The following is a 42,781-nucleotide window of genomic DNA, read 5'->3' on the forward strand; positions in this document are numbered from 1 at the left end:
ACCTAATTCTATAATTGCCCTGATTATCCTCGTTTATACAAGGGGAGTCTTTCTATAAAATTGCGCCTATTGCCGTTTCTGTTCCGTTACTACACAAACCCCTAATTAGGACCAAACCAACAAATTGCATGGTATTCTTTATTGATTGAATCAATGTTTTATCTCCTTTCTAGAGAAATTGTTTTAAAAACAACTTTTCTTCCATATGGTTCCTCTCTAAAATCCATATAGGATACCCGAAAATAAGTAGGTGAAAAGCATCATAAAAATTGAGGTTGCAAAGAAACCATAAAACCAAATCTAATCGGAAACATTTTCTTCAATACCAAAATAACGATTTAACTTTTTATAATTTTCTGAAATAGATGAGTAAAAATTTTTGAGGAATTTAAATTTAAGGTGAGGTTGTGTTAAAATAGGCTCACCAGACGTAATTTTAACAAGGATTTGTTTCATAGCCATTCTTCCTTTCTTAAATTATGTTGGTCCATAAGAGGAAGGTGTTTTTCCAGGCTGGCAGGCGCGGAAACATCTTTCTCTTTTGTTTTTTTACTTTTTATTTTTCGGTTCACCAAACCATTCATGCATTGCATCAATCGATACAAGCCAAGATTTTTGATCTCGTTTATATGTGCGGTTCGGATCACGCGGCGGTTCAAAATACTTAATCAAACCGCGTTCAATCATACTATCAATTTGTTCTTCCTTTGCTAAAGATGGTTTTACTTTGTTTTTTACTGTTTCATAGGGTATTCCCCATCTTATAGCCGCTTCTTGAAGAAACATATACTTATCAATTTCCTTCATTAACAAATCCCTTTCTAAATCTATAAATATTTTCTATGAACCTCCTTTCAACTCAACTTTAACCTATATAGGTTAAAGTTTCAAGTGTTTTCCTGTTTTTTCTTTAGTTTTTTTTCGACAAATAAAAAAGCCCTATCAAGATAGGACTTTTTTACCTTCCAATATTTCGTTTGGAATTTCTGTAATGAAATTTATAAAGTAATCTGGTTCTAATCCAGAAGTATCCCAGTCTATTTGCTCTCTTTCAACCGAATTTTGTTCATCTGGATAAACACGCCATATATTTTGTTTCACTTTTGAATTTATCCATAAATCATCGTAGTTACTCATTAAAGAATCAAATACAAAATGAACTTTTCGCTTTCGAAAGTCTTTTTTAAGAAAGACCCCATAATTCACTAATAGCACATAGGGGACATATTTTAGTGTTAATCCCTTATAAGCCCATATATTTCTTTCATCTGCTTTTTCTATCATTTCTTTAAACTCTTTTTTATATAAAAATGCTTGATTTCCTTTTTGATTGCCTTTCATAATCTCTTTGCATTTTTGATAAATTGGCCATAAATTAGCGACTACTTCTCTTTTGATCCTCTTTGCATTTTCTTCATCCTTTTCTGTAGGGTGAAGATGTTCATACTTTTTACGTCCATCTTTTATAGTAGGGCAATTAGAATGTTTATAATGCGCGAAATGATCTTGTCTATTTGGAGTAGCGTCAGCTCTTACATATACAGCTGTATTGCATACTTCACATGATGCGTCTTGATCTGGATATTTTATTTTCCATTTAGATACGTGGATTTCTTCATTTGTTTCTGGATCAATAACATAATATCCCATGATACTTCCCCCTTGTTTATTATATTTACCTTTATTTTACCATCTATTTTTCTTTATTTTCAAAAAAAAAGAGAGAGCTATGTATATACATGGCTCTTTATTAGTTAATCACAGCTGGAACTTCCAGCATCACTAGAAGAATCGCTACAATTACTTGATGAATTATCATGATGTGAGTGGAATGTAGATGTAGTTACAACAGGTGATATATAGTTTGAATTATCATCTGTATAAGTAGAAGATTTTGCGGATTTCTTACGTTGTTTACTTTTAAATGGTGTTGAATCATTGTAATAAACTTCATGATATCCATTTTCAAACGCGTCTTTTCGTAATTCCCTAAGTTGCGCCTTTTTATTTTCCTGTATTTCCTCGATTTGTTGAGCCTTCTTTTCTAAAAAACAATATAAAAGTCTTATAAAGCGCCATACCAGGAATATAACTATAATGAAAATACAAGACAGTTTTATAATTGTCATAGTCCTATCCCCTTTATTTCACAACGATCTTCACTTTTGCACCGTCTGGTAATTTCTCCATTTTATTACCTATATATGAGCCTGCACCGCGATTGTCAGCTGGTTTTATATGTTTAATGTCAGCTCCTTTACCGCCTTCAAGACAAACGGCCATAGGATATTCATCCCGATCATATCCTTTTTTCGTTGGAACATTTGCCAACGTAAAGAATACCAATCATGTACTTGTCCCATCGGGACAATATCTGTAGGAGTATTTGTCATATATACATTGATACCGCTAAGTCGTTTACTACGAGCAGAATACTTCATTCCTTTCTTTTTTTCTCTTACAATTTGATTTTGTAATCGTTTTTGTTGTTGTTCTTTTGTTAGTCGATGAACAATCACACGAGTTGGAACTTTATCAATCATTCCTACATAAGCGTTGGATATTTCACATGTCTGTCCTGGCTGAAAAGAGTTCATTAAAACCTCCATATCTATCTGGATATACTCTGTACCTTTCTTGATTCTGCCATCTTGAAAATAATCAGGGTTAGGATTTTTTTGATAAATACGTGTATTTGATTTGATTCGTGAGATATAATAAGCCTTTTTATCTTGTATATGTTGAAGATCTTTCAAATGAAAATAACCTAAATCTCGGATACATAAATCATTCGCTGTTACAGTTGGGACACACAGGGAACCGTAGGTTCGATCATGTTGTTTACCTGGACCTGTATGAATATGAAGGAACTTTCCACTTAATAAATCATACTCAAGTTGAATCTTTATCCCCGCTGTATGGCTGCATCCTCCTGCACCTGGATAAACAAATGAAAAAGAATCTGGGAGTTGAAATGCGGTTGAATCTAAAATACGAATACGTTTGAAAACAGAAGTATATGGTGAAGAAAGTGGCATAGATGAGGCCAATTTTTGATTTAATAGTTCAGCTAATACGTGTTGTAAAAGTTGAACGGCCGCTTTATTAAATCGTTGATTCAGTCCCTCGGGACTGATGAGTACTTCTGTTGATGCTTCTAAACGACTAGATAACTGAGTTAAAGAAGTTGTAGCGACATTTTGGCTCATTCATACACATAAAGCGACTAAATCTTTTGCTTGGTACTTACTGGTTCGTTGTACAAAACCAACCTCTCTAGCAAAATCTCGTAAAATATTGGGAGATAAGAAGTTTTGAATTTCTTGAGAAAATAGTTGTAATTCATCAGCTACAGAAATAGACATACAAAAACGCCATCCTTTCCTATGATTCTATAGAAAGAATAGCGTATTTTTTCATTTTAGGGGGTATTTTGTTTTGTTAGCTTGATAGCGATGTGGCGGTACCCCTAAAAGAACATATACTCTTACAAAACAGAAACATGGGTTCTGTTTTGTAGGAGGGAAATAACATTGACTATTCAATATTGCAACATGGAATTATCATATATATGTTCGCAGATTTTATGATTCAGTCAGTTGCATCAAAATGGGTTGATCCAGTGAGCCAGTATGTTCAAATTATAAAAGGGTATGCTTATTTTTTGCAGACCCTTTTATAACTTGAATGAAAAAAATATCGCTTAATATTACCTATTAAATAAATAATCCCAAGCTTTTTTGAACACTCCTGGATATGGCATAAAATCCCTCCTTATATAATTATTAGTATACCACGTTAACGTTAATATAATATATAAAAATATTAGAAAAATTAAAAAAGATGATAAAGTTTAATTTTATCCAAATTCAATAATCTACCATATAAAATTCATAATAAAATCCAATAAAACCTTTTAATGCTAAAATAAATGTGATATATTTATAACAACAAGTGCGAAATACATCACAAAGGAGAATTCACATGAAAAACAAACTGGCTTACTTGGGGTTTATTGGATTTCTAGGATTTCTAGGACTTTTAGGTCCTCATTCATTTTTAGGTGAAACATCATTTACATATTACTTTTTCGCTTTCTTCCCCTTCTTTTTATATGCAAAAGTTATACCAGATGAACTTTTTATCCTACATGTTCGCATTGCTGCCACAAAGGCATTTTTCGTGGCATTAGTAATGGGTGTTTTACTAATCTTAAGTATCGTTATTTTTGCAAATGTACATGTAATCAGATTATGCGTTGTACTTGCAGTTGTAATACCATTAGGAACTTTTGTAATTAATTTAGAAATATTTGAACGTAGAGAAAAGAAAGGGATGCAGGATGGTATTAATCACACGGATGAAAGAATATAGGGTAAAGCTAAATATGTCCCAAGAAGATTTAGCTAATAAGGTTGGGGTTAGAAGAGAAACAATTGGTAATCTCGAAAATGGAAAATATAACCCTTCATTAAAACTGGCTTATGATATTGCGAAGATTTTGAAAGAACCTATTGAAGTTTTATTTAGGTTTGATGAATAATTTGATCTATTATAGATTAGTAAACAAACCCAAAAAATCAGTATAATTCATAATCGTACAGGGGATACTGAAGGGTACAGCTTCTTAAAAAACGGAATCATTAGGCTGCATATGCCTTTATGGAAAGGTTATTGATATAACTTCATAGGACGATTCCGCTTTACAAAATCTGCGGAATTTCAAACTCTATGCCCTACTTTATACTATATAAACGAAAACGAAGTTTGCAGCCAAACTTCGTTTTTTCCACGTACAATAACTCTAACTTACTATCAAAAAAGCTTTGCAACAGCAAACCTTAAGCTATATTTTTTAATCAAAGCAATAAATTATATCAATTTATTTAGCAATAATTATCATGCCACCATTTTATATTTCCCATTACCCTGATCTGCAATGACTGCCTGATCCCTAAAAGAACATTTCACACAACTATTATTTGAAACACATCTATTGAAATCGAAAGCAGGACTTAAATCTTCCTCCCCAGCATAAGATAATGTTCTGTGAAAGCCACTATCTATTAAACTAAAGATAATCTTTCTACATGATCCTTTCGCTGTGTATCATCTATCACCGGATTATTTAATTTGTATAAATTGTAATACTTACCTTTTTTCTCTAATAATTCATGGTGTGTACCTTGTTCAATCACTTCACCTTTATCTAGAACAATAATTTGGTCCGCATCTAAAATCGTTGATAATCTGTGTGCAATTACTATTCTTGTACAACCTATTTTTTTAAAGTAATCAGATAGTCTGTTTTCATTAATTGAGTCCAATGAACTTGTTGCTTCATCCAAAATCAACAATTGTGGTTCATTTACAATTGCTCGCGCCATTACAATCCTTTGACGTTGTCCTCCAGATAAGTTCATACCCATTTCAGAAATCATAGTATGATAACCCATAGGCATATTTTCTATCTCAGAATCAATCTGTGCGATTTGGCAAGCTAATTTAACTTTATTTAAATCTATATCTTTTCTATCCATTGCTATGTTATCAAATATAGATTTATTGAATAGTGTTACATCTTGAGGAACTATCCCCATTTTTTTCCTCAGTTCTTTTCTATTAATTTCGGTTAAATCGTCATTTCCATATAGTACCGTACCTTTTGTAGGTAAATACAGACCTATCAAAATTTTTGCTAATGTACTTTTTCCTGAACCTGATTGTCCAACAATAGCAACTTTTGTGCCCTTATTTATTTTGAGATCAATGTTCTTAATTACTTCTGCTGAATGTTTGGTATATGAAAATGAAACATTATTCAGTGTAATATCTCCATTCACAATTGCTTTATCGTTTAGATTAGAATCTTCCTCTGCCTTTGTTGTTATAATATCTTTCATTCTCTCAAGATATGTAGTGGTTAATACAAAACTGTTCCAAATATTGAAGAGAGAAGATGATAAAGAAAAAAATGTTTGACTAATTGCATAAAAACTCATTAATTCTCCAATAGACATTTTTCCTTGTGTCATTAAATAGAGACTAGTACATAGAATAATTAATGGCGATACCATTTTGACAAACTCAATTATTGTATTGCTATAGATCTTAAATTTTTCAGCCGTTATAAATCTTTTTAAATAACTTTGATACCTATGCTTCCATAGTTTAAACATATCATTTTCTATAGAAGACATCTTAACTCCTAACATCGAATAGATAATCTCTACTTGTGTCCCTTGAAGTTTACTTTGTTCTGAAACTACATTCTGATTTGTTTCTACTAAATACGGACGGAATAGTAGTATACATAGCATATTCGCTATAAATAAAATGACTGCGATTAGAGTTAGTAACAAAGACTTACTGCTCATATAAGCTATGATAACAACAATAGCACCTATATCAATAAAACCTCTAATTAATTGCTGAGCAAATAATTCACGAATCATAAAACTACTGTTGGTAGCAAATAAGATATCTGCCTTAGAACGTATTTCAAAAAATTTATATGGGACCTTTAAAAGATGACTGATTAAATTAGTATTAATCGATGTATCAATATGGGTTCTCATTTTAATTAGCTGAAATCCATTAAAAAAGGTAAGTAAACAGTATATAAGAACACCAGCCAAAATACCGATAATCCCAATATTAACAAATTTTTCAGGCGGACTCGCTATTGCATTATCTACAATTTTTTCAATTAAAATGGGAATAGATAAAGTCGCAAAATAAGTAATTATTGATATAAGAGCTATTTGGAAGAACAATAGCTTCTTTTCTAACAAAACTGGATAAAAATAGGACCATACACTTTTGGATTTTTGTTTAGGGGTAAAATTTTCATTTGGTGTAGGGACTAGAACATATGAAGAATACATTTCATCCAATTCTTCCAGGCTAATCCGTTTTCTTCCCAAACCAGGATCTACTATATAAGCAAAGTCAGATCCGATTTTTTCCAATACAACAAAATGACTATCATTCCAAAAAAGAATTACAGGCACTTTTAATTGAAATAGCCCTTCCAACTTTGCCCTGTATAATTTAGTTTGAAAGTTCAATCTCTTCATCAATTGATTTAGCTGTGCTAAACTAGCACCGTCTCTTCCTACATCCAGGTATTCCCTAAGATCATGTAAAGTCTCATGGCTGCGATAGTATCTTAAAATCATAGCTACACAACATAAACCACATTCAGTCTGTTGTAATTGCTCCACATAAGGGACTTTTTTTTGTTTTTTAATTTTCATTATAAACCTCCGTACATACCATAACTCATTATAATGATAAGACACTATCTAAGATCGCGTTTTTCAATAATTAAACAAGCAATTATAAAGGTTAGAATAGAACTTACTAGAAGTAGTACCATCTCATAGTTAGTGTAAGATTGATTGTGAAACCCATAAGTCGCAATATAAAATGGTGTATTTTGGACTAATTCTCTAATTATTTCATTTCTGTGCTTTTCTCCAACCAGCAGTATCAGTGATTGAATCATGCCACCATAAAAGACATAAGTAATTAAAAATGAAAATACAGAACTGAAAGTAATTGTACTTATAAGTAAAATAAAAGTACCTAAGCACAAACCATAAAGCAGAAAATGAAGAATTGAATAGTTAATGTTCATTAACAATTGAGATAAAACTATTTCTTCTGTATTAAAAATTTGAATAACTAAAACAGTTAAATTATATATAAAACAAAGTAATAGACTTAGACCAACAATCGTGATTAATTTAACAATCATTACTTGTAATCTCGTTAAACTACTCGTAAAAATATATTTTGAAGTCTTGTATTCAAATTCCCCCCCCAATATTCTCGAAAACAGCAATAGCATACAAAATTCAGTTGCCCTTATAAAGACTATACTGGCCTTTTCTGGCATATTCTCATAGGGAGGTAAAAATATTCCTAAAAACAGAAAAAATATTAATAAAAGGAATCCAATGTTGTTTACCTGTTGTTTACCTTGTAAGTAACTTAATTTTAGTATTCTGCTCAACGATCCCATCTCCATTTATTACTATTTTTTAATATCCCTTCTGTTAATTACTATAAGAGAAGTAATAAAAAAGACTATCCCCCATATAAACAGTTGGATAAATTGATCTACTGATAAACTTCCTTTAAAAATTCCTATTCCTATAATATAAAAGGGAATGTATTCAATGATGGACCATAATCCAGTTAACTGCTCCTTTACTGAAAATATTATTGGAGTAAAGAAATAAAAAAACCAAATTGTAGGAAAAGCAGTTATAAATGTATTCAACAAACTAAAAGTTATTGTTGTGAGAAGTAGTGTATAAGAGCCAATAACAAATCCTATACATATGAAAATTAATAAGCTATTCAAAGTATCGATATTAAAGAATTTTTCCATACTATATTTTTGATTAATAACGAATCCTATTATAGGATTAAATAACTGTATGAGAACCCAAAATAAAACAGTTATTTGCAAATTCATTAGCAGCTTAGAGAATAACACTTGATTACGTGAATAGATACTCGTGAATAGGGTCTTATAGGTTCCACTTTCAAAATCACCTGATAGTGATTTTGAACAATAATAAATAAGAATCATAAATAATACTTTAAAGAACTCAGCCTGATAAGAAGGTATATCGAATGCCTGCGGACGGTATACAAGCCACATTCCTAAAAAACCTATTCCTGTTGCAATAGCATATAAAAAACCTTTTGATGTCACGGTATATTTGAAATCATTAAATGCTAAATTCAATACTTTATTCAATATTATTCCCCCCCATGACCTTAAGGAATTTCTCTTCAAGCGTTTGTTTATGCTCATATATTCCTGTAATTGAAATGCCCACATTTACAATATCCTTTACTAAGCTATCACGAATAGAGGGGTCAATATATGCAGTAATTGATTTTTCGTTTAGTCTAGAAGACTCAATTTTGTTTGAACTGAAGTATTTAAGTAATTTATTAGGATCATTTGTTTCAAATACCACAGTAATAAGGGATGAATCGGACTCTTTTTCATTTGTTAAGAATTGTTTCACAATTGATCCGTTTTGTATAAAAATTACCTTTTCACACATAGCCTCTATTTCCGAAAGAATATGGCTAGAAATAAGAATTGCTATTCCTTTTTCTTTGGAAATATACTTTATAAATTTCCTAAGTTCAGGAATAACATTAGGATCAAGCCCATTTGTCGGTTCATCCAGAATTAATATCTTTGGATTCCCTAACACCGCTTGGGCAATACCCAACCTCTGTTTCATTCCTAGAGAATATTTCCCAGCTTTTTTATGTATAGCATTTTCTAAACCAAGCATTTCAATTATTTTATTTATTTCTACTTCACTTGTATCACCAGCCATCTCGGCAAAGAATTTCAAATTTTTATAACCTGTTAGATGTGGATACAGTCCCGGTGTCTCGATAACGCAGCCAACTAGTTTTCCATTACGTTTGGATGTATCTCTTATATTTTGATTTTCAATAAACACATTTCCATCATAATTACGAATTAAACCGGACATTATACTCATTAAAGTTGATTTTCCAGCCCCGTTTGGTCCTACTAGCCCTACTACCTCACCTTCTCTCATAGAGAAGGTGATATTTTGTAAAGCTGCCTGTTTGCGATATTTTTTTGATACATTTTCGACTTTTATGACATCATTAGTTGGCATTAAAATTCTCTCCTTTTATATGGGCAATTAATTTAACCATAAAATATCTTTTACTACTTCAGGAGCATAGAATTGTAAACAAGTATAACCAAAGCCTGAAAGTCCAACCATCAAGCCATAATTTTCTGTGCCTCTAAATACTCCCTTATCCCATTTATGCTGTAAAAACGAAGTATATAGTTCGTCAAACGTAGCTATACACTGTTTTTGTAAGGTTTCATCTTTTAAAACCGAGGCTGCAAAATGCAAGATTCTTAGATTTCCTAAATCCCCATGACATAGACTAGGATTTCTTCCAAGCCCATCATTTTTTGTAGTTTCCAGTGCAATTTGTAAATCTTTATTTATAAGTTCAACACAACACTCATATTGATACAACATTACTCGATTTAATAACATACTTGGTGCTCCATGACACCATCCATAAGCTCGATTTTCCTTCTCAACACTATTGTACCAATTGTTAGTCTCTTCGCAATATAGCGTTTTTTCGTACTTCAATGCCTCTTCAATAATAGGTAAAATCTCTGTGTTTTTTGTAATATTATACAGTTTTGCTAAGTAGGCTGTGATCCCTGCGTTTCCATGTGAAAATCCTGTATAACCTTCTTCTCCCCATGTTATACCATCTCTATCATTAAACTGAACTGTACTCTCTTTTAATGCATTAAAACAATGATTAGCAAGATTGATGAGATCTTTTTTAATTATATTATCTGTAGAATGTTCATACATTGACAATGCTACAGCCATTGTACCTGCAATACCTCCAATAACATCATGAATCGATTTTGGATTAATAATCTTTTCTAATAATAAAATCTTTTCCTGTGCAAGCTTTATTAATTGATCATCTTTAAATAAATGTCCAATCTGGAAAATCGTATAGATTTGACCGCTTATCCCTGTAAAAGCACCAATTCCTACATTTGTTGTTCCCTCAAAAAGCTCTACACTCTGCACAACTGGTAAAATTGCTTCATACGTAGCTTTTTTATAATGTTGACTATTTGTAATAAATCCTAAATGCGCTAAAAATAAAGCAATGCCACTATTTCCGCCATACATATCCTGTCCAACCTGAGTCAGATAAGTAGTTGTGCTCTCCTTATCTGCAGAAAAAGAACCAATCCATGTTCGATCTATTTTTCCATCGTGTTTTCCAATAATACTTTTATCTAATAGATGCTCTCCGATTTCTAACGCTAAATTTAACCATTTTTCGCGTTCATTTTGAGATATTTCTGTGTCAGAATGTTCTTGTAGTTTGAGGTTCGTTATATCCTTACTGCTGTCATTGGATTTTGTGAGATAAGTAATATCTATAAAATTCAATTGTCTTTCTAAATCTGCCTCACTAAGATTTTCTACTTTCCATTTGATTGTTTCAATTGGAGAACGTACAATTTTTGGTCCTACTATATGCTGTTTTCTGCCATTATAGATTTTATTTTGATTTGTAGTGGATGTGAAAAGTGGTATGTCTCCCTGTTTCATATCATAAATTTCTGACAGTCCTATATCTTTGAATTCATCAGTTAGTATAAGTGCAAGTCTATGAAGATAGACTTTTCTATCCAAAGGATTACGTAACAGATCTGGATGATAACTTGTAGTTAGTAATTGTGCGTAAATATATGTTGATCTAAAAAGAACTCGGCATTCTTTTTGATCAAATAATTCCACAACTTTTGAAATGAACGAGTTTTTATTTTTTAAAATCCATCTGTATGTATCAATAAATCCATTTTTGGTTTGCTCTAAGTAGTCTTTTGATTTTAAAACACTGCCATTTAAATTAGGATTATTTTTCTGAGTACCAAGCAACCCATAATCTTTTATAATTCTTACTTGGTCAGAGTCAGCATCTGCTATAAAGGTAGATTTGAACGGCGAAACTTGTACTTCTTCCGCCCCTACTCCACCCACATCAACAGATTTATTAGTTTTGTTGTTTATTATTGGGCTAGGAAGGAGTCCTATACCATCTACTGAAGAAGAAATAATCTCATTTGCTAACATACTTGCTGATGCGTTAGTTTTATCAACAGTGTGTAAGTCTGGGTGTAAAAAGGTCTCTAAATCTATTAGTACTGGATATTCTCCTTGAGCAATAATATTTTCAAAATGAAAGTCTTTACCATTAACAGCATACAGAATACCCAATAACTGTCCCGTACGATAATAAAAACGTTTAATTTGCTCTGAAGTTTCACAGGCTTGATATTCAATACATTCTACCCATCCAGCGTGTTCGATAAAATGAACTTTTGCTGCTCTTAAATCGAGTGAATTTTCCCTTTCCTGTTGATTGATCCATTGAATAAAGTCATAAAAACCTTTTTCAAGTTGTAAATCTCTTGGCTTGTATACGACGTTTTTTCCACAACTAAATTTCAAGATAGAAACGGACCTTCCTCCATTGTGAGTGTCGCCTGCGCCGAGAGTTATTTCTCGTAATTTTCCTAAGTTATTTTCTTTTGTAAATATTTTAGATAAATAATCCCATTGATCAGTTGTATCTTTAATTATCTCTTTCATATAATCAAATGTATGTTTCACTTTAAAATCCATGATGTTACTTAACTCTTGGTATTCCCTATAGAGAGGTTGAACAAATGATGCATCTTTCAGCAAGACATTTCTAAAATATAATGCCTTTTCCTGCGAAGAGTTACCTACTAATTTATTTTCTAAACGAGCTACATTTGTTTCTAAAATCATGACCTTATAACTAATTCGATCCAATCTTTGAACCATTCCACCAATAATTTGTTCAAATAAATTATCTGTATCTTCAATAATAGGAATTTTAGTTAAAAAACCGTATAAATCTTCAGCGTAGTAATTAACTATAGGTTTGAAAAAGTGAGCCCAAGGTAAATCATCGATTAATTTATCAAAAACTTTTTCTACACGCTTATCAATTTGGACTCTAAAAAAACGATTTATATCAACATTTGTCGAGCTTGATTCATTATATTCCTTTTCTAGTTCTTTGAACGAAGTATCTGAGATCGATAAGATTTTTTCTAAATCTTTTTTTTCTGTAATTTCAGGAAACAGAGTCATCCAATAATCAATTACATCATCAAAGGTAATTTCTAATTCGTTAGTCTCTAGATTATTTGTCATTATGTATAAACCTCATTTTTTTAAATTAGATGTACTTACTTTATTTATCGAAAATGAAAATGTAAGCCATAACAATTTCGTTATAGCCTACATATAATTATTTTATTTATATATAAAGAATTAATGATTACATTTCTATTAATCGCAACGTTTTTGACTCCAAGAACATTCTGCTGACCATGTACAATATCTTCCTGGGTTTGTAGCAGAAGCTGAAACTATATAAGTTCCTGCTGCAGATACAGCAGATACAGCTGAAATAGCAGCAGATACAACTGGGCTAATCCCACCAAAACCTTCATTTTGCAATTCTTGTTCTTGAATTTCTTCTAATAAATCACCCGCTGGGCTTTCATCAAGTACTCTTAGTTTGTTTTTTGCAACTGGATTTTTCATAAGATTATGATTCATATGCATAATTGTTCACTATCCTTTGTTTATTATTTATTATCAATCGCAGCGTTTATAACCACTAGAGCACTCTGCTGAAATTGTACACACTCTTCCATAATTTGTTGCAGATACTGATACTACCACTGCAGAATTTACAATTGTAGTACTAACAACCACTGCGGACCAACCTACTGTTGGAGTAATTCCACCATTTACAGATTCTAATTCTTGTTCTTGAATTTCTGTTATGATATCACCAGAAGGATTAGTCATAGATGCTCCAAATTTATTTTTTGCAACTGGATTTTTTAATAAATAAGATTTTTGACTAAACATTTTTTGCTCCTCATAAAATTATTTTGTGGTTAAATCGTTACCGAATAATATTAAATTTTAGTGTTATAGTGTTAATCGCAACGTTCTCCAGCAAAGCATTCTGCTGAAATTGTACAATATCTTCCTGGATTTTGAGCCTTTGCAGATGCAGCTTTAATTATACCGCCTCCTGCTGCACTAACTAGTGAAAGAACTGTAGCAGTCACAGTAACTGCAGCAGGTGAAAGTCCGCCAACATGGCCATTTACATCTTGTTCAAGAATTTCTTCACCTATATCTCCAATCGGATTATCAAGATTAATTGCTAATTTTTTCTTCAAGACTGGGTCTTTTAATAAATTGGATTTGATCATTATAAAATACCTCCGCAAATTGTTTTTTTTGGTAACAATTACCACGATTACTATAATAAAACCTATATTCTGAATTTGTCAATATTTTATTTAATTATGAAAAATTTGCAAAAAACTTGACTTTTCACAGTAAAAATAGTAAATTTTGTCTTGTTATTAGTAAAATATTGAAATATTTAGGGATTTAAATCCAGTGAGGGGCATTTTTATGAAAAAAAAAGTATTTGCTTATGTAGGTAGTAGAAATCCAGAATCTCGTTTAACTTTATATATTAAAAATATGTTAGATAAACTCAATCAAATAAATGATATTGAATACGATTTATATACTGCGGATAAAACAAACATTAATCATTCTACAGGATGTAAAAACTGTTTTAATACGGGGATTTGCGATCTTGAAAAAAAAACAGACGATCATATGGAACTATTAAAGAGAAAAATGTTAGAAGCGGACTTTATTATTCTAGCTAGTCCTGTATATTCTCATAATGTTTCAGGAGATATGAAAGCGCTTGTAGATAGACTAAGTGCTTGGTGTCATTTAATGCGTTTAGCTGGAAAAGCAGGTATCGTTTTAGCATCTGCAGAAAGTAATGGAGCGATACATGTTTTGAATTATCTAGAGAAAATAGGGTGTTATTTAGGAATCAATGTAGTTGAAAAGATTGGTGTTGTGAAAATAGACCCATCTAGTGAAGAAAGATTTGAAGAATACATAGATTTAATTTCTCAATATTTAGGTGATAAACAAATTGTAAAGAGTAATGAAAAATTAGAAGCAGTTTTTAGTACTATGCAATATATTTTTGCTAATTATCCCGAAGATCATGTGGAACATCTATTTTGGAAAAATAATGGTTTACTAGAATGTAATGATTTTCAGGAGGTTCTTGATAAACAATTAGTTTTTCAAGATGTCTTTAACACCCAAGGTGTTTTAGTATAATAAAATATCCTACACATAAAATAGTTTATGCCTTTATATTTTCTCAAACTAGGAGTAAAATAATGAATCGTTAAGTATCAACTCACTATTGTAGGACCTATACTGGGAATTCTAAGCAATATATATCAGGAATCAAATAAGTAAATGACTTTATACAAGCAAACAAAGAAAAAACTCATCTTTTATGAAATAAAAGGTGAGTTTTTTTTACATATTTTTATAGTAGGCAATAGCATATAAAATTTTATAATGTTCTTATGGAATTATAAATTACAGCATCTTAATACACGTTAAAAATCTGTTTTTAAAATTGAAATACAGAGTAGCGATTACCTCTACATTTCTATCTTATGAAGCTAACTCGAACAGTTGATGAATAAATTCCTTTTGATTTTGGATAGATTCTCCTCATGAAACGAATTGATTTTTTAACAATATACATAGATTCTATTCCAGAAAAAATGAATTTCCCTGTATGAAGAAATATAATTCAAACATAGAAGGAGCCTGACTTTTAATAAACCAGTATTTTTGTCTCACTATATGATTCATATTTTTAATTTTCCATATTAATTACGCCCTTCTTAAGAATTCTAATATCAGTATTTTCATATTCGAGGGATATATTGTAAACATTTTCTTTTTCACTAAAAATATGCAATTGTGCATATGCATAAGAAGTTCATCTAAATATGTGATTTCTATGATACAATAAAAATTGTAAATATGTTCTAAAAGCAGCTGAGGGATCAGATCTCAACTCTGTAAGTTGTAGTGTCACTCTACCTAGAAAACTAAGAAATCTCAATATTCTTGATTAATCTGCTGAAAATAAATAATTCTGTTTTATAGAATATATTTATAGAGAGTTAACACGCCTCAATAATAATTACATTAAATCTAATATGTATTACTATCGTCAGAAACCCATTTTTAATACATCTTTTTTATATAACAAAAAAGCAAATTAACTATTTACTATTATTTGTTATGTCATGCAATGAAAATAATGAATGGATTTACTGTCAAGGCTACTAATGTTTAATGATTTAATTACTAAAGGAATCATTAACACGAGATATTGTATCTGCATCAGACTGTAAACTAAGTTCTTGTGCAATCTTATACTTCATTTAATCACTTGCATCTTTAACACCCTGTATCCAAACTTCATTATTAATTCTGCTAATTTTATATGCATCACTTCCTTCAATTCCAACATATTCATACATATTTTACACTAGTAATTTCTATGTTCTTCTATTAATTAGATGATTACCTTTAATTAAACTTTATGTCAAACCCATTTTTCTATTTAAATATTATTTAGCTGATTGTAATAGCCATACTATCTTTTTAATGATAGGTGAGACTTATAATTTGGTATATATTTTGTTCTGAATCTTCTTTTGTGATGAATTATCTTTAAAATACAGGTGTTGCGAAAATATTTTGCAGAAATTTCTTTGCTTAGATTGGCACGTTTCGCTTCAAAGGTGAAACAATTTTGAACAGAAACATTGATTAAACCTTTGAGTGCATAATCCTCATAGCTCGATAGGTATGTTCCGCGAGTGAAATCGAATGCAATAAATAGTGGATCAGAAGTATGATATTTAGGACAAACGATTTCAAGAATCTTCTTATAATAATTAAATAATCGTATTTTATCTTCTTCAGAATAGATATTATATTATTTTCGAAATGAATATTAAACACTGTTTATTTTCAATAGTAATAAAATCTTCTTTACGTAATGGGTGATTTGATTGATTAATGTTTATCATTCTTTTTATTGGGTTTGGTAAACCCCAGTATTTTTATATTCTATTTAAAGACCATATAAATATGGTTTACAGTGTTATCGAAGTACTGACATTTCTTCTTTTAAATAGTTAAAAAATAATTCAAAATCTTTTTTTCTGTAGTGATTCCCAAATATTATCTTTAGTAAACCTTTTTGATTTGTGCAGCCATTGAATGAAACTTTCCACATCGTAGGTATATTGATTGATTGTAGAAACATTTCTTCCTTTATTTGATAAATAAGAAGATAATAATTCTATTATATTTTGGGTCTCTATTGTAATCATGCTATATTTTTCACTCTTTACCCTCATACCTTTTGACTACTCTGTAAAATGTAGGGCTTGTCATATTACACTTCTCCATGGCGTATAGCGCTGTAATCTTTCCAAGTTTCCAATCGTTATATACATCGATAAATTCCTGTGTGATTTCAGTTTTTGGTCTGCCCAAATGCTTTCCTTTTTTCTTTGCAGCTTCAATACCCTCACGTTGACGAGTCTTTATTTTTGTTCGTTCTTCTTCAGCAAGCCACGATAAAATTTGAAGTACCAAATCAGTAATAAGATTTCCTAAACTATCTTTATATTGAGTTGTATCTAAAAGCGGCATATCTAATACGACAATATGAGCTTGAATATTTTGGGTAATATCTTTCCACTCCTCAAGGATAGCTTCTTTATTTCTGCCGAAACGGTCTAGGGAATGAATATATAAAATATCATCTTTTCTTAACATACGTTTTACGAGTTGATATTGATCACGATTAAAATCTCTTCCACTTTGTTTGTCGATAAAAATATCTCGTTCGTCAATGATGAGCTGTTTCATTGCTTCGAGCTGCCGATCTTCATTTTGATCTTTACTACTAACCCTTATATATCCGAATTTTCTTGTATTCAAAATAAATAGACACCCTTTCAAAAGTGTTTCTAATGAAATTATATCAAAAATACTTCAAAAGTTGTAATTAATTATTTAGCACTTCACAAGTATATTTTCGAACCTTTTGAAGTGCTAAATCGAGTAGGTTTCAATATACTTCAAAAGGTGTACCTTTCGAAGTATATAAATACCTCTTCTCATTCAATTCTGAAATTAATTTCCGGAACATTTTATTTATAAAAGTGAAACTTAGTTCATCTCTTTTTATAATTTGTAAAACTGCATAATTAAAATCCATGAAAAAAAACAGTGATATTCAGTAGGTGCACAAATATCACTGTTTTTTAGTTTAACATTTTATATGTTTTGTAAATTTCATTCTGTATTACAATAAAATTTCAATATCTATAGTTTCCAATAATAACTTGTATAATAATATGTTTCTGTTTTGTCGTTATATGTAAAGTATCCTTGTTTCCACATATTTATTTTTTCTATTGTTCCAAATGCATTAGTTTTATTAACATATTTCACTCTATCAGTCAGATTGTCATAAACCCGTTTGGAAATGCTAATATAATTAGGGTTTTTTGCCAAATCACTCACTTTAACAGACTTATTAACCGCATTTCCAGCCCAAAATAAACCTTTATTATTCGATTCTCCACCTACTCCTATTTTAGTACATAATACCTTTCCATCATCTAGTCCAATACCAAAATCAATTTCAGAATAAGTAGCAAGTAAATTATTTATTTCACTTTCAGCCAGCATATAACGCATATGCATAGCCGCTTTTACTGCATTACTTAATGTCTCTTTAGTGGTCCCTTGAAAAAAGACTAACATGCTGTCTCCATTAAAACTTCTAACACTTCCCCCTAATGAATGAGCAATTTTAACAATGGTATGAAAATAAGCCATGTGTATTTTAGCAACCGTAGACCTATTATGCTTATTTAAAATTTTAGTTGATCCGCGCATATCAATATGTAATACTGTTGATTCAAATCTTAACCCCTTGTTACCAAATGTTAGCTTGGAATTTTCTATATCTGGAACATAGGTAACGTCTTCAATTTCAAATTTTGTATCTAGAATTTCTTTTACCTTTTTAGTCATACTATCCTCTATAGACATTTCTCAATTCCTTTCTAAACCGAATGGTCATTAAAATTAATTTAATCTCTCATCCCATCATCAATCCATTTATTAAACTCTAATTTAATTACATCACCATGATAATATGTTCCATAAGAATCATGGTGTTGTTTTGTCCACCATCCTTCTACATTAGTATCAGGCATTCTTAATTTTTGTATTTTTATGTAATCGTTATAAAATCCACTAGACATTACGATATTACTAATGTTTCCTTTATTGCCTAGATCAGATAATTTAGCAGCTTTTGCTACAGATTCACCAATCCAAACTAAATTATTAATTCCAGAAGACTTCCTACCTGCTTTAACAGCTAATGTTATTGTCGTTGCTAATCCTATCCCAGCCTTGATTACAGGGAGTCCTCTCTCCTCTAATAATTTATTTAGCATCTTCATATAAGTATTTATATAAAAAGCTCTATTAGCAATGTCATAAATTTCCGATTGCTTTCCTGTTGAATACACCGCATAAACACAATCACCACGTATACCAATCTCTTTTAAATCATTATCAGTATCTTTTCTTAAAATTTCTATTATCTCAGAGGTAAATCCACGTATTACTTTTGCTATCTCTACATCATTTTCCCCTGAAAATAAAGTTGTAGAATCCCTTAAATCTACAAAAATGGCACCAGCCCATGCTTTATAACCGTTAGTATAAGTAAAATCTTCATCGCGTGGAAATTTATCGACTTCATTAACTTTATCTGTATTATCAAGTATTTCTTCTACTTTTTTCTTTCTTTCTTTATAATCATAATCCTTAAAATCCATTATTTAAAACCTCCTAACATTACTAAAATAACTCCTATTACATATAAAACTAGTACACTTGCTATTCCTAAGGAGGCATATTTAATTCCTTTGCTATAATAAGTATATTTAATTGTACAAATTTTAGCGTTTACATAGATTTGAGACAAAATATCTTCAAGCTCACCTTCCTCATTCGTATTAGTTACTTTTTCTTTGAATTCTAGAAAGTTATTTTTAGCTATAGTTTCAAAAAAATAAAGTGAACCATTATGGATTCCTTCATATGCTAATACATCTTTATTTAACCTAGGTATTAGAACCCTAACCAAACAATAAACTCCAAATATAAAGATAGACCACGAAATAACAAATAATAATAGATATAAGAAGTTTGCAAAATTAATGTGCTTAAGTGGTTGTGAAAGGATTTTTTGTAGCATATTAATAGAATTTTCAGATGTAAATATTGTAAGGAATACACCAAGTACTGCAATAACAATTGATGCTTTAGTGTCACAGCTTTTAATCCAATCTAGCTGTCGATCTAAACGTGCAATTAAATTATTCTTTTTATCTAAGGCGATATTTTCTGTCATAATTACGCTCCTACTAAATTATATTTACTAATATTATATAGCATTTTAAGGATTTTAAGGATATGTGTAATATTAAAAACGATATTTTTCATTATCTATATAATCCATTTATTCAATTCGAATTTTAGGACGGATAATATTTAAAAAGTAAAACTAAGTTCATATCTGTTTATAATTTGTAAAACACACCATTAAATATCCAAATAAAAACCCAGTGACTTCATGCGCACATACTGATATCACTGGGTTTTATAAGTTTAACATTTTGTATGTTTTGTAAAATTCATTTCCACTATAATCTTTAAAAATGTTCGAAAATCTTACCTAAACTAGGTATCCTCCAACATCATAATAATTGCATATCAACAATGTCCCACTACAAAACCCACAAACATTGTTTAACAGCGTTTGTGGGTTTTCTGTATGTCCACAAACTTTCATTTGGGAACGTTATTTTAAATAGGATATGTAAAGGCTCAACCCCACTACACTAGTAACACATAGTTAGACTAAATAAAAATGCTACTTTCAAAATACCAATAGCTAAAGAACATGCTTTGTTTGAAGTATATTTTATACAGATTTAGAGATTTAGAGATTTAGAGATTTACTAATTCAGCTAGTTTAGCAGCTATATCTCCGAGTGATTCTTCAGATGTATCTAATCCGCTTCTAGACGCTAATAGGGGTAGCACCACATGCCCATCAACTTAAGAATTTTCACTACCCCCAAGTGACAAAAAACGTTATTCTTTCTAAAAAGCTAGCTAGAAAGGGTGACATTTTTTATGAATCTTTCGATTCAAGATGAATTACAACTATTTTCTGAAGAACTGTATCGTCATTTAACCCCTTCTCTTTTGGAAGAACTCGCAAAAGAATTAGGTTTTGTAAAAAGAAAACGAAAGTTTTCTGGAAATGAATTAGCTACCATATGTATTTGGGTAAGTCAACGTACAGCGAGTGACTCGCTTGTTCGACTATGCAGTCAATTACATGCGGCCACAGGCACTCTTATGAGTCCAGAAGGACTCAATAAACGCTTTGATAAAAAAGCGGTTGAATTTTTGAAATATATTTTTTCGGCATTATGGAAAAGTAAAATCTGTGAAACATCGGCCATTTCAAGCGCGGCGCTCACGTATTTTCAACGAATTCGTATTTTAGATGCGACGATTTTCCAAGTACCAAAACATTTAGCCCATGTATATCCTGGATCAGGTGGTTGTGCACAAACAGCGGGTATCAAGATTCAATTAGAATATGACTTACATAGCGGACAGTTTCTAAACTTTCAGATAGGTCCAGGAAAAAATAATGATAAGACCTTTGGAACAGAATGCTTAGACACATTACGTCCAAGCGATTTATGTATCCGTGATTTAGGTTATTTTTCATTAGAAGACTTAGATCAAATGGATCAACGAGGTGCTTATTATATATCCAGATTAAAATTAAACCATACCGTGTATGTAAAAAATCCGTTTCCAGAATACTTTCGAAACGGAACCGTAAAAAAGCAATCACAGTATATCCAAGTTGATTTAGAACATATTATGAACAATTTAAAACCCGGTCAAACATACGAAATAAAAGAAGCTTACATTGGAAAGAATCAAAAACTATTCACACGTGTAATTATCTATCGTTTAACAGACAAACAGATACAGGAACGTAGAAAAAAACAAAGTTACACTGAAAGTAAAAAGGGTATTACATTTTCAGAAAAGAGTAAACGATTAACGGGTATCAACATATATGTCTCAAATACGCCTGAAGGAGTTGTTCCGATGGAACAAATACATGACTTTTACTCCCTTCGCTGGCAAATAGAAATTATTTTTAAAACGTGGAAATCCTTATTTCAAATTCATCATTGGCAAACTATCAAAAAAGAGCGATTAGAATGTCATGTGTATGGAAGACTTATTGCCATCTTTATCTGTTCTTCTACGATGTTTAAGATGCGTAAACTTCTTTTGCAAAAGAACAAAAGAGAATTAAGTGAATATAAAGCCATTGGGATGATTCAAGATCATGTATCGCTGTTATATCAAGCGATACAGAGAAACACCCAAAATCTAACAAAGATTTTAATCCGTTTGTTCGACCTCCTACAGAAGAATGGACGGAAATCTCATCGATATGAGAAGAAAACTATCTTTGATATTATGGGTGTTGTCTATGAGTATAATGGGTTTGGAAAACAAAAGAAAGCTGCATAATTTTTAAAATGAAACTCGTTAGAGTTTATTTGGTGTGTGTACTTTTCAATACCAAAAGTACATTACGTGTTTTTTAGTTTGTTTGAACGAAAGTTCATTTTGTTTTCGTTCTTAAGTTGATGGGCATGGGGTAGCACCAACAAAACGCGAATTTCGTACGCTAAGCAAATTTTCATAAAGAAAAAGCCGATTTCCTGTACGTTAAGGAATCGACTTTTTAATGAGTGACTTGATGTCTTTATTAGATTCAAGCTTGGTTAAATTAAATCTAAAATATCTTTTGGTGTATTTAATACATAATCAGCTTTTTCAAACCCTTCCTGTGTCTTTGAACCCCACAAAGCTAATGCGAATTTTACACCCGCACTTTTTGCACATTGCATATCGTATATAGAGTCTCCAATGTATATTGCCTCATGATTAGGAACACCTAATTGTTGTAAACAAGCTAATAATGGTTCAGGGTGTGGTTTGTGTTTATCTGTATCACACGCACAAACTGTATGTTCAAAATGACCGCTTAAACCAAATGGCTCGAACTCATCTATTAATTCTTGCTTAGTTTTTGATGTAACAATACCAAGCTTTAATTTACTAAGAGATAACTCTTTAATAATGTCTTCTAATTCTTCAAACACAGAAACTTCATGAGAAAAATCTAGTACAGATTCTGACCATTTCGGATGAACAACATCTATATTTTGTACATTTAATTTTTTCAATGTTTCTTTCCCTGGAATCCCTAATGCAAATCTTAAATCCTGTAACGCATAATCTTCCTTTAGTTCTTCTTTTAAAACTTTTTGTAAGGATTTTAGTATTGCCTTTTCTGTGTCTAAAATTGTGCCGTCTACGTCAAAAACAAGAGATGTAATCATAATAAAACCTCCCAATTTTTTAATCCACACTTGCAATTACTACTTCAACACCGTTTTCTTTCAAAGTGTTATACAAATCACTAGGCAAAGCTTGATTTGTAATGAATGTATCAATAGATTCAAACGTTAAAGCCTTATAATTTTGTCGTTGATTGCATTTAGTGTGATCTGCCACTAAAATAACTTGATCAGCATGTTTTATTAATTCACGCTTGAAATAAATATCTTCTTCAAAACCATAGTATATCCCGTCTTCTGTAATACCTGCTGTTCCAATAAACACCTTATTAAAGTGATAATCTTTGAGTTTTTCAGTGGTAGAAATCCCTGTAGTATGCCGAGAAACCTTATTTAAAGTTCCTCCCAAAAGATGAATAGTCGTATCTTCAGATTGAGCTAACATATAAGCACTATCAATCGAATTCGTCACAACAGTTACGTTCTGTGATTGTAAATGTTGTGCTACAAAGTTGACTGTTGTTGAAACGTCTAAATAAATCATGTCATTGTTTGTGATCATATTTGCAGCTTTCATTCCAATCGATTTTTTCGTTTCTAATTCAGTTTGTGAACGCTCTTGGTAAGTATCAATTTTCTTATGAAAAGTAGCTAAAGCCACCCCGCCATAGGTTCTAACTATTGCTTTATTTTTTGAAAGTTTTACTATATCTCTTCTTGCAGTATCTCGTGAGATATGAAACATTTCACACATTTGCTTTATATTCATGGTTTTATGTGTTTCTAAATAATTAAGGACTCGTATCAATCGTTCTTCTTGATTCATAAGTAACCTCCTTACGCTCATTTTAAGTTAATATAAGTTTATTTTCAAGTTGCTTTAAGCGTTATTATGTAAAAATACCTAGATTTTTAAGTTAATTTAAGTTACTTAAGCGAGAGGCTTTATTTGGTGCCTTTATAAATATTGTTTAATTCAATATAACAAGTCCCATAAACGACCGTTTATGGGACTTGTTTGTTTTTTTAACAAAAGCGTTAAAAACTCATCCATATCGAGTACCAAAACCCATATCCAAAAACAAAGTTCCTTATTTTAATTTAATGAGGTTTTTTGGTACTATTTTAATAGATATATTTAGATAGGAAGTGAAACAATTTGATTTTTGGTTATGCTCGTGTCAGCACAGAAGAACAAAATCTCGATATGCAAATAGATGCTTTGCAACAATATGGTGTAGAAAGGCTATATCAGGAGAAAATGACAGGAATAAAAAAAGAGCGCCCTCAACTCGAAGAGTTGCTAAAGATATTACGTAAAGGTGATAAGATAGTCGTTTACAAACTTGATCGAATTTCTCGATCTACAAAACACCTAATTGAGTTAAGTGAAAAATTCAAAGAACTAGGTGTAGATTTTATTTCTATTCATGACAACATTGATACATCTAATGCTATGGGGAAATTCTTCTTTCGAATGATGGCAAGTATTGCAGAATTAGAAAGAGATATTATTAGCGAACGTACCAAAACAGGATTAAACGCAGCTAGAGCTCGTGGAAAAAAAGGAGGAAGACCACAAAAACATACAGATAAGGTTGAAATGGCCCTTAAAATGTATCAAAGTAAAGAATATAGCATTAAACAAATTACAGAGGCTACTGGTCTAAGTAAAACAACATTGTATCGATACATTAACAAATAACCTCATTACTTTTATAAATGGAGGAAATGTTATGAGAGGAAAAGAACTTCTCACACCTGTACAAAGGGAAGAACTATTACATATTTCTGTTGAAACAGAACATGAGCTAGCATTGCATTACACATTTTCTACAGAGGATCTTGAAATCATTAATCAACATCGTAGAGATCACAATCGTTTAGGATTTGCTGTTCAGCTCTGTATCTTACGATATCCTGGATGTACTGTTACGAATATGCCAGCAATTCCTGAAGGACTCTTAAAGTTTGTTGCTAAACAAATCAGTGTAGACCACACGGTCTATGAAGCATATGCAAAACGCGAACCTACTAGGCGAGAGCACTTAGAAGAAATACGTAAAGAATATGGATATCGTAACTTTACTATTCGTGATTATCGAAGGATTTCTAAATTTCTACAACCCTATGCATTAGAAAATGGAAATACAATGTATCTGATTCAAACTGCATTACAAGAACTACGAAAAGAGAAAATTATTTTACCTGCAATACCAACAATAGAACGAGCTGTATGGGAAGTACGTAAGCGCACAGAAGAAAAGATTTTTAAAGTACTAACCTCCTCTTTGACTTCTTCACAACAAGAAAAGTTAGATAGACTACTCCATCCAATGCCTAATACTTCAAAAACTTATTTATCGTGGCTGAGAGAAATACCTGGCCAATTTTCTCCTGATGCATTTTTAAAAGTAATTGAACGCTTAGATTACATAAGAAGATTGTCATTAAAGCTTGATACCAAAGATTTACATCCAAATCGAATACGACAATTATCTCGAATAGGAGCAAGGTATGAACCCTTCTCGTTTCGACGATTTCACAGTACCAAAAAATATGCGATCATGATTGCATATTTAATAGATTTAACGCAAGACTTGGTTGATCAAGCATTTGAGATCCATGATAAACAAATCATGAATCTTCAACTAAAAGGAAGAAAACAGCAAGAAGAAATTCAAAAACAGAATGGAAAATCAGTTAATGAAAAAATTAATCATTACGCGAATTTAGGAACAGCTTTAATCAAAGCTAGACAAGAAAATTTAGACCCATTTTTATTATTAGAAACTGTTATGCCTTGGGAAACATTTTTGGCTTCTGTAGAAGAAGCCAAAAAATTATCTCGCCCTATGAATTATGATTATCTTGATTTATTAGAAAGTCGTTATAATTATTTACGTAAGTATACGCCAACATTACTCAGAGCTTTAGAATTTCGCTCTACCAAGTATGCAAACCCAGTTTTATTAGCTTTAGATACTATTCATGAGTTAAATGAATCTGGAAAACGAAAAGTCTCAGAAGGTGCTCCATTAGGCTTTGTTTCTAAACGTTGGGAAAGATATGTATATGATGAAGATGGAAGTATTAATCGGCATTTTTATGAATTGGCTGCATTTACTGAACTTCGAAATTATGTACGTTCAGGAGATATATCTATTGTAGGAAGTAGACAACATAAAGACTTTGATGAATACCTTGTTTCACAACAAGAATGGACAGAGAGTAAAGATATTGGTACCAGGCTAGCAGTTCCGGTTCAAGTAGAGGAGTACATAAAAGAGCGCACTAAAACCCTTTTACATCGAATTCAAAGTTTTTCAGAGAATATAAATTCTTTAGAAGGCGTGGATTTAGAAAAAGGCAGTTTACGTATTCATCGTTTAGAACGAGATGTCCCAGAAGACGCCAAGAAATTAAGCGCTAAGCTATACAATATGTTACCACGTATCAAACTAACAGATTTACTGTTAGAAGTATCGAATTGGACTGAATTTGAACAGCAACTGGTTCACGCATCAACAAATAAACCGCCTAAAGGCGATGAAATTGTTATATCCCTCGCTGCAATGATGGCGATGGGAACTAACATTGGTCTAACTAAAATGGCTGATGCTACTCCAGGCATTTCTTATCATCAGTTAGCTCACGCTAGCCAGTGGAGAATGTATGATGATGCTTTTCAACGGGCTCAATCCATACTCGTAAACTTTCAGCATAAAATTCCTTTATCCTCTTATTGGGGAGATGGAACTACTTCATCATCGGATGGAATGAGAGTTCAAATTGGGGTCTCTTCTCTCAGTGCTAGTTTCAATCCACACTATGGGACAGGAAAAGGAGCAACTATCTATCGATTCGTAAGTGATCAATTTTCTTCCTTTTATACAAAAGTGATTAATACAAATGCTAGGGATGCTGTGCATGTTATCGATGGATTATTACACCATGAATCCGATTTAGTTATCGAAGAACACTACACAGATACAGCTGGTTATACAGACCAAGTCTTTGGATTGGCACATTTATTAGGGTTTCGATTTGCACCTCGTTTACGCGATTTAGCCACTTCTAAATTGTATACAATAGGTTCACCTAAAGAATTCTCAAATATTGAAGCTTTAATACGGGGACAAATTAATATGAAGTTAATTTATGATAATTATGATGATGTTTTACGGTTAACCCATTCTATCCGAGAAGGTAAAGTATCGGGTGCATTAATTATGGGGAAATTAGGGTCTTATACTCGTCAAAATAAAGTAGCAAAAGCTTTAAGAGAAATAGGAAGAATTGAGAAAACAATTTTTATTTTAGATTACCTTTCAGATAAAACAATGCGTAGGCGTATCCAACGAGGATTGAATAAAGGAGAGGCTATGAATGCACTAGCTCGAGCGATTTTCTTTGGGAAACATGGTGAATTGCGAGAACGAGCGCTACAAGATCAGCTTCAAAGAAGTAGCGCACTAAACCTTTTAATTAATGCGATTAGTGTATGGAATACAGTTTATTTAAGTGAAGCAATAAAAGTTTTGAAGAAAAAAGAAAAATTTGATGAAGAGCTATTAAAACATATTTCTCCATTAGGATGGGAACATATTAATTTCCTAGGAGAATACCGATTTAATAAGAAAGAAATTGCACCTTTAGAATCTCTTCGACCACTACAAACAAATTAACAGTAAAAAGCCGATTCTCCCTTAGCGTACAAAAAATCGGCTTTTTCTATGTGAAAAATTGCTTAGCGTACGAAATTCGCGTTTTGTTGGTGCTACCCCTTTATGATATTTTCCCATAATAATCACCATTATATGTATGTTTTTATTAAAACTACCGATAATGGCAATTATGTAAAAAGTAAACGAATATACGTATTTATCAAAAAATCCTAACCTTAATTATTTTCAAGATGGAAGAATCAAAAAAGGTACAGAATATATACAGATAGATATGGAGATTTTAATGAACTCTCTTCAACTAGGACAAACATGTGAAATGTCCAACGCTTATGTAGGAATGACTAATCGATAGCTTTTTATATAGCTTAAAGTAATTTTTAATCAAACTTTATTCTAAACCTACAGAAGAAACGCAACAGTAAAAAACTTTGCGTTTCTTTTTTATTGATATATTTATTGGAAACTACTTTGCACTTCCCGGCACAGTTGCTCCTTCTCCCCCTAAAAGAAGGATTAGAAGCAAGTAAGAAACGTGGAAAAAGATTAGATAGGCCCAAATTAGAAAAAGAAAAACTCTCAATTGCATTACGCATGTATGACAGTAAAGAATACTCTATTAAAGAAATTGTAGAAGGAACTGGTGTATCACAAGGTTCTCTTTATCGAGCAATTAATCAACGAAAATTAGAAGAAACATAGAATTAATAAACCTCTAAGTTTTTCGATGCTCCCTTTACATATCCAAGAGCCAATTTACTCTTAACGGGGTAAAATACGGCTCTTTTCGCATATACATTTGCTTAGCGTGGTTTTTTTCCAAAATGCTGGCGGTACCCCTCATATATTTATCAATAGTACGTCGATCAACATTCAATTCCCTTGCTAGTTGACTTTTATTTACCTTCATCTTTAAGTTCTCCATTAAGTTTTTTAAATTAGGTAAGTCTGTAAGACTGCTAACCTCAAATTCTGTTGGAATATCTAGATTGATATACACACTAACCACCTCAGAGTCAGTATGTAGAATCCTGTTGAAAATGTACATGCTTATTCAAGTGTTACTGTACATATTTAAACTATCATTTATAGACAGCTAAGTTAAAGACTGAGAACCGACAATTAAAGCAACAAATCGAGATTTTAAAAAAGTACAAGGAATTGGAAAGGAAGTGGTACCAGAAATCGCAGTGAACCTAGTGGAAGAGTTAAAAGAACAAATCCCTATTTATCAAATCTGTTTCCATCTTGGTATTCCTCGGTCCACTTACTACCGTTGGAAGCAGCATAGTCAACAGGATACACGAAAGAAATGGATGGAACAGCAAGTGGGTGAACAATGTCGTGCACACAAGTTTCGATATGGCTATCGGAAGATCACAGCTGTACTCAAGCGAACCATGAAGATTAACCACAAGTTTGTGCAGCGTACCATGCAGAAATACGGTTGGCAATGTCGCGTTAAACGGAAGAAACGGCAGCGAACAGGGCAACTTTATCAGGTTGCAGAGAATGTATTAAATCGTGACTTTCGAGCTGAACGCCCTCTTCAAAAGCTCGTGACCGATATTACGTACTTGCCTTTTGGGCCGAAACCATTGTATCTTTCAAGTATTCAAGATTTATTTAACGGAGAAATTATTGCGTATTCCATTGGTGATTGTCAAAATGTCGCGTTTGTTTTAGACACGCTTAACCAACTCCCTTCTCTACCGGAAGGGTGCACGTTGCATAGTGATCAAGGCTCTGTGTACACATCGTATGCTTATCAACAAACAATTAAAGAGAAAGGCATTATCATGAGTATGTCCCGAAAAGGGACGCCTGCAGATAATGCCTCAATTGAATCGTTTCATTCCTCACTAAAGTCTGAAACGTTCTACCTTGACGAGTTGACATACACTACGACTACCATCATAGAGCAAACCGTCAAAAGCTATATTACGTATTATAACCATGCCCGTATTCAAACAAAATTAAACAACCAGTCTCCTGTACAATACAGAAAACGGGTTGTTTAAAAGGTGTTTTGATTCCTGTCTCAAAAACAGGGGTCAGTCCCCGCTAAATAGATAGCGTCTTTTTTGTATATGCGTAACCCCCCGAGTTTCTAAAGACGTTCCCGTCCTACCTCGCAGCAGGTGTACAGTCCCCCTGTTTCCGCATATATGTAAACTTCCGTAAACAAATGTAACTAACAAAAAGTAAGTTAAGCCTTACAACCGCAAGGGATTCACCGTTTCATCGCTAAAATTACACGAGTTTACATCAATATAAATATTCGAATTATACGATATGTAAGATAAATAAAAAGGGCTGCGCTTTATCCAACGTGAGAGCGCTAGCTTATGTTAGACGTACAATTGCTAGTAGAAGTGTTAACTCCTATATTATACCATTACGCCTAATATGAAGTATAGTAAACCATAGTTTCCAAATGAGACACAAGGTATATCTTTTTGTATAGAAAATAACTTTTGGAATCTATAACCAAGATAGGTTATAATACGAGTATACGAAAAAAGCCCACCGTATTGGTAGTACGATAGGCTTCGCAAGGTGGTGAATACATATGGATGCAATCACCGTTACTGCGGTTTGCTCTTTACTCATGGTTGTTATGGGAATGATTAACATGAGCAAAGGAAAGAAGTAATATTTTATCTAAAGTCTTTCAGTGTTGGTAGCACTGAGAGGCTTTTTTATTTATATAGTATTCCACATTTAATGCAGAATATTACTTATAAACCTGTAGTTTACTAATTAGGTATGCAAAGTCTTCATTTTGAGAACATTTAGCTCATTGTTGTCCCTAAGGCAACATAAAGATTAAAAGAATAATTTAATAGGTTCACTTTAAGTGAACTTATGTTTTCCCAGAACCTGTTGTCATCCCACCGCCACCAGGATCGTTATGCTAACTTTTTTCATCAAAATCGATACTTTTTGTATCCTTATAGCAACATTATAGCTTAACTAAGAGCACAGTTACAAGAAAAGTTTGCTTTTAGTAAACCTCTTTCTCTGACTAACCTCTGATTAATTTCTGACTAATCTCTGATTAATTTAAGGTTCACTTTAGGTTAACTTTTGATTTAGATAATGAACTTCATACCATACCACACTACTTCATTAACGGCTACTTTCCGCCTTTCTACTTGATTTTGGTTGACGCATTTACTAGCAGATGGAGGAAGGTCTAGGAAACGTGGCGCAGACTTCACCCCTACTCACAAAGACAAAAGCTATCAATGCGAATAAGAGGTAAAGCGCAAATACTAGCGTCAGTCGTTGGCTGAGGTTGCCGAGTATGCCCCTTCCGACTTTAGACTTTCGCCTATATCGTCTTTCTACATTGCAGCATGTCCCACAATGCGATTATCTAACGATACACCCTGTTCCCGTAAGAACAACATGCGTCCACTCCTTACCGTTTATGCCCGTAATCAGCTAGACCTACACCCGCACGGAAGGGGATATGCGTTGAATGTGTAGCGCTAGTGTTTGCGGCGGTCTAGCTCCCCTTTTACGTTTTTATAGCGGTACGGCTTCCGCTTTTTGACTTACCGCAGCTGCCTAAAAAAGGCATCACTAAAGACAACTTGCACCCTTCGATTTTTTTCGATAGAATGAAGCTAGCGGCTGTCTAGTATTTAGTTATTAGATAGCAAATGGTTTGTTTTGAGTCTCCAGTTGGCGCTGGGGACTTTTTATTTATCTCTATATTCCGTAGTCGTTCTTAGCGGCTACTTTTTCGTATTGCTCTTTCACTGCCTCGTCGTTCAATCGGACATATCGCATAGTTGTCGTAATGTCTGCATGTCCCATAATTCGCATTAATGCGTTAACACTTCCACCATTTCGTAAGAAGTTCGTAGCAAAGGTATGACGCAAGCTATGAGGCGACGGGCGGCATTCTTTTAAAAGCCCCGCTAACGTACCATAACGATACATACGCTTACGTAGTAAATCATTATCTATTACTTTGCCTTCCTGCGTTAGAAAGACGTTTGTAACACCTTCAAAGTACTCCCGACTCTCGTCTATAAGCATTCGTAGCTCTTCCGCTACCTTCTTCGTCATAGGTACAGCTCTAGTTTTACGGTTCTTATTCTTAGCGCCTGCTAACATAATCGTAAGGTTATCAAAATCTATATCGTTAGCCTCTAGCTGATTTACTTCGTTTACACGCAACCCGCAGTGCAACATAAGCAGCATGGCGCAGTAATCTCTATAGCCTGCATAGGTCGTCTTATCTACCACACGAAAAATGCGCTTTATCTGATTATGATTTAGCGTAAAAATCGGCGCTTCATCGGTACGTAACTTTACAAAGTCTACAGCGGGATTGCTTTTAATGTAGCCCTGCTCATTCAATCGCTTAAAGACCGACTTCAACGCCGATATGCGAATATTTACAGTGGCAGGTGCTAACTCTCGATTAAGCAGCTTATTAATATACATTTGTACATGTGCCGCCGTAATGATCTCGACTTTCTCAATGTTCAATTCTCGCATGAAATAACGAAAGAGCTTGCTGTAATCATCTATAGTACGCTTTCTAAATCCCTCTGTCCGAAATGCCTGCGCAGCAATCGCTATCGCCGCTTCTGTGTCTAGTGCTTCCGCAGTACCAATAAAATCAACTACTTCTCTTCGTCTTTTTACTACTCGTATACTTTTAGACATAATAAAAAAAGAGCCCCCTATCTGAAACGAATTTCAGACGGAAGCTCTCCGCATATGTACTATCATTATCTTCATTTGGTTACACGTAGCACCTTTTTACTATGCGACAATAATTCGCTAATGCCTACGTAGGACGTTTGCGGTTTGTTCCCGCTCAAGTTAAGCGTTAAAAACTCCGACAAACAGCTTTATACCGCACCCTAAAGCACATTTGGTTTCCTTTGTCATATAAGACGTGGTACCGGAAACCACCGCTCTATCCGACTGAGCTATGGGCGCATGATAATAGAAAACACTTCATTTTCTTCTCATAATAATAGCAATAAAATCCATCTAAATCAATAAAAATATCCCCGTAATCCTTTATGCCGCTTAGTTATGAGTATATTAACAAAGCACTCACCCCTAAATTTTCCAATCATAAATTCAACCCAACTCACAAATTATAATCTTTGAATTGATATTCCAAAGGGGGCTTCATTCAATGACTGTAATTACAAAATTAAAGCAAACTGTTTCTGGATTAAAAAGTGCACAAGCTAGCTTAGAGGGATTCGCTCTTGATACGGATAACCAACAAGCTAAGCAACTTTTCCAAACAGCTGCGCAGCAAATTCAAACGATTATCGATTCTTTAAACCCACGTGTTGAAGAAATCCAACAAGAAGAACCACAATACTCACAGCAATAACGGATTCGTCATGCTGTGAAATAGAAAAAGGATGATATGCAGTCATCCTTTTTCTATCACATTACATATTGCAATAGAAATGGAATGATAATTATGCGAAAACTCGGCCTCATAACCGCATTATTTGCCCTTCTATTTAGCTCTTTTACCGGATGTGATAATAGTCCTTTAGATAAAAAAGTGAAAGAAGAAGCAAAACGAACGGAGAAAGAAAAAGGTCCAAAGTTAACAAAGACGAGTACGGAATCCTTTAATCAATCTATATCACAAGGAGCGAAGAAAAGGGCTCTCGCTATGGATGGGATTATAAAAAGCGCGGCAGTAAATTCAAATTTAGATCTCTACATAGCAGTTATACCGGAGCATCACGAAAGGTTTGGATTAAAACCTCTTCGTAAGAAGCTTCAAAAGCAGCTAAGTGATGAGCATCCTACTTTCGATGTTCGTGTCAGTACAGATAAAAAAATCTTTATGTTACTCGAAAAACTCGAAAGAAAAATTAAGGAAAAAGAAGTATCTAAAGATGAAATTAATAAACAATTAAAATTCATTGGTAAAAAAATGGAGTCTAACACTTAACGCTTTTTTTTTAAGAAAAGGAAGGATCGCAATGTCTAGTAAAGATAAAAACTTAACCCCTGTACAACAGGAGTATAAAAAATTCGAACAAGAACGAGAACCGAAGCGCCCTGTCTTGAAAAATTGTATAAAAGCCTTTTTCGTCGGCGGTTTTATTTGCTTCATCGGACAACTCATTTCTACATTTTATATCACATATTTTGATTTCACTGAACGCTCAGCAGGAAATCCAACAGTCGCAACTCTTATTTTCATCTCCATGTTATTAACTGGATTTGGTATATACGATCGGTTTGGTCAATTTGCCGGAGCAGGCACAGCTGTACCTGTCACTGGATTTGGTAACTCCGTTATTGCCGCATGTATCGAACACCGCACAGAAGGTTTTGTACTCGGCGTTGGTGGTAACATGTTTAAATTAGCTGGTTCTGTTATTTTATTTGGTGTATTTTCCGCTTTCGTCATCGCACTTATTAAAACGATTCTCGTTCAATGGGGAGGGCTATAAATGTTACAAGGACACCGAACGTGGGTATTTGAAAACAAACCAGTTATTATTTCGACGGGAGTCGTTGGCGGGCCGTTTGAAGCTAAAGGCAAAATTCCAGAAGACTTCGATACCCTCCATGAAGATTTATGGCTCGGACAAGATTCCTATGAAAAAGCACATAAAATTTTGTTCGAAGAAGCTTGTAGCCGCGCTACTGAAAAGGCAAAACTTCGTAAAGACGATATTCAATTTGTACTCGCAGGCGATTTAATTAATCAAATTACCCCTACAAGCTTTGCTTGCCGTACACTGGGCACTCCTTATCTCGGACTATTCGGCGCTTGTTCTACTTCTATGGAAGGTTTAGCACTTGGAGCAAGTATCGTAAATGCAAAAGGCGCAAAATATTTATTAACTGGTGCATCCAGTCATAATACAGCTGTAGAAAAACAGTTCCGCTATCCTACCGAATATGGTGGGCAAAAACCACCTACCGCGCAGTGGACAGTAACCGGAGCAGGAGCTGCTATTTTAAGCGATACTGGACACGGTCCTAGGGTAACATCTGCCACAATCGGACGAGTGGTTGATATGGGATTAACAGATCCATTTAATATGGGAGGTGCAATGGCTCCAGCTGCCGTTGATACAATTGAAGCCCATTTACGCGAACGACAAATTGATGCCTCTTACTACGATTTAATCGTAACGGGTGACCTCGGACATGTAGGACGCGAAATTGCTTATGACTTATTACATAAACACGGAACGAAAGTAACGAGCGAACAGTTTCAAGATTGCGGGCTGCTCATTTATAGAGAAGGGCAACCTGTCATTGCTGGCGCTAGTGGACCAGGGTGTTCCGCAACGGTCGTATACGGTCACTTATTAAACCGAATGAAAAGAGGAGAGTTTAATAAAATACTTGTCGTTGCGACAGGCGCTTTACTATCTCCACTTACATTCCAACAAGAAGAAACGATTCCGTGTATCGCTCATGCCGTTTCGATTGAATTTGGAGGTGCAACGCAATGATTTTTTTCTGGGCTTTCGTCATTGGCGGACTTATATGTGTAATCGGCCAACTTATGTTTGATGTTGGAAAGCTAACACCAGCTCATACAATGGCAACACTCGTTGTTGCTGGAGCTATATTAGATGGATTCAATTTGTATGAACCATTAATTGATTTCGCTGGAGCTGGGGCAACTGTACCTATTACAAGCTTTGGTAATGCCCTCGTTCACGGTGCAATGGAAGAAGCTGCAAAACATGGCATCGTTGGCGTTATTACCGGCATGTTTAAAGTAACAAGCGCCGGTGTATCCGCAGCTATTATTTTCGGCTTCATCGGAGCATTGCTATTCAAACCGAAAGGATAAGGTGTTCGTATGACAGTTATCGCTAGCGTCAAAACCTGCCTTGCTAGTGTAAGAGGCGCTCAAGCAAGTTTAAGCTCCCTTTCACTACATTCACAGGACGCAGAATCAAAACGTGTATTTCATGAATGTATGTTAGAAATGGACAGCATCATCGCTGATTTACAAAATAGAGTTTCAGTATTAGAACGTGAAGAACCTCAATATAAAGGGTTTTAAGTAGACTGGAGGAAATGACTATGTCTCACCTGCCGGAATGGACACTTGTCATTCTTCGCTCTGTATTCATATTAATTATTTTATTCGCTATTACGAAATGGTTAGGGAAAAGACAAATCTCTCAGCTCTCCTTTTTTGAATACATAGCCGGAATGACAATCGGTGACATCGCTGCCCAAGTATCTACAGGGCTCGATTCAAAATTTTTTCACGGCGTCTTTGCGATACTCATTTTCGCTGTGGTACCTTTTTTAACAGGAATCCTTTCTTTAAAGAACAAAACAGCTCGAGACTTCTTTGAAGGGAAATCTACCGTATTAATAAAAGATGGAAAGATACTCGAAGATAACTTAAAGAAAGAAAAATATACAAGTGACGAATTACTGGAACTTCTCCGTGGAAAAGATGCTTTCAGCGTAGCTGATGTTGAATTTGCTGTACTAGAACCGAGCGGAGAACTAAATGTATTATTAAAGAAAGATCGCCAACCACTCACAGCAAAAGACATCGGTTTAAAAGTAGCAAACGAAAAAGAACCACAAACTGTTATTATGGATGGCAATGTCTTAGATGAACCGCTATCCGCAAGTGGACATAACCGCGCTTGGCTACATGCTGAACTAGAAAAGCTCGGTGTTGTTATCGAAAATGTCTTTCTCGGTCAAGTTGATTCATACGGACAACTGACTATCGACATTTATAATGACAAACTACAAATGCCTTCTCCTCAAAACAAACCTTTATTATTAGCATCATTAAAAAAATGTCATGCTGATCTTGAACTATTTTCTTTAGAAACAAAGTCGAAATCAGCAAGCGAAATGTATAGTAAAAACGCGAAACAAATCGAAAAGATTTTAAATAAAGTGACCTATCTTTTAAAAGAATAGATATCGAAAGAACGCTTCAGTAAAAAAGGCGTTCTTTTCTTTTTTTCTACAGTTTTTATAAGGACCAGCCGCAGTATGACTGAAGAGAGCTCTTTTATTTTTGTTCCGCAATAAGGCCAGATTGTTGAATAAGGATTGTAGTTAATTATGGTTTTACATACAATTATTGAACTATTGGAAGATAAGTTTAATATCAACCTCGGTGAGCTTTTCATAAGTAAATGAGGTTCTTCACAAGTAATTCGTGAACTAATCAACTGCCCCAGTTCGTTTTATTTCTACCTTAATATTTGGTTTTAAATTTAATGTGGAATACTTTCCTCTCAAATCTTTTTCATTTAAATTGGAATATTTTCTTATACTTTTTATTTTTCTTCCAATGCCAATTGGATCAGTATTTAATTTTCTAAACTCCTCAAGAATATCCCCGAATTCTTTGTTTAGTTCTTCTTCAATTATTAGCTCCATTTTTTTTATTGATTCCTTATTTTTAAGAGTAACAGAAGGCTGTAATTCTATAGTTGAAACTAAAATAGATGCATTTAAATTAACCGACTCTTCCTGAGATAATTCAACATTTCCGCGGTACTTTATTGGGTGAATTGTAATATTAAATTTATCTCCTTTTTGCTTTTCGACTAGTTTTATTCCCTTTTCTTCTAATACCTCTGCAGGAATATTTAAAGTTATATCCCCCAAAAAAGCATTATGATTGGTGAATAATTTTATATACAGGGTTTTTTTCATGGAAATAGAACCAACCATTTTATCATCCCTAAATAATGCAACCCCATCTAAATAGGGTGCTACACCATTCTCATTCGATAGAATAGGTAAGGTAGGATCGATACCAATTTCATATAGTGTGGAAATAAAATCATGCAAGTTGGAGTTTATTAACATTTCCTTCTTTTCGTGCTTATCTAATAATTGATAAATATATGACCCCATTTCAGGGTATTCTTCATAGTTTTTATTATTAATTGTACTCTCAGCATTGTTTGTAATTGCCAAAAAAATTAAAGATCCGATGCTACTATCTCGTTGCATTGTATCTAGAAAAGATGAAATCCCTATCATTTTTGTCATATATTTATCAAATAAAATTGTCCTTAATTGACCAGAAGTAATGTCGTGGCTTGTCTGTTGTTCTAAATTTTGTCTTATTTGTTTGCTTTGTAGTTTCCGACGGCAGAATGGTTACACTCGTCTTTCTTCTTACGGTCGAATTGTAACAAGCTAATAGTGCCTTTGTATGTATTCTCATCAAGTAAGTCAAAACCAATAATAGTTGAAATTCCTTGCCTTTCTAATATTTTTTCAGGTGGCATACATGCCGTACAGAGAAAGAAACAAAGTAGTAGAATAAGCCATATTTTCATTTTTTCAACTCCGTTTTGAACGTGAAAAGATTTTAGATTTAATGATTGAAATGAAATATAAGAATATTGGATAGATAAACCATAGGTAAAAGCCTACTTGACCAACTTTATCAAACAAAAGGTTATTGTCGACTCTTTTTGTGATAAAAAAACTCGTGATAAAAATGATTATTGAGATTACCCATATTCCATGTTTTAGTTTTAAATGAAATATTTGTTTAACTCCTTTGGAAGAAATGAATAGGATTATACATAAATTTGGAAAAATAACTAATATCCATAATGAAACTGCTATAAATTCAAAGCGCTCAATAAATGGAAAATGGACAGCGCTTATCATACTGACAATAGGCCAGATCTGTTTTTCTAATTCTTTAGGGCTAAAAAATAATATGGAAATAACAGTTGCAATTAAAACAAGAAGTGTGGTAAACCAGATTGCTAATTGACTGAATAGAAGTAGTTTTTTTTTCTCCTTTATAAAAGGAAAAATAAAAAATAAAGTCTCAAAACCCAACATTGTATAACTGCTTTTAAAAACTCCTTTCATCATTTCTGACGGAGTTGTCGACATGATGGGTAAAATTCTAGTTAAGTTTATGGAATCAAGTGGTTGATACATCACAAATAGCAGCCATATTGTCATTAAAAAGGATAAGAAGCATATTCCTGCAACTACTCTGAATCCACCTAATACTGCATAAATTGTTACTAATAATAGTGCTAAAGTGCCTACCCATTCATAAACTCCTTCATATCCCCATGTTAGGGACAATTCAACATAACTGATGATGATGGAGTAATGTGCTGCAATAAAGTAAATGACAATAAAGGTATTGATAATACTACCTATAAAGCGGCCAAATAAATTTTCGTGTATTTCATAAAGATTACAGTTTTCATGTTTTTTTAGTATGCTAATAATAATCCAAGTGATAATACTAATGAATAGACCGGATAGTAAAACTGAGATCCAAGCATCTTTCTTAGATTCAAGATAAATAATTTTCGGGACTCCAAGTATGCCCATACCAATTTGCGAAGTGTGTATGATAAAGAAAGCCATATAGGCATTTACAAAACTAATATTTGATTTCATTATCCACCTCAAAATTCATCTAAATCTTTTTCTGTTTTTTTAAATCTCCACCTTGTGCGGAATGAATCTTTTGGGCGATTGACAACAGGACGTCTCATATAAAAATGGTGGGGTAGACGTATTAAGAAGTATTTTATATCCTTAATCCTAAAAGGGTATAGAGGTGCAAGATAAGGTTTGTTTAATGATGTCAATTTTAACAAGTGGACCATCATTACACAGACACCGATAATAATCCCATTTAATCCCCAAACACCTGCTAGAATAATGAAAGGAAATCTAGCAATTCTGATAGCAGTGCCCATTTCATAAATAGGAGCCGTAAATGCCCCTAATGCACTAAATGCCACAATAATAATAAAATGTTGCTAGTTTAAACCTGCCCAACAGTTGCTTGGCCAATAACAATACCTCCACAATCCCCATTGTTTGCCCTACTTTTGACGAAGGCGTGCCCCAGCCTCTCTAAGTAATTCAATTAATAATTCGAGTAAAAGTGCTTCTAGCAAAGGTGGAAAAGGACTTGTGAACGTGATTGCCCAATTATAAGTAACAATTTAGATGGAATTAGTTCAAAGTGAAATGTCATGGTTGCAACATAAATGCTGTAAGAAATAGTGACCCTGCCATAGCAAAATAATCGTATAAATCTTATAAAGTACTTAAGGACCATCTCAAAATATATATCTTCTGTTGATTCAAAAACGAAAAAAAATTAGCAGTCCCAATAATAGCAATTGGACTTTCATCTATAAGAACACCAATCCGTCCGTTTAAAATAGAGTAGAGGAATCTATCGGGCAACTCTGTTAATATAAACTGTGGAAAAAATGAGTAATGATTATCTTCAAGACATTGTGCCAATACTGAACTGTCACTTATATTATCAGTTTTTATATTTTCAAACTTCTCCTTAAGTGTTTTAAGTGTGTCATCATCCGCTATATCTTTAAGATATATAATTCTTACTTGCTTCTTAACACGTTCTCCTATTTTTAATTCATCTGTACACAAATTAGAATCATTTAGATTTTGTCTTATAATCTTAATGTTAGAAGATAATGATTCTGTAAACGATATTTTAGGACCGTATACCAATGATTCTGTTTCTGCTTTCTCAATAGATCTTTCAATAGGGTTGGCGCAATTTACCATAAATGCTTTACTTTCGTCTGATAAGTAAATATAAGCGAATCCATTTAAGAGGGAAGAGATAATCTCTTGTTCCTTAAGGTTTTTCTTTACTTCGTTCATTGGTATGTTTTTCAATAAATAAGAGTAAGTTATGTATTCTATCGGAAGTTGTTGAATGTATTTAATTACATACTCATTTAGAAACTCTTGTTTAATTAAATTTTTCATGAAAATAACTTCGAGACAATCTCCACCAACTTCAAGTGTTCTACACATTAAGTCTGGTGATTCGTTGAGGATGTATTTAATTTTTTCATAATTAGGGCAGTTATTTTTATTTAGATGGAGTGTCATTTGAAACATATCCTTCAATAGTTTTTTTTTTTAGTATTTGAAGTAGGAATCATTTTATACTTGTTTTAATAAAAAAGTAAGGATTGAGAGTAATTTTAGGACCTATGGTTCTGAAACGAATATGGAACAAGGAATTTTAGATGGTAACCAACAACATGTTGTAGAAATCAATTGGCCAGAACTAGCTGGTATATATGAGGTTGAATTTAATGAAATGTGGGGCAGTTCTACATTATCTTTTGATAAAGTAAATTCTAACATCAGTACTCGTAAAATCGATAATACAACACATGTTATTGATATTAACGGTAAAACACCGGAGGCGCGTTCGAAGTGTTTGTAAAACAGCAATCTCATAATTGATTCGGTTAACCCTCTCCATTCCCTTACTATCCGTCTCAATAATGATATCCTTCCATTTGGGCTGGATCACTCCTTCAATAGGAACTTCGTCATTAGCTGCAAAAAAACGTTGACCACTATCACCATATTCTCGAATTAGTTGAAGAGCTTCAATGACAGGTTGATGAGATTGATTATTAGATCTGAACGTAAGATTTTTTAAGATATTACAGAAAGCAATCCGATAATGCCCCCGATAGGAAGAATGCATCTTTATATAGATTTTTTCTTTGTATTCTCGGTTATTTCTTGTCATGTCTTTAATAATATCCCGAATTGTTGAAGCGCCTACAATCGGATATAGAGTATCTTGAATAATTCCATCTGGATGATTAACCGTCGCTTTTAATAAGTTGATAATATGTTTATTTTTCCCTTGAACCCTTTCAACTCTTCTACTGCTTCTTTACGGGTAGTATTCTTGGCCTTATTTCCGAACTTGAGAGTGATTTCATCCAACAGATCAGCTAAATAGTCGATAACTTCAGCATGACGATGCCAAAATGGCAAGTAAGGTGTAGCGAATGGGTGCTGGATGTGCTCGCAATTCCGTTACAGTCTCAGTAGCTGCACGAAGTCGATATTTCTTTAGTAATTTTGGAGTCATATGATGAAACAAAACCATTAGGAATTTGGAGATGTCGTATAGCTAACAGTTTTTTAACCTCCATCTCCATCGCATTTACACTTGGTTTACGAGGAGAAGATAATAGTTGACGAAAAGTTAAAATGTCGGTTCCTCTCCATCAGAATCCTCATCAGCATGGGACTCAAGTAAAGCATCTAACCGAGTGCACGTCTTAGCAGATAATTGCTGATATGTCATTTTATATAAGCTCTTTTCAAAAGTATCAATGGCAGAGTCAATCATACGCTTTAAGCTCCCAATAGAAGGAGGTTCAACTTTCCATTTACGAAAGAGACTGTATGCTTGGTTTTTAAATAGTCTGTATCATGTGTAGACTGAACTTGTTCTTCTAACCATTGTCCCAAACGATCATTATCTGTACGTGTAAGCTCCTGAAATCCAAAAAAATCCCTTATATTTTTTCGATGTCGGGTATAAGTCTTTTCTTTTCCACCCCAACTATATTCATCAAATTGATCATGCGAAACATCAAGCTGTTTCGCTATGTACTCGATCACTACTTTTGGGATGTCTTGCTTTTGGCTAGGGAATCTAGCTTTCTGTTGGAAATACTTTAGTAACACGGCAAAGCCCAAACGGTTCGTTTCTGTTTTATTCCCCATAGATAGATGTAGTTCATTTGGCATTAACATAAAGTTTGCTAAAAGCTCTTCTCATTCCAATTTTTCTTCACTGGTTCTCCCTCTGATCTACATGTTTTTTTAATAGTATAATTTCAAACATAGAGACCATCAAGATAACTAAGAAAAGCAGCAAAGCTAAACCATTTTTCTTTTATTGTAATATATCTGACGGACTAGAGCAGTAACCCTGTGATTAAGCCTGAAAAATATAGAATGACATTTAAGCACCTACATCAATTGGCTTTGGAAAAATGGTGATGCCATTCATCTACTACGAATGCATAGATTTTCTAAGAAAAAACAAAATCATACTGCTGCTATCACTACACTTGAAAGAATAGTGTGGGAAGCAAGGGCAATGGCTGAAAAGAAGCTATTTAACACGGTT

General features: G+C 33.2%; 36 protein-coding genes and 10 pseudogenes. 18 read left to right on the forward strand and 28 right to left on the reverse strand.

Going from position 1 to position 42,781, the window contains the following annotated elements; translation table 11 throughout:
* Nucleotides 1-300: 300 nt before the first annotated feature.
* The 6 genes and pseudogenes from QCI73_RS29830 to QCI73_RS29855 form a co-directional block, all read right to left on the reverse strand.
* A complete protein-coding gene (locus QCI73_RS29830) occupies nt 301-456 on the reverse strand; it encodes a hypothetical protein (protein ID WP_234449409.1) in 156 nt (51 codons plus the stop codon).
* A gap of 93 nt (nt 457-549) precedes the next feature.
* On the reverse strand, nt 550-807 hold the full coding sequence (locus QCI73_RS29835) for a helix-turn-helix domain-containing protein (protein WP_199691493.1): 258 nt from the start codon (nt 805-807) through the stop codon (nt 550-552).
* Between the two features lie 135 nt (nt 808-942).
* Nucleotides 943-1,650 carry a competence protein CoiA family protein gene (locus QCI73_RS29840; protein WP_200730603.1) on the reverse strand — a complete coding sequence of 236 codons (708 nt, stop codon included), beginning with the start codon at nt 1,648-1,650 and terminating at the stop codon, nt 943-945.
* A gap of 104 nt (nt 1,651-1,754) precedes the next feature.
* Nucleotides 1,755-2,129 (reverse strand): hypothetical protein, encoded by a 375-nt coding sequence (locus tag QCI73_RS29845; RefSeq protein WP_200730602.1) that lies wholly within the window; start codon nt 2,127-2,129, stop codon nt 1,755-1,757.
* A gap of 13 nt (nt 2,130-2,142) precedes the next feature.
* Nucleotides 2,143-2,334, reverse strand: a pseudogene (locus QCI73_RS29850) (NucA/NucB deoxyribonuclease domain-containing protein); the annotation flags it as partial.
* Nucleotides 2,322-3,365 (reverse strand): annotated as a pseudogene (locus QCI73_RS29855) (IS4 family transposase); the annotation flags it as partial. The pseudogenes QCI73_RS29850 and QCI73_RS29855, both read right to left, overlap by 13 nt.
* Before the next feature lie 619 nt (nt 3,366-3,984).
* Between QCI73_RS29855 and QCI73_RS29860 the strand changes: the two are divergent.
* Both QCI73_RS29860 and QCI73_RS29865 read left to right on the forward strand, forming a co-directional pair.
* Nucleotides 3,985-4,374 carry a DUF3796 domain-containing protein gene (locus tag QCI73_RS29860; RefSeq protein ID WP_200730601.1) on the forward strand — a complete coding sequence of 130 codons (390 nt, stop codon included), beginning with the start codon at nt 3,985-3,987 and terminating at the stop codon, nt 4,372-4,374.
* The gene (locus tag QCI73_RS29865) at nt 4,343-4,543 is read left to right on the forward strand and encodes a helix-turn-helix transcriptional regulator (protein ID WP_137073818.1); all 201 of its coding nucleotides are present in this window, start codon (nt 4,343-4,345) and stop codon (nt 4,541-4,543) included. The genes QCI73_RS29860 and QCI73_RS29865 overlap by 32 nt, the downstream gene beginning before the upstream one ends.
* Before the next feature lie 523 nt (nt 4,544-5,066).
* On the opposite strand, the gene QCI73_RS29870 is transcribed toward QCI73_RS29865, so the two are convergent.
* The 8 genes from QCI73_RS29870 to QCI73_RS29905 all read right to left on the reverse strand — a co-directional run bounded on the left by QCI73_RS29870 (nt 5,067) and on the right by QCI73_RS29905 (nt 13,909).
* Nucleotides 5,067-7,259 carry a peptidase domain-containing ABC transporter gene (locus tag QCI73_RS29870; RefSeq protein ID WP_098674708.1) on the reverse strand — a complete coding sequence of 731 codons (2,193 nt, stop codon included), beginning with the start codon at nt 7,257-7,259 and terminating at the stop codon, nt 5,067-5,069.
* 44 nt (nt 7,260-7,303) lie between these two features.
* Nucleotides 7,304-8,020 (reverse strand): hypothetical protein, encoded by a 717-nt coding sequence (locus QCI73_RS29875; RefSeq protein WP_098674707.1) that lies wholly within the window; start codon nt 8,018-8,020, stop codon nt 7,304-7,306.
* Nucleotides 8,021-8,041: 21 nt separating this feature from the next.
* Nucleotides 8,042-8,776 (reverse strand): hypothetical protein, encoded by a 735-nt coding sequence (locus tag QCI73_RS29880; protein ID WP_200730599.1) that lies wholly within the window; start codon nt 8,774-8,776, stop codon nt 8,042-8,044.
* Nucleotides 8,769-9,692, reverse strand: a complete 924-nt coding sequence (locus QCI73_RS29885; protein ID WP_098674705.1) for an ABC transporter ATP-binding protein — start codon at nt 9,690-9,692, stop codon at nt 8,769-8,771. The genes QCI73_RS29880 and QCI73_RS29885 overlap by 8 nt, the downstream gene beginning before the upstream one ends.
* A 27-nt stretch (nt 9,693-9,719) precedes the next feature.
* Nucleotides 9,720-12,827: a type 2 lanthipeptide synthetase LanM family protein gene (locus QCI73_RS29890; protein WP_200730598.1), complete on the reverse strand. Its 3,108-nt coding sequence runs from the start codon at nt 12,825-12,827 to the stop codon at nt 9,720-9,722.
* Nucleotides 12,828-12,965: 138 nt separating this feature from the next.
* Nucleotides 12,966-13,244, reverse strand: coding sequence for a plantaricin C family lantibiotic (locus QCI73_RS29895; RefSeq protein WP_098674703.1), 279 nt, complete (start codon nt 13,242-13,244; stop codon nt 12,966-12,968).
* 33 nt (nt 13,245-13,277) lie between these two features.
* Entirely contained in the window at nt 13,278-13,556 is a 279-nt protein-coding gene (locus QCI73_RS29900; protein WP_098674702.1) for a plantaricin C family lantibiotic, read from the reverse strand.
* Between the two features lie 71 nt (nt 13,557-13,627).
* Entirely contained in the window at nt 13,628-13,909 is a 282-nt protein-coding gene (locus QCI73_RS29905) for a plantaricin C family lantibiotic (protein WP_200730597.1), read from the reverse strand.
* 208 nt (nt 13,910-14,117) lie between these two features.
* Here QCI73_RS29905 and QCI73_RS29910 point away from each other — a divergent pair, with 208 nt between their 5' ends.
* Nucleotides 14,118-14,858 (forward strand): flavodoxin family protein, encoded by a 741-nt coding sequence (locus QCI73_RS29910; protein WP_200730596.1) that lies wholly within the window; start codon nt 14,118-14,120, stop codon nt 14,856-14,858.
* A gap of 2,103 nt (nt 14,859-16,961) precedes the next feature.
* On the opposite strand, the gene QCI73_RS29915 is transcribed toward QCI73_RS29910, so the two are convergent.
* From QCI73_RS29915 to QCI73_RS30925, 5 genes and pseudogenes are all read right to left on the reverse strand, one after another.
* On the reverse strand, nt 16,962-17,567 hold the full coding sequence (locus QCI73_RS29915) for a recombinase family protein (RefSeq protein ID WP_200730595.1): 606 nt from the start codon (nt 17,565-17,567) through the stop codon (nt 16,962-16,964).
* A 387-nt stretch (nt 17,568-17,954) separates the two neighbouring features.
* Nucleotides 17,955-18,671, reverse strand: coding sequence for an adenylate/guanylate cyclase domain-containing protein (locus tag QCI73_RS29920; protein ID WP_353824159.1), 717 nt, complete (start codon nt 18,669-18,671; stop codon nt 17,955-17,957).
* Nucleotides 18,672-18,730: 59 nt separating this feature from the next.
* Entirely contained in the window at nt 18,731-19,489 is a 759-nt protein-coding gene (locus QCI73_RS29925) for an adenylate/guanylate cyclase domain-containing protein (protein WP_353824160.1), read from the reverse strand.
* Nucleotides 19,489-20,067 carry a Pycsar system effector family protein gene (locus QCI73_RS29930; RefSeq protein ID WP_242267236.1) on the reverse strand — a complete coding sequence of 193 codons (579 nt, stop codon included), beginning with the start codon at nt 20,065-20,067 and terminating at the stop codon, nt 19,489-19,491. The genes QCI73_RS29925 and QCI73_RS29930 overlap by 1 nt, the downstream gene beginning before the upstream one ends.
* A 599-nt stretch (nt 20,068-20,666) precedes the next feature.
* Nucleotides 20,667-20,762: pseudogene (locus QCI73_RS30925) on the reverse strand (toll/interleukin-1 receptor domain-containing protein); the annotation flags it as partial.
* A 93-nt stretch (nt 20,763-20,855) separates the two neighbouring features.
* Between QCI73_RS30925 and QCI73_RS29935 the strand changes: the two are divergent.
* Entirely contained in the window at nt 20,856-22,292 is a 1,437-nt protein-coding gene (locus QCI73_RS29935; protein WP_001053964.1) for an IS4 family transposase, read from the forward strand.
* 257 nt (nt 22,293-22,549) lie between these two features.
* Here the strand turns inward: QCI73_RS29935 and QCI73_RS29940 are convergent, their stop codons facing one another.
* Nucleotides 22,550-23,170, reverse strand: a complete 621-nt coding sequence (locus QCI73_RS29940) for an HAD family hydrolase (RefSeq protein WP_076868482.1) — start codon at nt 23,168-23,170, stop codon at nt 22,550-22,552.
* A 19-nt stretch (nt 23,171-23,189) separates the two neighbouring features.
* Complete coding sequence (locus QCI73_RS29945) at nt 23,190-23,954, reverse strand: DeoR/GlpR family DNA-binding transcription regulator (protein WP_076868481.1); 765 nt, start codon at nt 23,952-23,954, stop codon at nt 23,190-23,192.
* Nucleotides 23,955-24,287: 333 nt separating this feature from the next.
* Between QCI73_RS29945 and QCI73_RS29950 the strand changes: the two genes are divergently transcribed.
* From QCI73_RS29950 to QCI73_RS29965, 4 genes and pseudogenes are all read left to right on the forward strand, one after another.
* Entirely contained in the window at nt 24,288-24,833 is a 546-nt protein-coding gene (locus tag QCI73_RS29950) for a recombinase family protein (protein ID WP_076868480.1), read from the forward strand.
* A gap of 31 nt (nt 24,834-24,864) precedes the next feature.
* The gene (locus QCI73_RS29955; protein ID WP_076868479.1) at nt 24,865-27,816 is read left to right on the forward strand and encodes a Tn3 family transposase; all 2,952 of its coding nucleotides are present in this window, start codon (nt 24,865-24,867) and stop codon (nt 27,814-27,816) included.
* Nucleotides 27,817-28,018: 202 nt separating this feature from the next.
* Nucleotides 28,019-28,165: pseudogene (locus tag QCI73_RS29960) on the forward strand (IS4 family transposase); the annotation flags it as partial.
* A gap of 152 nt (nt 28,166-28,317) precedes the next feature.
* Nucleotides 28,318-28,515 (forward strand): annotated as a pseudogene (locus tag QCI73_RS29965) (helix-turn-helix domain-containing protein); the annotation flags it as partial.
* 94 nt (nt 28,516-28,609) lie between these two features.
* On the opposite strand, the pseudogene QCI73_RS29970 reads toward QCI73_RS29965, so the two are convergent.
* A pseudogene (locus tag QCI73_RS29970) lies at nt 28,610-28,813 on the reverse strand (IS21 family transposase); the annotation flags it as partial.
* A 98-nt stretch (nt 28,814-28,911) separates the two neighbouring features.
* Here QCI73_RS29970 and QCI73_RS29975 point away from each other — a divergent pair.
* Nucleotides 28,912-29,834, forward strand: a pseudogene (locus tag QCI73_RS29975) (IS3 family transposase); the annotation flags it as partial.
* Nucleotides 29,835-31,533: 1,699 nt separating this feature from the next.
* On the opposite strand, the gene QCI73_RS29980 reads toward QCI73_RS29975, so the two are convergent.
* Nucleotides 31,534-32,502 (reverse strand): tyrosine-type recombinase/integrase, encoded by a 969-nt coding sequence (locus QCI73_RS29980; protein WP_353824161.1) that lies wholly within the window; start codon nt 32,500-32,502, stop codon nt 31,534-31,536.
* Nucleotides 32,503-32,986: 484 nt separating this feature from the next.
* Here QCI73_RS29980 and QCI73_RS29985 point away from each other — a divergent pair, with 484 nt between their 5' ends.
* From QCI73_RS29985 to QCI73_RS30015, 7 genes are all read left to right on the forward strand, one after another.
* Nucleotides 32,987-33,193 carry a DUF1657 domain-containing protein gene (locus QCI73_RS29985; RefSeq protein WP_000216161.1) on the forward strand — a complete coding sequence of 69 codons (207 nt, stop codon included), beginning with the start codon at nt 32,987-32,989 and terminating at the stop codon, nt 33,191-33,193.
* Between the two features lie 93 nt (nt 33,194-33,286).
* Nucleotides 33,287-33,772, forward strand: a complete 486-nt coding sequence (locus QCI73_RS29990; protein WP_001228548.1) for a YhcN/YlaJ family sporulation lipoprotein — start codon at nt 33,287-33,289, stop codon at nt 33,770-33,772.
* 31 nt (nt 33,773-33,803) lie between these two features.
* Nucleotides 33,804-34,280, forward strand: a complete 477-nt coding sequence (gene spoVAC / locus QCI73_RS29995; protein WP_000095399.1) for a stage V sporulation protein AC — start codon at nt 33,804-33,806, stop codon at nt 34,278-34,280.
* Nucleotides 34,281-35,297, forward strand: coding sequence for a stage V sporulation protein AD (gene spoVAD / locus QCI73_RS30000; RefSeq protein WP_000938965.1), 1,017 nt, complete (start codon nt 34,281-34,283; stop codon nt 35,295-35,297).
* On the forward strand, nt 35,294-35,644 hold the full coding sequence (gene spoVAE, locus QCI73_RS30005) for a stage V sporulation protein AE (RefSeq protein WP_000575919.1): 351 nt from the start codon (nt 35,294-35,296) through the stop codon (nt 35,642-35,644). Before spoVAD ends, spoVAE begins: the two co-directional genes overlap by 4 nt.
* Before the next feature lie 9 nt (nt 35,645-35,653).
* Nucleotides 35,654-35,860: a DUF1657 domain-containing protein gene (locus QCI73_RS30010; RefSeq protein WP_000215900.1), complete on the forward strand. Its 207-nt coding sequence runs from the start codon at nt 35,654-35,656 to the stop codon at nt 35,858-35,860.
* Nucleotides 35,861-35,880: 20 nt separating this feature from the next.
* A complete protein-coding gene (locus tag QCI73_RS30015; RefSeq protein ID WP_000018909.1) occupies nt 35,881-36,750 on the forward strand; it encodes a DUF421 domain-containing protein in 870 nt (289 codons plus the stop codon).
* A gap of 249 nt (nt 36,751-36,999) precedes the next feature.
* Here QCI73_RS30015 and QCI73_RS30020 read toward each other — a convergent pair whose 3' ends face one another.
* From QCI73_RS30020 to QCI73_RS30030, 4 genes and pseudogenes are all read right to left on the reverse strand, one after another.
* On the reverse strand, nt 37,000-37,917 hold the full coding sequence (locus tag QCI73_RS30020) for a Ger(x)C family spore germination protein (protein WP_483299586.1): 918 nt from the start codon (nt 37,915-37,917) through the stop codon (nt 37,000-37,002).
* Nucleotides 37,914-38,132 (reverse strand): hypothetical protein, encoded by a 219-nt coding sequence (locus tag QCI73_RS30930; RefSeq protein ID WP_483299585.1) that lies wholly within the window; start codon nt 38,130-38,132, stop codon nt 37,914-37,916. Before QCI73_RS30930 ends, QCI73_RS30020 begins: the two co-directional genes overlap by 4 nt.
* Before the next feature lie 4 nt (nt 38,133-38,136).
* The gene (locus QCI73_RS30025; protein WP_353824162.1) at nt 38,137-39,231 is read right to left on the reverse strand and encodes a GerAB/ArcD/ProY family transporter; all 1,095 of its coding nucleotides are present in this window, start codon (nt 39,229-39,231) and stop codon (nt 38,137-38,139) included.
* Nucleotides 39,232-39,239: 8 nt separating this feature from the next.
* A pseudogene (locus QCI73_RS30030) lies at nt 39,240-40,728 on the reverse strand (spore germination protein).
* A 112-nt stretch (nt 40,729-40,840) separates the two neighbouring features.
* Between QCI73_RS30030 and QCI73_RS30035 the strand changes: the two are divergent.
* Complete coding sequence (locus QCI73_RS30035; protein WP_002081457.1) at nt 40,841-41,062, forward strand: hypothetical protein; 222 nt, start codon at nt 40,841-40,843, stop codon at nt 41,060-41,062.
* On the opposite strand, the pseudogene QCI73_RS30040 reads toward QCI73_RS30035, so the two are convergent.
* Nucleotides 41,033-42,443, reverse strand: a pseudogene (locus QCI73_RS30040) (DUF4158 domain-containing protein); the annotation flags it as partial. The gene QCI73_RS30035 and the pseudogene QCI73_RS30040 overlap by 30 nt on opposite strands.
* Before the next feature lie 151 nt (nt 42,444-42,594).
* On the opposite strand from QCI73_RS30040, the pseudogene QCI73_RS30935 reads away from it, so the two are divergent.
* Nucleotides 42,595-42,781: pseudogene (locus QCI73_RS30935) on the forward strand (DUF4158 domain-containing protein); the annotation flags it as partial.

Source organism: Bacillus cereus group sp. MG16 (assembly GCF_040459875.1).
In the GTDB taxonomy this organism is placed as follows: Bacteria; Bacillota; Bacilli; order Bacillales; family Bacillaceae_G; genus Bacillus_A; species Bacillus_A paranthracis.

Excerpts from the sequence above, each read along its gene's own strand:
- QCI73_RS29830 (WP_234449409.1), bottom strand. The coding sequence starts at position 456 with ATGAAACAAATCCTTGTTAAAATTACGTCTGGTGAGCCTATTTTAACA.
- QCI73_RS29835 (WP_199691493.1), bottom strand. The coding sequence starts at position 807 with ATGAAGGAAATTGATAAGTATATGTTTCTTCAAGAAGCGGCTATAAGA.
- QCI73_RS29840 (WP_200730603.1), bottom strand. The coding sequence starts at position 1,650 with ATGGGATATTATGTTATTGATCCAGAAACAAATGAAGAAATCCACGTA.
- QCI73_RS29845 (WP_200730602.1), bottom strand. The coding sequence starts at position 2,129 with ATGACAATTATAAAACTGTCTTGTATTTTCATTATAGTTATATTCCTG.
- QCI73_RS29860 (WP_200730601.1), top strand. The coding sequence starts at position 3,985 with ATGAAAAACAAACTGGCTTACTTGGGGTTTATTGGATTTCTAGGATTT.
- QCI73_RS29865 (WP_137073818.1), top strand. The coding sequence starts at position 4,343 with ATGGTATTAATCACACGGATGAAAGAATATAGGGTAAAGCTAAATATG.
- QCI73_RS29870 (WP_098674708.1), bottom strand. The coding sequence starts at position 7,259 with ATGAAAATTAAAAAACAAAAAAAAGTCCCTTATGTGGAGCAATTACAA.
- QCI73_RS29885 (WP_098674705.1), bottom strand. The coding sequence starts at position 9,692 with ATGCCAACTAATGATGTCATAAAAGTCGAAAATGTATCAAAAAAATAT.
- QCI73_RS29890 (WP_200730598.1), bottom strand. The coding sequence starts at position 12,827 with ATGACAAATAATCTAGAGACTAACGAATTAGAAATTACCTTTGATGAT.
- QCI73_RS29895 (WP_098674703.1), bottom strand. The coding sequence starts at position 13,244 with ATGCATATGAATCATAATCTTATGAAAAATCCAGTTGCAAAAAACAAA.
- QCI73_RS29900 (WP_098674702.1), bottom strand. The coding sequence starts at position 13,556 with ATGTTTAGTCAAAAATCTTATTTATTAAAAAATCCAGTTGCAAAAAAT.
- QCI73_RS29905 (WP_200730597.1), bottom strand. The coding sequence starts at position 13,909 with ATGATCAAATCCAATTTATTAAAAGACCCAGTCTTGAAGAAAAAATTA.
- QCI73_RS29910 (WP_200730596.1), top strand. The coding sequence starts at position 14,118 with ATGAAAAAAAAAGTATTTGCTTATGTAGGTAGTAGAAATCCAGAATCT.
- QCI73_RS29920 (WP_353824159.1), bottom strand. The coding sequence starts at position 18,671 with ATGACTAAAAAGGTAAAAGAAATTCTAGATACAAAATTTGAAATTGAA.
- QCI73_RS29925 (WP_353824160.1), bottom strand. The coding sequence starts at position 19,489 with ATGGATTTTAAGGATTATGATTATAAAGAAAGAAAGAAAAAAGTAGAA.
- QCI73_RS29930 (WP_242267236.1), bottom strand. The coding sequence starts at position 20,067 with ATGACAGAAAATATCGCCTTAGATAAAAAGAATAATTTAATTGCACGT.
- QCI73_RS29935 (WP_001053964.1), top strand. The coding sequence starts at position 20,856 with ATGAATCTTTCGATTCAAGATGAATTACAACTATTTTCTGAAGAACTG.
- QCI73_RS29940 (WP_076868482.1), bottom strand. The coding sequence starts at position 23,170 with ATGATTACATCTCTTGTTTTTGACGTAGACGGCACAATTTTAGACACA.
- QCI73_RS29945 (WP_076868481.1), bottom strand. The coding sequence starts at position 23,954 with ATGAATCAAGAAGAACGATTGATACGAGTCCTTAATTATTTAGAAACA.
- QCI73_RS29955 (WP_076868479.1), top strand. The coding sequence starts at position 24,865 with ATGAGAGGAAAAGAACTTCTCACACCTGTACAAAGGGAAGAACTATTA.
- QCI73_RS29980 (WP_353824161.1), bottom strand. The coding sequence starts at position 32,502 with ATGTCTAAAAGTATACGAGTAGTAAAAAGACGAAGAGAAGTAGTTGAT.
- QCI73_RS29985 (WP_000216161.1), top strand. The coding sequence starts at position 32,987 with ATGACTGTAATTACAAAATTAAAGCAAACTGTTTCTGGATTAAAAAGT.
- QCI73_RS29990 (WP_001228548.1), top strand. The coding sequence starts at position 33,287 with ATGCGAAAACTCGGCCTCATAACCGCATTATTTGCCCTTCTATTTAGC.
- spoVAC (WP_000095399.1), top strand. The coding sequence starts at position 33,804 with ATGTCTAGTAAAGATAAAAACTTAACCCCTGTACAACAGGAGTATAAA.
- spoVAD (WP_000938965.1), top strand. The coding sequence starts at position 34,281 with ATGTTACAAGGACACCGAACGTGGGTATTTGAAAACAAACCAGTTATT.
- spoVAE (WP_000575919.1), top strand. The coding sequence starts at position 35,294 with ATGATTTTTTTCTGGGCTTTCGTCATTGGCGGACTTATATGTGTAATC.
- QCI73_RS30010 (WP_000215900.1), top strand. The coding sequence starts at position 35,654 with ATGACAGTTATCGCTAGCGTCAAAACCTGCCTTGCTAGTGTAAGAGGC.
- QCI73_RS30015 (WP_000018909.1), top strand. The coding sequence starts at position 35,881 with ATGTCTCACCTGCCGGAATGGACACTTGTCATTCTTCGCTCTGTATTC.
- QCI73_RS30930 (WP_483299585.1), bottom strand. The coding sequence starts at position 38,132 with ATGAAAATATGGCTTATTCTACTACTTTGTTTCTTTCTCTGTACGGCA.
- QCI73_RS30025 (WP_353824162.1), bottom strand. The coding sequence starts at position 39,231 with ATGAAATCAAATATTAGTTTTGTAAATGCCTATATGGCTTTCTTTATC.
- QCI73_RS30035 (WP_002081457.1), top strand. The coding sequence starts at position 40,841 with ATGGAACAAGGAATTTTAGATGGTAACCAACAACATGTTGTAGAAATC.